This window comes from Pseudomonas sp. SJZ080, assembly GCF_007828295.1.
GTDB classification, from domain to species: domain Bacteria; phylum Pseudomonadota; class Gammaproteobacteria; order Pseudomonadales; family Pseudomonadaceae; genus Aquipseudomonas; species Aquipseudomonas migulae_A.
This window is the reverse complement of record NZ_VIUK01000017.1, coordinates 1-57,321: the sequence shown is the minus strand read 5'-3', so window position 1 is coordinate 57,321 and position 57,321 is coordinate 1. Positions and strand designations below refer to the sequence as shown.

General features: G+C 59.2%; 51 protein-coding genes and 2 pseudogenes (1 of these 53 only partly in view). 23 read left to right on the top strand and 30 right to left on the bottom strand.

Annotated features, from left to right (window positions below):
* From FBY04_RS21030 to ppx, 3 genes are all read left to right on the top strand, one after another.
* Positions 1-640, top strand: partial view of an amino acid ABC transporter permease gene (locus tag FBY04_RS21030; RefSeq protein ID WP_084320282.1) — the 3' portion only. It extends 11 nt beyond the left edge of the window; the window shows 640 of its 651 coding nt (coding positions 12-651); its start codon lies beyond the left edge, outside the window; its stop codon occupies positions 638-640.
* Complete coding sequence (locus tag FBY04_RS21025; protein WP_145316681.1) at positions 627-1,364, top strand: amino acid ABC transporter ATP-binding protein; 738 nt, start codon at positions 627-629, stop codon at positions 1,362-1,364. Before FBY04_RS21030 ends, FBY04_RS21025 begins: the two co-directional genes overlap by 14 nt.
* Before the next feature lie 234 nt (positions 1,365-1,598).
* Entirely contained in the window at positions 1,599-3,101 is a 1,503-nt protein-coding gene (gene ppx, locus FBY04_RS21020; protein WP_084320278.1) for an exopolyphosphatase, read from the top strand.
* 103 nt (positions 3,102-3,204) lie between these two features.
* On the opposite strand, the gene ppk1 is transcribed toward ppx, so the two are convergent.
* Positions 3,205-5,427, bottom strand: coding sequence for a polyphosphate kinase 1 (gene ppk1 / locus FBY04_RS21015; protein ID WP_084320276.1), 2,223 nt, complete (start codon positions 5,425-5,427; stop codon positions 3,205-3,207).
* Positions 5,428-5,445: 18 nt separating this feature from the next.
* Positions 5,446-6,459 (bottom strand): porphobilinogen synthase, encoded by a 1,014-nt coding sequence (gene hemB, locus FBY04_RS21010; protein WP_145316679.1) that lies wholly within the window; start codon positions 6,457-6,459, stop codon positions 5,446-5,448.
* Between the two features lie 208 nt (positions 6,460-6,667).
* Here hemB and FBY04_RS21005 point away from each other — a divergent pair, with 208 nt between their 5' ends.
* The gene (locus tag FBY04_RS21005) at positions 6,668-7,300 is read left to right on the top strand and encodes a DedA family protein (protein WP_084320272.1); all 633 of its coding nucleotides are present in this window, start codon (positions 6,668-6,670) and stop codon (positions 7,298-7,300) included.
* On the opposite strand, the gene FBY04_RS21000 is transcribed toward FBY04_RS21005, so the two are convergent.
* Positions 7,281-8,516, bottom strand: a complete 1,236-nt coding sequence (locus FBY04_RS21000; protein ID WP_145316677.1) for a sterol desaturase family protein — start codon at positions 8,514-8,516, stop codon at positions 7,281-7,283. The genes FBY04_RS21005 and FBY04_RS21000 overlap by 20 nt on opposite strands.
* 115 nt (positions 8,517-8,631) lie before the next feature.
* On the opposite strand from FBY04_RS21000, the gene elbB reads away from it, so the two are divergent.
* Positions 8,632-9,300, top strand: coding sequence for an isoprenoid biosynthesis glyoxalase ElbB (gene elbB / locus FBY04_RS20995; protein WP_084320268.1), 669 nt, complete (start codon positions 8,632-8,634; stop codon positions 9,298-9,300).
* A gap of 119 nt (positions 9,301-9,419) precedes the next feature.
* Here elbB and FBY04_RS20985 read toward each other — a convergent pair whose 3' ends face one another.
* The 5 genes from FBY04_RS20985 to FBY04_RS20965 all read right to left on the bottom strand — a co-directional run bounded on the left by FBY04_RS20985 (position 9,420) and on the right by FBY04_RS20965 (position 15,504).
* Positions 9,420-9,875, bottom strand: coding sequence for a YaiI/YqxD family protein (locus FBY04_RS20985; protein ID WP_084320266.1), 456 nt, complete (start codon positions 9,873-9,875; stop codon positions 9,420-9,422).
* Positions 9,876-9,981: 106 nt separating this feature from the next.
* Positions 9,982-11,880, bottom strand: coding sequence for an FTR1 family protein (locus FBY04_RS20980; RefSeq protein WP_084320264.1), 1,899 nt, complete (start codon positions 11,878-11,880; stop codon positions 9,982-9,984).
* Between the two features lie 261 nt (positions 11,881-12,141).
* Complete coding sequence (rhtB, locus tag FBY04_RS20975) at positions 12,142-12,774, bottom strand: homoserine/homoserine lactone efflux protein (RefSeq protein ID WP_084320262.1); 633 nt, start codon at positions 12,772-12,774, stop codon at positions 12,142-12,144.
* A gap of 238 nt (positions 12,775-13,012) precedes the next feature.
* On the bottom strand, positions 13,013-13,594 hold the full coding sequence (locus FBY04_RS20970) for a mechanosensitive ion channel family protein (protein WP_084320260.1): 582 nt from the start codon (positions 13,592-13,594) through the stop codon (positions 13,013-13,015).
* Positions 13,594-15,504 (bottom strand): ATP-binding cassette domain-containing protein, encoded by a 1,911-nt coding sequence (locus FBY04_RS20965; RefSeq protein WP_084320259.1) that lies wholly within the window; start codon positions 15,502-15,504, stop codon positions 13,594-13,596. Before FBY04_RS20965 ends, FBY04_RS20970 begins: the two co-directional genes overlap by 1 nt.
* Positions 15,505-15,554: 50 nt before the next feature.
* Between FBY04_RS20965 and FBY04_RS20960 the strand changes: the two genes are divergently transcribed.
* Positions 15,555-16,019, top strand: a complete 465-nt coding sequence (locus tag FBY04_RS20960) for a TIGR02444 family protein (RefSeq protein ID WP_145316675.1) — start codon at positions 15,555-15,557, stop codon at positions 16,017-16,019.
* Here FBY04_RS20960 and FBY04_RS20955 read toward each other — a convergent pair.
* Positions 16,016-17,218: an AlgP family protein gene (locus FBY04_RS20955; RefSeq protein WP_084320255.1), complete on the bottom strand. Its 1,203-nt coding sequence runs from the start codon at positions 17,216-17,218 to the stop codon at positions 16,016-16,018. The two genes, FBY04_RS20960 and FBY04_RS20955, sit on opposite strands and share 4 nt — an antisense overlap.
* 192 nt (positions 17,219-17,410) lie before the next feature.
* Between FBY04_RS20955 and FBY04_RS20950 the strand changes: the two genes are divergently transcribed.
* Entirely contained in the window at positions 17,411-18,076 is a 666-nt protein-coding gene (locus FBY04_RS20950; RefSeq protein WP_145316673.1) for an FKBP-type peptidyl-prolyl cis-trans isomerase, read from the top strand.
* 64 nt (positions 18,077-18,140) lie between these two features.
* On the opposite strand, the gene FBY04_RS20945 is transcribed toward FBY04_RS20950, so the two are convergent.
* From FBY04_RS20945 to FBY04_RS33310, 8 genes and pseudogenes are all read right to left on the bottom strand, one after another.
* Entirely contained in the window at positions 18,141-18,599 is a 459-nt protein-coding gene (locus FBY04_RS20945) for an Rsd/AlgQ family anti-sigma factor (protein ID WP_007899333.1), read from the bottom strand.
* A 178-nt stretch (positions 18,600-18,777) separates the two neighbouring features.
* Entirely contained in the window at positions 18,778-19,329 is a 552-nt protein-coding gene (locus FBY04_RS20940) for a disulfide bond formation protein B (protein WP_084320251.1), read from the bottom strand.
* A 330-nt stretch (positions 19,330-19,659) separates the two neighbouring features.
* The gene (locus FBY04_RS20935) at positions 19,660-20,898 is read right to left on the bottom strand and encodes a heme biosynthesis protein HemY (RefSeq protein WP_145316671.1); all 1,239 of its coding nucleotides are present in this window, start codon (positions 20,896-20,898) and stop codon (positions 19,660-19,662) included.
* Positions 20,895-22,049: a uroporphyrinogen-III C-methyltransferase gene (locus tag FBY04_RS20930; protein WP_145316669.1), complete on the bottom strand. Its 1,155-nt coding sequence runs from the start codon at positions 22,047-22,049 to the stop codon at positions 20,895-20,897. Before FBY04_RS20930 ends, FBY04_RS20935 begins: the two co-directional genes overlap by 4 nt.
* A gap of 16 nt (positions 22,050-22,065) precedes the next feature.
* Positions 22,066-22,833: a uroporphyrinogen-III synthase gene (locus FBY04_RS20925; RefSeq protein WP_145316667.1), complete on the bottom strand. Its 768-nt coding sequence runs from the start codon at positions 22,831-22,833 to the stop codon at positions 22,066-22,068.
* On the bottom strand, positions 22,830-23,771 hold the full coding sequence (gene hemC / locus FBY04_RS20920; protein ID WP_084320244.1) for a hydroxymethylbilane synthase: 942 nt from the start codon (positions 23,769-23,771) through the stop codon (positions 22,830-22,832). Before hemC ends, FBY04_RS20925 begins: the two co-directional genes overlap by 4 nt.
* A 138-nt stretch (positions 23,772-23,909) precedes the next feature.
* Positions 23,910-24,656: a LytTR family DNA-binding domain-containing protein gene (locus FBY04_RS20915; protein WP_008024350.1), complete on the bottom strand. Its 747-nt coding sequence runs from the start codon at positions 24,654-24,656 to the stop codon at positions 23,910-23,912.
* Positions 24,653-24,862, bottom strand: a pseudogene (locus FBY04_RS33310) (sensor histidine kinase); the annotation flags it as partial. The gene FBY04_RS20915 and the pseudogene FBY04_RS33310, both read right to left, overlap by 4 nt.
* A 242-nt stretch (positions 24,863-25,104) precedes the next feature.
* Here FBY04_RS33310 and argH point away from each other — a divergent pair.
* Positions 25,105-26,499: an argininosuccinate lyase gene (argH, locus tag FBY04_RS20910; protein WP_017341432.1), complete on the top strand. Its 1,395-nt coding sequence runs from the start codon at positions 25,105-25,107 to the stop codon at positions 26,497-26,499.
* A gap of 129 nt (positions 26,500-26,628) precedes the next feature.
* On the opposite strand, the gene FBY04_RS20905 is transcribed toward argH, so the two are convergent.
* Positions 26,629-27,288: a glutathione S-transferase family protein gene (locus FBY04_RS20905; RefSeq protein ID WP_145316665.1), complete on the bottom strand. Its 660-nt coding sequence runs from the start codon at positions 27,286-27,288 to the stop codon at positions 26,629-26,631.
* 125 nt (positions 27,289-27,413) lie between these two features.
* Here FBY04_RS20905 and FBY04_RS20900 point away from each other — a divergent pair, with 125 nt between their 5' ends.
* The 3 genes from FBY04_RS20900 (at position 27,414) to FBY04_RS20890 (ending at position 31,348) form a co-directional block, all read left to right on the top strand.
* Positions 27,414-27,710 (top strand): hypothetical protein, encoded by a 297-nt coding sequence (locus tag FBY04_RS20900; RefSeq protein ID WP_017341434.1) that lies wholly within the window; start codon positions 27,414-27,416, stop codon positions 27,708-27,710.
* Positions 27,711-28,074: 364 nt separating this feature from the next.
* Positions 28,075-28,320: a TIGR02647 family protein gene (locus FBY04_RS20895; protein ID WP_084320242.1), complete on the top strand. Its 246-nt coding sequence runs from the start codon at positions 28,075-28,077 to the stop codon at positions 28,318-28,320.
* Between the two features lie 184 nt (positions 28,321-28,504).
* Positions 28,505-31,348: a class I adenylate cyclase gene (locus FBY04_RS20890; protein ID WP_145316663.1), complete on the top strand. Its 2,844-nt coding sequence runs from the start codon at positions 28,505-28,507 to the stop codon at positions 31,346-31,348.
* A gap of 7 nt (positions 31,349-31,355) precedes the next feature.
* On the opposite strand, the gene rnk is transcribed toward FBY04_RS20890, so the two are convergent.
* The 3 genes from rnk to cyaY form a co-directional block, all read right to left on the bottom strand.
* Positions 31,356-31,766: a nucleoside diphosphate kinase regulator gene (rnk, locus tag FBY04_RS20885; protein ID WP_084320238.1), complete on the bottom strand. Its 411-nt coding sequence runs from the start codon at positions 31,764-31,766 to the stop codon at positions 31,356-31,358.
* A gap of 265 nt (positions 31,767-32,031) precedes the next feature.
* The gene (locus FBY04_RS20880; RefSeq protein ID WP_084320236.1) at positions 32,032-32,250 is read right to left on the bottom strand and encodes a DUF1289 domain-containing protein; all 219 of its coding nucleotides are present in this window, start codon (positions 32,248-32,250) and stop codon (positions 32,032-32,034) included.
* A gap of 4 nt (positions 32,251-32,254) precedes the next feature.
* A complete protein-coding gene (gene cyaY / locus FBY04_RS20875; protein ID WP_084320234.1) occupies positions 32,255-32,587 on the bottom strand; it encodes an iron donor protein CyaY in 333 nt (110 codons plus the stop codon).
* A 328-nt stretch (positions 32,588-32,915) separates the two neighbouring features.
* On the opposite strand from cyaY, the gene FBY04_RS20870 reads away from it, so the two are divergent.
* The 6 genes from FBY04_RS20870 to FBY04_RS20845 are packed head-to-tail and all read left to right on the top strand — an operon-like array spanning position 32,916 to position 37,526.
* The gene (locus FBY04_RS20870; protein WP_145316661.1) at positions 32,916-33,089 is read left to right on the top strand and encodes a lipoprotein; all 174 of its coding nucleotides are present in this window, start codon (positions 32,916-32,918) and stop codon (positions 33,087-33,089) included.
* A gap of 9 nt (positions 33,090-33,098) precedes the next feature.
* Positions 33,099-34,346, top strand: a complete 1,248-nt coding sequence (lysA, locus tag FBY04_RS20865) for a diaminopimelate decarboxylase (RefSeq protein WP_084320230.1) — start codon at positions 33,099-33,101, stop codon at positions 34,344-34,346.
* Positions 34,347-34,350: 4 nt separating this feature from the next.
* A complete protein-coding gene (gene dapF / locus FBY04_RS20860) occupies positions 34,351-35,181 on the top strand; it encodes a diaminopimelate epimerase (protein WP_084320228.1) in 831 nt (276 codons plus the stop codon).
* A 13-nt stretch (positions 35,182-35,194) separates the two neighbouring features.
* Positions 35,195-35,920: a DUF484 family protein gene (locus FBY04_RS20855; RefSeq protein WP_084320226.1), complete on the top strand. Its 726-nt coding sequence runs from the start codon at positions 35,195-35,197 to the stop codon at positions 35,918-35,920.
* Positions 35,921-35,922: 2 nt separating this feature from the next.
* A complete protein-coding gene (xerC, locus tag FBY04_RS20850; protein WP_145316659.1) occupies positions 35,923-36,822 on the top strand; it encodes a tyrosine recombinase XerC in 900 nt (299 codons plus the stop codon).
* Positions 36,819-37,526, top strand: coding sequence for an HAD family hydrolase (locus FBY04_RS20845; protein ID WP_084320222.1), 708 nt, complete (start codon positions 36,819-36,821; stop codon positions 37,524-37,526). Before xerC ends, FBY04_RS20845 begins: the two co-directional genes overlap by 4 nt.
* 201 nt (positions 37,527-37,727) lie before the next feature.
* On the opposite strand, the gene sutA is transcribed toward FBY04_RS20845, so the two are convergent.
* The 4 genes from sutA to glnK all read right to left on the bottom strand — a co-directional run bounded on the left by sutA (position 37,728) and on the right by glnK (position 40,503).
* A complete protein-coding gene (sutA, locus tag FBY04_RS20840) occupies positions 37,728-38,051 on the bottom strand; it encodes a transcriptional regulator SutA (protein WP_059403917.1) in 324 nt (107 codons plus the stop codon).
* A gap of 101 nt (positions 38,052-38,152) precedes the next feature.
* The gene (locus FBY04_RS20835; protein ID WP_084320220.1) at positions 38,153-38,578 is read right to left on the bottom strand and encodes a secondary thiamine-phosphate synthase enzyme YjbQ; all 426 of its coding nucleotides are present in this window, start codon (positions 38,576-38,578) and stop codon (positions 38,153-38,155) included.
* 213 nt (positions 38,579-38,791) lie between these two features.
* Entirely contained in the window at positions 38,792-40,129 is a 1,338-nt protein-coding gene (locus FBY04_RS20830; RefSeq protein WP_084320218.1) for an ammonium transporter, read from the bottom strand.
* Positions 40,130-40,164: 35 nt separating this feature from the next.
* Positions 40,165-40,503 (bottom strand): P-II family nitrogen regulator, encoded by a 339-nt coding sequence (gene glnK, locus FBY04_RS20825; RefSeq protein ID WP_002555808.1) that lies wholly within the window; start codon positions 40,501-40,503, stop codon positions 40,165-40,167.
* 418 nt (positions 40,504-40,921) lie between these two features.
* Between glnK and FBY04_RS20820 the strand changes: the two genes are divergently transcribed.
* Entirely contained in the window at positions 40,922-41,182 is a 261-nt protein-coding gene (locus FBY04_RS20820; RefSeq protein ID WP_008030504.1) for an accessory factor UbiK family protein, read from the top strand.
* A gap of 400 nt (positions 41,183-41,582) precedes the next feature.
* Complete coding sequence (locus FBY04_RS20815; RefSeq protein ID WP_145316657.1) at positions 41,583-42,110, top strand: Bro-N domain-containing protein; 528 nt, start codon at positions 41,583-41,585, stop codon at positions 42,108-42,110.
* A 51-nt stretch (positions 42,111-42,161) separates the two neighbouring features.
* Here FBY04_RS20815 and FBY04_RS20810 read toward each other — a convergent pair whose 3' ends face one another.
* Positions 42,162-42,467, bottom strand: coding sequence for a HigA family addiction module antitoxin (locus FBY04_RS20810; RefSeq protein WP_007980826.1), 306 nt, complete (start codon positions 42,465-42,467; stop codon positions 42,162-42,164).
* An 8-nt stretch (positions 42,468-42,475) separates the two neighbouring features.
* A complete protein-coding gene (locus FBY04_RS20805) occupies positions 42,476-42,754 on the bottom strand; it encodes a type II toxin-antitoxin system RelE/ParE family toxin (RefSeq protein ID WP_145316655.1) in 279 nt (92 codons plus the stop codon).
* Between the two features lie 576 nt (positions 42,755-43,330).
* Here FBY04_RS20805 and FBY04_RS20795 point away from each other — a divergent pair.
* Positions 43,331-44,182: pseudogene (locus FBY04_RS20795) on the top strand (YifB family Mg chelatase-like AAA ATPase); the annotation flags it as partial.
* Between the two features lie 320 nt (positions 44,183-44,502).
* Positions 44,503-45,066: an RNA 2'-phosphotransferase gene (locus tag FBY04_RS20790; RefSeq protein ID WP_145316651.1), complete on the top strand. Its 564-nt coding sequence runs from the start codon at positions 44,503-44,505 to the stop codon at positions 45,064-45,066.
* Between the two features lie 176 nt (positions 45,067-45,242).
* On the opposite strand, the gene FBY04_RS20785 is transcribed toward FBY04_RS20790, so the two are convergent.
* Genes FBY04_RS20785 through FBY04_RS20775 form a run of 3 tightly spaced genes read right to left on the bottom strand, consistent with a single transcriptional unit; the run spans position 45,243 to position 55,402 of the window.
* A complete protein-coding gene (locus FBY04_RS20785) occupies positions 45,243-45,692 on the bottom strand; it encodes a hypothetical protein (RefSeq protein WP_145316649.1) in 450 nt (149 codons plus the stop codon).
* Positions 45,689-53,665 (bottom strand): DUF637 domain-containing protein, encoded by a 7,977-nt coding sequence (locus tag FBY04_RS20780; RefSeq protein ID WP_145316647.1) that lies wholly within the window; start codon positions 53,663-53,665, stop codon positions 45,689-45,691. The genes FBY04_RS20785 and FBY04_RS20780 overlap by 4 nt, the downstream gene beginning before the upstream one ends.
* 24 nt (positions 53,666-53,689) lie before the next feature.
* Positions 53,690-55,402: a ShlB/FhaC/HecB family hemolysin secretion/activation protein gene (locus tag FBY04_RS20775; protein WP_145316645.1), complete on the bottom strand. Its 1,713-nt coding sequence runs from the start codon at positions 55,400-55,402 to the stop codon at positions 53,690-53,692.
* Between the two features lie 492 nt (positions 55,403-55,894).
* Here FBY04_RS20775 and FBY04_RS20770 point away from each other — a divergent pair, with 492 nt between their 5' ends.
* Positions 55,895-56,230, top strand: coding sequence for a hypothetical protein (locus tag FBY04_RS20770; protein WP_145316643.1), 336 nt, complete (start codon positions 55,895-55,897; stop codon positions 56,228-56,230).
* A 299-nt stretch (positions 56,231-56,529) separates the two neighbouring features.
* A complete protein-coding gene (locus tag FBY04_RS20765) occupies positions 56,530-57,231 on the top strand; it encodes a hypothetical protein (RefSeq protein WP_178118305.1) in 702 nt (233 codons plus the stop codon).
* Positions 57,232-57,321 lie beyond the last annotated feature (90 nt).

The following is a 57,321-nucleotide window of genomic DNA, read 5'->3' as shown; positions in this document are numbered from 1 at the left end:
CACCTTCTGGGACGTCGTACGCAACCTGCTCACGGGCCTGCAATGGACGCTGGCGCTGTCGCTGGTGGCGTTTATCGGCGGCGGGTTGATCGGCTTGCTGATCATGGTCATGCGCATTTCAAAGAAAGCCCTGCCGCGCAGTTTCGCCCGCACCTACATCGAGTTGTTCCAGGGCACGCCACTGCTGATGCAGTTGTTTCTGGTTTTTTTCGGTGTGGCATTGGCCGGCCTGGAGATTTCGCCATGGATGGCGGCAGCGATTGCCCTGACGCTGTTCACCAGCGCTTACCTGGCGGAAATCTGGCGCGGTTGCGTCGAGTCGATCCCTCATGGTCAGTGGGAAGCCTCGTCAAGCCTGGCACTCAACCCGCTGGAGCAATTGCGTTACGTGATCCTGCCGCAAGCCTTGCGCATCGCCGTGGCGCCCACCGTGGGTTTCTCGGTGCAAGTGGTCAAAGGCACTGCCGTCACGTCGATCATCGGTTTTACCGAGCTGACCAAGACCGGCGGCATGCTCGCCAACGCGACGTTCGAACCGTTCATGGTCTACGGCCTCGTGGCCCTCGGCTATTTCCTGCTCTGCTACCCCTTGTCCCTCAGTGCGCGCTACCTGGAAAGGAGACTGCATGCCTCTGCTTAGAATTTCCGCCCTGCATAAATATTACGGCGACCACCATGTGCTCAAAGGCATCGACCTCAGCGTCGAGGAAGGCCAGGTGGTGGCGATCATCGGCCGCAGCGGCTCGGGCAAATCGACGTTGCTGCGCACGTTGAACGGTCTGGAGTCGATCAACGACGGCGTGATCGAGGTCGACGGCGAATACCTCGATGCCGCCCGCGCCGACTTGCGCAGTCTGCGACAGAAGGTCGGGATGGTGTTTCAGCAGTTCAACCTGTTCCCGCACCTGACCGTAGGCGAAAACGTGATGCTCGCGCCCCAGGTGGTGCAAAAAGTGCCCAAGGCCAAAGCGGCGGAGTTGGCGCGGGAGATGCTGGAGAGGGTCGGGCTCGGGGAGAAGTTTGATGCGTTCCCGGATCGACTGTCCGGCGGGCAACAACAGCGGGTGGCAATTGCCCGAGCGCTGGCGATGTCGCCGAAGGTGTTGCTATGCGACGAGATCACCTCGGCGCTGGACCCGGAATTGGTCAATGAGGTGCTGAGCGTGGTCCGGCAACTGGCCAAAGAAGGCATGACATTGATCATGGTCACCCATGAAATGCGCTTTGCCCGGGAGGTTGGGGATAAGTTGGTGTTCATGCACCTGGGGAAGGTGCATGAGGTGGGGGATCCGAAGATTTTGTTCGCGAATCCGCAGACGGCGGAGTTGGCGAATTTCATCGGGACGGTCGAGGCGACAGCCTGAAAGATCTTCAATACCTGTGAGGCCGTCTTCGCGAGCAAGCCCGCTCCCACAGTTGGCCGCGTCCGTCGGGATAACTCGGTCAACTGTGGGAGCGGGCTTGCTCGCGAAGAGGCCATCAGCGGCACTGCACATGCTCCCGCGCCAAAAGATCGCAGGTTCCAATAACGCCTACGCGTTGGCGTCAGCCTTTGATCGTGGCACGATGTCCGGGTTATCGACCGAGACCCCCTGACCATGCCGCAATCCCAAGCCAAGAATCTGTCCCTGATCGCCGCAATCGACCTGGGCTCCAACAGCTTTCACATGGTCGTGGCCAAGGCCCAGAACGGCGAAATCCGTATTCTCGAGCGTCTCGGGGAGAAGGTTCAGCTGGCCGCCGGCATCGACGAAGAGCGCAAGCTCAGCGAAGAATCCATGCAGCGCGGGCTCGATTGTCTCAAGCGCTTCGCCCAACTGATCAACGGTATGCCCCAGGGCGCCGTACGGATCGTCGGCACCAACGCCCTGCGTGAAGCCCGTAACCGCAATGAATTCATCCACCGCGCCGAAGAAATCCTCGGCCACCCGGTGGAAGTTATCTCCGGTCGTGAAGAAGCGCGCCTGATCTATCTCGGCGTGTCGCACACCCTCGCCGACACGCCGGGCAAACGCCTGGTAGCCGACATTGGCGGCGGCAGTACCGAATTCATTATCGGCCAGCGCTTCGAGCCACTGCTGCGCGAAAGCCTGCAAATGGGCTGCGTCAGTTACACCCAGCGCTATTTCAAGGACGGCAAGATCACTCCGGCGCGCTACGCCCAGGCCTACACAGCGGCGCGGCTGGAGATCATGAGCATCGAACACGCCCTGCACCGCCTGACCTGGGATGAAGCCATCGGCTCCTCGGGCACCATCCGTGCCATTGGCCTGGCGCTGAAGGCCGGCGGTCATGGCACGGGCGAGGTCAACGCCCAGGGCCTGGCGTGGCTCAAGCGCAAGTTGATCAAACTCGGCGACGTCGAGAAAATCGACTTCGAGGGCATCAAGCCTGATCGCCGGGCGATTTTCCCGGCGGGCCTGGCAATTCTTGAAGCGATCTTCGATGCCCTCGAACTCCAGCGCATGGACCACTGTGAAGGCGCGCTGCGCGAAGGCGTGCTCTATGACCTGCTGGGCCGTCATCATCATGAAGACGTCCGTGAACGCACGCTCAGCTCGCTGATGGAGCGTTATCACGTCGATCTGGAACAAGCGGCACGGGTCGAGCGCAAGGCGCTGCATGCCTTCGATCAGGTGGCCGAGGATTGGGATCTGGATGACGGCGTCTGGCGCGAGTTGCTGGGCTGGGCCGCCAAGGTCCATGAAGTGGGCCTGGACATCGCTCACTATCAGTATCACAAACACGGCTCGTACTTGATCGAGCATTCGGACCTGGCCGGGTTCTCCCGCGAAGACCAACTGATGCTTGCGCTACTGGTGCGTGGCCACCGTCGCAATATTCCCAAGGACCGGTTTGCCGATTTTGGCGACGACGGCATCAAGCTGATTCGCCTTTGCGTGCTGCTGCGCTTTGCGATCCTGTTCCATCACATCCGCGGCACCCAGGAAATGCCTCAGGTGGTGCTGCACGCCAATGGCCACAGCCTGGACGTGCAGTTCCCGGAAAACTGGCTGGACGAAAACCAGCTGACCCAGGCTGACTTCGCCCTGGAGGCAGAATGGCTGACTCGGGTGGGGTTCGTCCTTAACGTCCGTTAAACACGGTGGCGAGGGAACTTGCTCCCTCGCCACAGGTTACTCAGGCGGAACTAAAAAAAATGGCGATCCACAGGGATCGCCATTTTTTTATGCAGCGTGTGGGTTAACGCACGGCCAGGATTGGACTGCCCAACCGCTCCAGCAACGTGGCCTGCGCACTGCGCGGGTTCTGGTTGCCGGTCGGTGTGTTGCGGATGTAACGACCATCCGCCTGCAGGCTCCAGCTGTGAGTGTTATCGGTGAGATAAAGCTCCAGCTCCTTCTTGACCCGCATGATCAGTTTCTTGCCTTCCACCGGGAAGCAAGTCTCGACGCGCTTGTCGAGGTTGCGCTCCATCCAGTCGGCACTGGACAGGAACATCTGCTCGTCACCGCCATTGAGGAAGTAGAAGACCCGCGTGTGCTCCAGGAAGCGACCGATGATCGAGCGCACATGGATATTGTGCGAAACCCCGGCGATGCCCGGACGCAGGCAGCACATGCCACGCACCACCAGATCGATGCGCACGCCCGACTGGCTGGCCTTGTACAACGCACGGATGATCTTCGGATCGGTCAGCGAGTTGAACTTGGCGATGATGTGCGCCGGCTTGCCCTCGAGGGCGAACTGGGTCTCGCGGGCAATCATGTCGAGCATGCCCTTCTTCAGCGTGAACGGCGCGTGCAGCAGCTTCTTCATGCGCAAGGTTTTACCCATGCCGATCAGCTGGCTGAACAGTTTGCCGACGTCTTCGCACAAGGCGTCGTCCGAGGTCAGCAAGCTGTAGTCGGTATACAGACGAGCGTTGGCGGCGTGGTAGTTACCCGTCCCCAAATGCGCGTAACGCACAATCTCGCCAGCCTCGCGACGCAGGATCAGCATCATCTTGGCGTGGGTCTTGAAGCCGACCACACCGTAGATCACCACCGCACCGGCCGCTTGCAGACGGCTGGCCAGTTGCAGGTTGGACTCTTCGTCGAACCGCGCGCGCAATTCGATCACCGCAGTGACTTCCTTGCCGTTACGCGCCGCATCAACCAGCGCATCAACGATTTCCGAGTTGGCACCGGAGCGGTACAGCGTCTGGCGGACCGCCAATACGTGCGGGTCCTTTGCAGCCTGGCGCAACAAATCGACAACTGGCGTAAACGACTCGAACGGGTGCAGCAGCAGGATGTCCTGCTTGCTGATCACGCTGAAAATGTTCTCGCTGTTCTGCAGCAGTTTCGGGATCTGCGGAGTGAACGGCAGGTATTGCAGATCGCGCTGACTGTCGAGGCCGGTGATGCTGAACAGGCGGGTCAGGTTGACCGGGCCGTTGACCTGGTACAACTCGGTCTCGTGCAGGTTGAACTGCTTGAGCAAATAGTCGGACAGGTGTTTCGGGCAGGTGTCGGCCACTTCCAGCCGCACCGCATCACCGTAACGACGGGAGAACAACTCGCCGCGCAGCGCGCGGGCCAGGTCTTCCACGTCTTCGGTGTCGACGGCAAGGTCGGCGTTTCGGGTCAGGCGGAACTGGTAGCAGCCCTTGACCTTCATGCCCTGGAACAAGTCATCGGCGTGCGCATGGATCATCGACGACAGGAATACATAATTGTCGCCAGGGCCGCCGACTTCTTCCGGCACCTTGATGATTCGCGGCAGCAGACGCGGTGCCGGGATAATCGCCAGACCGGAATCGCGACCGAAGGCGTCGATGCCTTCGAGCTCGACGATGAAGTTCAGACTCTTGTTCACCAGCAACGGGAACGGGTGCGTCGGGTCGAGGCCGATCGGAGTGATGATCGGCGCGATCTCGTCGCGGAAATAACGGCGAACCCAGGTCTTGAGCTTGGTGGTCCAGTAACGGCGACGGATGAAGCGGACCTGATGTTTCTCCAGTTCCGGCAACAGAATGTCATTGAGGATCGCGTACTGGCGGTCTACATAACCGTGCACCAGTTCGCTGATCCGGGCCAGGGCCTGGTGCGGTTGCAGACCATCGGCGCCGGCCTGTTCACGGGCGAAGGTGATCTGCTTCTTGAGGCCGGCCACACGAATTTCGAAGAACTCATCCAGGTTGCTGGAGAAAATCAGCAGGAACTTCAGCCGCTCCAGCAACGGGTAGGACTCATCCAGCGCCTGTTCCAGCACGCGGATGTTGAACTGCAGTTGCGAGAGCTCGCGATGGATGTACAGGCTGCTGTCATCCAGGCCAGGAACAACAATCGCTGGCGCCGCCGGCGCGGTTTCGACCACTACCGCGGGTGGAGCAGGCTCCAGCTCCGGCGGGGTTTCGGCGATTTGCTCCACCACGGGTTGAGCCTCTTGTACTGCAACTTCAGTGAGTCCTTCGGTATTCATCGAATGTTCCTGGGAGGGCTATTTTTGCTCTCGTAACAATTGAGCAGCACGAACGGCAAAGTAAGTCAGGATGCCATCAGCGCCTGCACGTTTAAAAGCGGTCAGGGATTCGAGGATAACCCCTTCGCTCAACCAGCCATTCTGAATCGCCGCCATGTGCATGGCGTATTCACCGCTGACCTGATAGACAAAGGTCGGCACTTTGAATTCTTCCTTGACCCTGTAAAGGATGTCCAGGTACGGCATGCCTGGCTTGACCATGACCATGTCCGCGCCTTCTGACAAGTCCGCCGCCACTTCGTGCAGGGCTTCGTTGCTGTTGGCCGGGTCCATCTGATAGGAGGCCTTGTTGGCCTTGCCCAGGTTCAGTGCCGAACCCACCGCATCGCGGAACGGGCCGTAATAGGCGCTGGCGTACTTCGCCGAATAGGCCATGATCCGCACGTTGACGTGATCGGCCAGTTCGAGGGCTTCGCGGATCGCCTGAATGCGACCGTCCATCATGTCCGACGGGGCCACCACCTGAGCGCCGGCTTCGGCGTGGGACAGGGCCTGCTTGACCAGCGCATCGACGGTGATGTCGTTCTGCACGTAGCCTGCTTCGTCGAGGATACCGTCCTGACCGTGGGTGGTGAACGGGTCCAGCGCAACGTCGGTGATCACCCCCAGTTCAGGGAACTGCGCACGCAGGGCGCGGGTGGCGCGCTGGGCAATGCCATCGGGATTCCAGGCTTCGGCGGCATCCAGCGACTTGAGTTCGGGGGGTGTGACCGGGAACAGCGCCACGGCCGGGATGCCCAGTTCGACCCACTTGGCTGCTTCTTCCAGCAACAGGTCGATGGTCAGGCGTTCAACGCCCGGCATCGAGGCCACCGCCTCGCGACGGTTTTCACCGTCCAGCACGAACACCGGCAGGATCAGATCATCGACAGTCAGAACGTTTTCACGAACCAGTCGACGCGAGAATTCATCACGGCGGTTACGACGCAGGCGGGTTGCAGGAAACAAACGGTTGGCAGGGGTAAAGCTCACGGCAGACTCCTGAGCCCGCGCTAACGGGCGAGCGTGACAGTTATAAGCGGCCATTATGACCAACGTATTACAGTTATGTGCATCCCTGCGTCACGTAGCCGCATTCCATTGTCCTTGTAGGAAATGTTCACGTCGAGACACATTTGGACACTTTCATGAATGTGCACGAAGGGTTAGGCTGCGCGTTCATTTCGCCAGCACCCAGACAATGCTCCAACAATTTCTGCATGACTTCGGCTACTTTGCCCTTTTTCTCGGCACGTTCTTCGAAGGCGAAACCATTCTGGTGCTCGCAGGCTTCCTCGCGTTCCGTGGATACATGGATATCAACCTGGTGGTGGTCGTGGCTTTTTTCGGCAGTTATGCCGGCGATCAGCTGTGGTACTTCCTGGGGCGCAAGCACGGCCGCAAGTTGCTGGCGCGCAAACCCCGCTGGCAGATGATGGGCGACCGGGCTCTGGAACACATCCGCAGGCACCCGGACATCTGGGTGCTGAGCTTCCGTTTTGTCTATGGTTTGCGCACGGTGATGCCGGTGGCGATCGGCCTGTCGGGCTATCCACCAGGACGTTACTTGTTGTTGAACGGGATTGGCGCCGCGATCTGGGCGAGCGCCCTGGCCGCCGCGGCCTATCACTTCGGCGCGGTACTCGAAGGCATGTTGGGCAGCGTCAAGAAGTACGAGCTATGGGTGCTTGGCGCCCTGCTGGTGCTGGGCTTCGTGCTGTGGCTGCGCCGGCGATTCAAGAATGCCCGTCTGGCGAAGCAGATCTACGCCGACGAGCAGGCCTTGAAAGCCGAACAGGCCAAGGCCGCCGAGGTCAAGACGCCAACCGAGTGAAGCGGTTTCTGCAGCAGTAGAGACCGATTCCGCTGAGCAGGCTGTAACTCAGCAGGCCGACCCAGCCCACCGCGCTGGCCGGCCACAGCCCGACCATCGGCGCCAGCCATACCAGCGGCACATTCGATGCCAGCCGCAGCAGCTCCAGCTTCAACGCCCATGGGCGATTCTCCAGGGCCACGCCCAACGTAAACAGACCCAATGCCACCGCACTCCAGCCGAGCACCAATGCAGCGGTCGGCAAATGCTGCTCGATGTTCATCAAGTAGCTGCCCAGCGCGATGTAGACGCAGAACTGCAGCACGACGTAAATCTGCTGGCGCCCGTCCAGCGGTACTTCGAATTTGCGGAACTGGCTCAAGTCCGGCTTGTTCATCGGGTACTTCGCCGCCACGTCGGCCGGACGCCAACCGGTGCGCATAAACCAGATCCGCAGCTTGTCCCATTTGCTTTCAGCCCGTCGCGCGTCATCCCAGAGCTGCGCGTAAAACTGCACGTTTGCCCACAACGGATTCCAGCTCGCCAGTGGCGTGGTCACGCCGAAAATCACCGGTTCGTTGTCGTCCTCTTCCTGGAACGAGCCAAACAGACGGTCCCAAATAATGAACACCCCGCCGTAGTTGCGATCCATGTAGAGAGCGTTCTGTGCATGGTGGGCCCGATGATTGGACGGCGTGACGAAGAACCACTCGAACCAGCCAAGCTTGGGAATGTGTCGCGTATGCACCCAGAATTGATACAGCAGGTTAAGCGCGGCGACGCTGATGAACACCAGCAGCGGCACGCCGAGCACGGCCATCGGCAGGTAGAAAATCCAGCTCAGCAGAAACCCGGTACTGGTCTGGCGCAACGCCGTGGAGAGGTTGTAGTCCTCGCTCTGGTGATGCACCGAATGCGCCGCCCAGAGAATATTGCGTTCATGGCCCATGCGATGCAGCCAGTAGTAGCAGAAGTCATAGAGGACGAAGGCAAACACCCAGACCCAAACGCTGTCGGCCGAGAGCTCGAACAGCGCCAGGTGCTTGAGGGCAAATGCGTACGTCACCAGCCCCACACCCTTGGTCAACAGGCCCGTGGTGGTGGACAGCACGCCGGTGCTGATGCTGTTGATCGCGTCGGCCACCCGATAATTGCTCACCCCGCGCCAACGGTCGGCCAGCAGTTCGACGGCAATCAGCACAAAGAAGAACGGCACCGCATACAGAATGAAGTCCATGACGCGCCCTGATCGGAATCTTGAGGACAGATCCTATGTTTAGCCGCGAATTAACCCTATGGCAACGAGTGACAAATTAGTGGACATTTAACGCCATGAATCTGGAGAAAAACCCATGAGCAAAAAAATTGCAGTGATCCTTTCCGGCTGTGGTGTCTACGACGGCGCCGAGATCCACGAAAGTGTGATCACCCTGCTGCGCCTGGACCAGCGTGGCGCTCAGGTGCAGTGCTTTGCCCCCAACATCGCGCAATTGCATGTGATCAACCACCTGACCGGCGAAGAGATGCCCGAGACACGCAATGTGCTGGTGGAATCGGCGCGGATCGCCCGGGGCAACATCAAGGATATCCGTGAGGCCGACGTCGAGGATTTCGACGCGCTGATCGTGCCGGGTGGTTTTGGCGCGGCGAAGAACCTGTCGAACTTCGCGATCGAAGGCGCCGGCTGCACGGTTCAACCGCAAGTCCTGGCGCTGGCTGAAGCGTTTGCCGAAGCGGGTAAACCGGTCGGGCTGATCTGCATCTCCCCGGCGCTGGCCGCGAAGATTTATGGGCCGGGCGTGACCTGCACCATCGGCAACGATGCCGACACTGCCGCGGCGATGAACAAGATGGGCGCCACACATGCAGACTGCGCGGTGACGGACATCGTTGAAGACAAGGCGCGCAAACTGGTGAGCACTCCGGCTTACATGCTCGCGCAATCGATCAGCGAAGCCGCGTCAGGCATCAACAAACTGGTCGACCGCGTCCTCGAACTGACCCACGAAAACGACGCCTGACACGGATCAAATGTGGGAGCGGGCTTGCTCGCGCATGCGGTGTATCAGTCAACATCAATGCTGAATGACTCACCGCATTCGCGAGCAAACCCGCTCCCACATTTTGAATATTGCCAGGCTCAAGACTTGCGCGATAACCGCGTGAGTATTCGGTCCAGCGCATTGGCAAACGCCTGCTTCTCACGCTCGCCAAACGGCGCGGGGCCGCCGCTCATCTGCCCCTGTTCACGCAAGTCGGTGAACAGGTTGCGCACCGCCAGCCGATCGCCCATGTTCTGCGCGTCGAACTCCTTTCCCCGAGGGTCCAGCGCTGCAACGCCTTTCTTCACCAGCCGGTCGGCCAGTGGCACGTCGCTGCAGATCACCAGTTCACCGGGCACCGCGTACTCCACCAGATAGTCGTCCGCCGCATCCGGGCCACTCGGCACCACGATCAGCTTTACCAGCGCCAGCCCCGGCTTGATCTGCGGCTGCCCCGCCACCAGCACCACTTCGAACTGGCGCTTGAGGGCGAACTTCACCACCAGATCCTTGGCCGCCCGCGGGCAGGCGTCGGCATCAATCCACACACGCATTGTGTTCCTCCTCTTAAAAGCATCGCGGGCAAGCCCGCTCCCACAAGGTTAGCGTTAATCCCTGTGGGAGCGGGCTTGCCCGCGAATGTGAGCGCAGCGAATGCTTTTAAGAAACCTGCACCCGCCGCTTCTCCGCCATCCAGCTACGACCATACAACACAATAATCGCAATGATCGCCACCGCCTGAGCACTCAGCGAATACGCATCCGCATGGATGCCCAGCCAGTCGAACTCAAAGAACGGCACCGGCCGCGTGCCGAAGATCCCGGCTTCCTGCAACGCCTTCACGCCGTGGCCGGCAAACACCACCGACAGCGCGCACAGCAGCCCGGCATTGATGCTGAAGAACAGCGACAGCGGCAGTTTCGCCGAGCCCCGCAGAATCACCCACGCCAGCCCCACCAGCAGCACCAGCGCCGTGGCACCACCCGCCAACACCGCGTTATGCCCCGCTGGCCCGGCCTGCAACCACAAGGTCTCGTAGAACAGGATCACTTCAAACAGCTCGCGATACACCGAGAAGAATGCCAGCGTCGCAAAGCCGAAACGACCGCCGCCGCCCACCAGGCTGCTCTTGATGTAATCCTGCCAGGCCGCTGCGTGGCGACGGTCGTGCATCCACACGCCGAGCCAGAGCACCATGACCGCGGCGAACAACGCCGTCGCGCCTTCCAGCAACTCACGCTGCGAGCCACTGACGTCGATCACATACGCCGCCAGCGCCCAGGTCCCCAGACCGGCCAACAGCGCCAGGCCCCAACCGGCGTTGACACTGCGCACCGCCGATTGCTGGCCAGTGTTGCGCAGGAACGCGAGGATTGCCGCCAGCACCAGGATCGCTTCCAGACCTTCGCGCAGCAGAATCAGCAGACCGGAGATGTAGCTCAGCGACCAGCTCAAACCCTCGCTGCCCAGCAGGCCGGCAGATTGCTTCAACCTGGCTTTGGCTGCATCCAGACGCTGCTGGACCTCGGCCACCGGCAAGCCATCCTGCAACGACTGACGGTAGGCCATCAGGGATTTTTCAGTGTCTTTGCGCACGTTGGCGTCGACGTTGTCCAGAGAGCTTTCGACCAGTTCGAAACCTTCCAGGTACGCCGCGACCGACAAGTCATAAGCCTGATCGTGATCGCCGGCGCGATAGGCCGCGACGCTCTTGTCCAGGGTTGCAGCGGTGTAGTCGAGCAGTTGCGCCGGGCCACGTTTGACCTGCGGCGGTTGCGAACGCTGGGCGCGGAAGGTCGCTGCCGCTTGCGGACCTTCGGCGGCCAGCACTTCGGCCGGGGTCTGACGGGCCAGGTCGGCGATGTTGTAGGTTTTTTCGGATTGTGCCGCGGCCGGATCGGCACTGAAGCTGGCGATATAGGTCGCCAGGTCCCAACGCTGACGGTCGTCCAGCTGATCGGCGAAGGCCGGCATGTCTGTGCCTTCTACGCCCATCCCCAACGTGTTGTAGATCCCATAGAGGCTCAATCGATCCTGGCGCCCGACGTCGCGCAGATTGGCCGGCGGCGGCGTCAGACCGACACCGGCCGGACCATCCCCGGCCCCCGTATCGCCATGGCAGACCGAACAATGCTGGGCGTACAGCGGCGCACCCCGGGTCGGATCCGGTGTAATGATCGGCGCCTGACTGACTTCATAAGCCACGGCCAGCTTCGCGCCCAATTGCCGAGTCTGACGGGCGACGTCCGCGCCGTCCTGCCGAGCAGCGATGGCGCTGTGCAGCGTGCTGACGCCCTGCTCCAGCCCCGCCTTTTCCGGTTTGTCCGGCATGGCGGCGATCAAGCCTTGCAGCGCCTTGGTAAATTCCAGCTGCTCGCGGTACTCGGACTCATTGATGACCTTGCCCGCTTGCACAGATTGCGGGTAGTCCGCGCCAATGTAGTCGAGCATATGCAGCGCTTGCGGCGCGCCTTCCACGGTGTCGGCCAGCAAGTTGGAACTGCACAAGGCAAACAGCGGCAATACCAGCCAGGCCAGGAAACGGGACGGGGCAGTCATGAATGAATCTCAATTGGAAATACGAAGTAACACATTGTTCACTTCGAATGAGTTTCACTCAAGCTTTGTTGTGTGAAATGCGGATGCCGCCGGGGATTCTGTGCCGCTCTTTGTAAGAGCCAGCTTGCTGGCGAAGGCATCAACACGGTGTTACTGAAACACCGTGGCGTGTGCATCGCCAGCAAGCCGGCTCCTACAGTTCTATGACATGGGAACGAAAAAAGGCGACCTCCAGGGTCGCCTTTTTTGTGCCTGACGGTTTTACACCGCGGCTTTACGCAGCGTCGCCATGAACGCCGCCGCGCCAATGAACAATCCTGCAAAAGTCCGGTTCATGCGTTTTTGCTGCTTGGGCGTGCGCAACAAGCGCAGCACCTTGGACGCCAAACCGGTGTAACCGGCCATGACAATCAGATCCACACAGACCATGGTCACGCCAATGATCAGGTACTGAATCAGCAGCGGCGCATGCGGGTCGATGAACTGCGGCAAAACCGCGAGCATGAACACCAGGGCCTTGGGGTTGCTGATGTTGACCAGGAAACCACGGAACACCAAAGCCATCGGCTTGCCGATCTGGCGCACCGCCGCGTCGTCGCTCATGTCGCTGGGCAGCGCGCGCCATTGCTTGATCGCGAGGTAAACCAGGTACGCCACGCCGAACCATTTGATCGCATAAAACGCGGTGGCCGACGCCGTGAGGATCGCGCCAACACCGGCGCCGACAATCGCGATCTGTACCGCCAGGCCCAATTGCAGGCCCAGGGCGTTCCAGTAACCGCGCCAGAAACCGTACTGCAGACCGCTGGACATCGACGCAATGGCGCCGGCACCGGGAGACAGGCTGATCACCCAGCAGGCCGCAAAAAACGCCAGCCATGTTTGAAGCTCCATCGCACACCTCGACTCAGACTCGTGACAGACGTCTAAGCTAATGCGGCTTTGGGCCGATGACTATCGATTTTTTGCAGGATATTGCGATGGTCGACCAGCGTTTTATGACTCCAGGGCCCCTTCGCGAGCAAGCTCGCTCCCACATTGGATCTTTAGTGAACACAAAATTTGTGAACAACACTGATCAAATGTGGGAGCGGGCTTGCTCGCGAAAGCGGTATGTCAGACAACAGAAGGCTTACTTCTCAAACCCGCCGGACGAAAACACATCCGTACCCCGCCAGCGTCGAACCGAGCGCTGGAAGAACAGGCTATTAGGCACCTGCACCATCGCGCTGCCAGTCCCAAGCTCTTCCGCTTCGACCAGCGTGGTGTAAAGCAGATTGATCGCCACCACCCGGCCTTTGACGCCAGGCTTGTCAGTGGTGTCCACCAACTCGACCACATCACCGATACGGAAGGGGCCGACGGTAAAGATCAGGATCGCGCAGAGCAGATTGGAGAGCACGCTCCACATGGCGAAAAACGCCACCGCGGCCACCGCGACAAAACCGGACAACGCGGTCCAGAGTACAGTCGCCGACACGCCCAGGCGCTCCAGCACGAAAATCAGTGCACTGCCCATGATCAGCCAGCGCAAACCGCCCCGCAGCGGCATCAGAAACTGCGGCGGAAACGGGTAGCGCTCGCCCAATCGAGTCAGGCATTTAGCGACGACGCGCTGAGCGATATAACCGGCCAGCAGGATCAGCAGAATTTGCACGACCAGCCAGATCGGCTCGACCCACATCGCCGGCAACGGCAGCTTGAAGGCTTCCATCAGGACAGCGCCTCCAGCTCCGCCTGCATGCTTTCGAGCAATTCCAGCGCTTCCATCCAGGCTTCTTCCAACTCGGCTTCGCGCACCTTCAGCTTGGCTTGTTCAGCCAGCAGATCACGCAGGTCGTTCTTGCGCGCCGGCTCGTAAATATCGCTGTCACCGAGGCTGGTATCGATCTTCGCCAGTTTCTCGTGGAGCTTGCCGAGTTCGGCTTCGAGCTTGTCAGCCTCACGCTTGTGCGGCGCCAGTTGCTGACGCAATGCGGCGGCGGCCTGACGCTGGGCCTTCTTGTCAGTCTTGTCCGGATTGACCGGCGTGTTGCTGACCGGGGCATTGCGCTGACGGTAGTCGACCAGCCAACGGGCGTAGTCTTCCAGGTCACCGTCAAACTCCTCGACCTTGCCATCCGCCACCAGATAGAAATTGTCGGTGGTGCTTTTGAGCAAATGACGATCGTGGGAGACCACCAGCACCGCACCACTGAATTCCTGCAGGGCCATGGTCAGCGCCAGGCGCATTTCCAGGTCCAGGTGGTTGGTCGGTTCGTCGAGCAGCAGCAGGTTCGGACGCTCCCAGGCGATCAACGCCAGGGCCAGGCGAGCTTTTTCGCCACCGGAGAAATTCAGTACCGGCTCGTCGATACGCGCACCGCGGAAGTCGAAGCCGCCGAGGAAGTCGCGCAGGGTCTGCTCGCGTTCGGTCGGCGCCAGGCGCTGCAAGTGCAGCAACGGGCTGGCCTTCGAGTCCAGGGAATCAAGCTGATGCTGGGCGAAGTAACCGACGACGGTGTTTTCGCCACGGGTCAGTCGACCGGCCAGCGGCGAGAGCTCGCCGGCGAGGTTTTTGATCAGGGTCGATTTACCCGCACCGTTGGGGCCGAGCAAACCGATGCGCGCGCCAGGCGTCAGTTGCAGTTTGACCTTCTCCAGCACGGCTTTGTCGCCGTAGCCCAGGCGGGCGTCGGACAGGTCGATCAGTGGGCTGGAAATCTTCGTCGACTCGCGGAAGACGAAGTCGAACGGCGAATCGACGTGAGCGGCGGACAACTCTTCCATCCGCTCCAGCGCCTTGATCCGGCTCTGGGCCTGACGGGCCTTGGTCGCCTGGGCCTTGAAGCGGGCGATGTAGCTTTCCATGTGCGCACGTTGCGCCTGCTGCTTTTCGTAGGCCTGTTGCTGCTGGGCCAGACGTTCGGCACGGGCGCGTTCGAAAGCGCTGTAACCACCGCGATAGAGCGTGATCTTGCGTTGATCGACATGGGCCACATGATCGACCACGGCATCGAGGAAATCCCGGTCGTGGGAAATCAGCAGCAAGGTGCCGGGATAGCTTTTCAGCCATTCTTCGAGCCAGATGATGGCGTCGAGGTCCAAGTGGTTGGTCGGTTCGTCGAGCAGCAACAGGTCCGAGGGGCACATCAATGCCTGCGCCAGGTTCAGACGCATCCGCCAGCCACCAGAGAAATCTCCTACCTGACGATCCATCTGCTCGTTGGTGAACCCCAGGCCAGCCAGCAGCTTGCGGGCGCGAGCATCGGCGGTGTAACCGTCGGCGCTGTCGAGTTCCGAGTGCAGACGGGCCTGAGCAGCACCGTCATGGGCCGCTTCGGCTGCGGCGAGGTCACGTTGCACCTCGCGCAGGCGCAGGTCGCCATCGAGCACGTAGTCGACCGCCAGGCGTTCGAGCGTCTCGATTTCCTGGCGCATGTGGGCGATACGCCAGTCGGCCGGCAGGAAGCAGTCACCCGAGTCCGGGTGCAGCTCGCCCCGAATCAAGGCGAACAGGCTCGATTTGCCGGCGCCGTTGGCACCGATGAGGCCGGCTTTGTGGCCGGCGTGCAGGGTCAGCTCGGCGTCTTCTAGCAGACGTTGCGGGCCACGCTGTAAAGTCAGGTTCTGAAGTCGAATCATAATGGCGGCGGAGTCTACCAGCTTCGCTCGCAACTGGCGCGAGTAGCACTATGTCCTCTGACCTGTGGAGCTTTTCCCTTGGCACTTACGCCCGTCCTGGCGTTGAAGCCGCATGCCTGACCTTGCAGTCGGCGGGGGCGAATGTGTGCCTGTTGTTGTGTGGGCTGTGGCTCGGGAAGCGAGGAATCGCCTGCAACGAACAACGATTGCAGCAGCTTCGCAACGTGGCTGAACCCTGGGACACGGATGTCGTTCGACCGCTGCGCGCCTTGCGCCTGCAATGGAAAGTCATCGCGACTGGAGATGCGGAACTGAACGCGTTACGCGAACAAGTGAAAGCGCTGGAGCTGGAAGCCGAACGGCATCTGTTGTTGCGACTGGAGCGATCGGCGCAGAGTTGGCCGCAGAATGAGGCGACCGATTTATCGGCCTGGCTGGAGGGTGTGGCGGCGGACGCCGCCCACCCGGACCGCGACGCGCTGCATCAGCTGCGCGTCGCGGCAACCGGCACTTAGGAAGCGCTGGTTGGGGTGATGCTTGTGCTCGACGGTGCCACTGGCGTTGGCGCAGTGGTGGCTGTCGAGGTGGAGGCTGCTGGTGCAGGAGCGGCCGAAGCGGATGGCGTCGGCGCTGGCGTCGCTGGTTTGGCAGCAGGAGCCGGGGCTGGCTTGGCAACGGCGGCCGGTTTTTTCACGGCTGGTTTTGCCGCCGGTTTGGCTGCAGCTGGTTTGGCTGCGGCTGGTTTTGCGGCTGTCGCTGGTTTGGCGGCGGCTGGCTTGGCAGCAGCCGTTTTTGCAGCTGGTTTTGCGGCCGGTTTAGCAGCGGGTTTCGCGGCTGGCTTGGCAGCGGTCTTTGCCGCGACTGGTTTTGCAGCAGGCTTGGCAACAGGTTTCGCAGCGGCGGTTTTAGCGGCTGGTTTGGCAGCTGCAGTTTTCGCCGCAGCAGGTTTGGCAGCAGCGGTTTTTGCAGCCGGTTTAGCGGCCGCGGTTTTCGCCGCAGCAGGTTTGGCAGCGGCGGTTTTTGCAGCCGGTTTTGCAGCCGCAGTTTTCGCCGCAGCAGGTTTGGCGGCAGCGGTTCTTGCAGCCGGTTTAGCGGCGGCTGTTTTGGCAGCGGCTGGCTTGGCGGCAGGTTTGGCGGCGGCCGATTTAGCAGCCGGTTTTGCAGCGCTGGCAGCGACCGGTTTTTTCGCCGCAGGCTTGGCGGCAGGTTTTGCTGCAGCTTTCACCGGCGCCTTGGCAGCAGGTTTGGCCGGTGCTTTTGCAGCAGCCGGTTTGGCAGCGGCTTTCTTGGCGGGGGCCGCAGCAGGCTTGGCCGAACGCAGGGACAACGCCTTGCCGACAGCCTCTTGTACACGACCGACGCCCTGGGCCAGTTTCAGGCTTTCTTGAGCATCGCGCTTGAGTTGCAGAATGTAGGCGCGGGTCTCGGACTGACGATCCTTGAGGGAGTCGAGCAAGTCTTCGAGTTGCTTCACTCCGTCCTTCGCCTTGGCTTGTGCCTTGGCCTTGCCGGCCGCCGCAGCGTCCTGCAATTTGGTGCGGGATTTGTGCAATTTCTCCTGCGCTTTTCCTCGCTGTTTTTCCAGTTTGGCGAGCAGTTTTTCAGCATCAGCCAAGGCTTGTGAACAAGCGGTTTCCAAATGCTCGAGCAGGCTGCCCGAGAGTTGTTGGAGTAAGTGCAACGGGGTATTTACAGGCTTCTTGGTGGCCGACATGGTTTACCTCCTGGCTGACGTGGGTGCGGCTCATACTAGACCTCTGCTGCTACCGCCGCTAGGGCATGTTGACAGTATCGAAAGCGCTGCGTTGCAACGGATCGAAAATCTTCCGGGCTTGCGTAAAACAAGTTCACTGTCGCACGCATTCACACTGGCATAATCTGCCGCATCTCAGGTCGGAGAGTGCCGATGTCGCGCTACCTTTTTTTATCGCTGTGCGTGTTTTTTTCCGTGGCTCAGGCCGCCGAAAAAACCACGGCAAATGAAGCTCACGATCTCGCGTACAGCCTGGGCGCAAGCCTCGGTGAGCGCCTGCGCCAGGAGGTTCCCGACCTGCAACTTCAGGCACTGGTCGAAGGATTGCAGCAAGCCTATCGAGGCCAACCCCTGGCCCTGAAAGATGAGCAGATCGAACAGATTCTGGCCGAGCATGAAGCGCAGGTTGCTTTGCAACAGAGCGCACCGCAGAGCGAAGTCGCCCTCGAAAAAGAGAAACGTTTTCTCGCGGTGGAAAAAGCCAAACCCAGTGTACGCGAACTGGCCGATGGTGTGTTGCTGACCGAGCTGGTGCCAGGTACCGGCGCGAAAGCCGGTCCGAATGGCAAGGTCCAGGTCCTGTACATCGGTCGCCTGCCCGACGGTACCGTGTTCGATCAGAACAGTCAGCCGCAGTGGTTCAGTCTCGACAGTGTGATCAGCGGATGGCGCAGCGCCCTGCAAAACATGCCGGTCGGTGCGAAGTGGCGGCTGGTGATTCCATCGGCGCAGGCCTATGGCGCCGACGGTGCCGGCGACTTGATCGAGCCATTCACGCCGCTGGTATTCGAAGTCGAATTACGCGGTGCCACCGGCTGAACAGCGCAAACGAAAAACGGCGCGCATAAGCGCACCGTTTTTTAAGGGTGTTGCCGGAAGGGGTTCAGGCTTGAACCGAATCCTCTTCCTTGTGAGCGGTGTGCAGCACTTCGATCAGGCAGTCTTCCAGTTCGAAGCGTTCGTGCAACAGGCCACCCAGTTCCTTGAATTTCTCTGCCACGCACTTGCCTGCATCGCACAGGTCATTGAACGCGAGCAGCTTCTCGGTAATGACGTCGATACGCGGGTAGATCGTCTCGGCCAACTCGAGGCCGCGAGTGTCGCCAAATGCCTTGGCTTCGCCCGTCAGCTGTTCGTAGATCTCGAAGTGCCCGGCAGACACGTAATCGACCAGCACGCCGCAGAATTCCTGCAATGGCTTGCGGTTCTCGCCCAGAGCCTCAGGCTTGGCGCCGAGAGCATCATAGGCCCGAACCAGTTCGTGACGCTCCTGCAACCAGCGATCGATCAGCAGATGCACTCCACCCCAGCGTTCCTGAGCATTCTGACAACTTTCGAGCATGGTGATCTCTCTTCCCTTGTGGGTCATGCTGCCCTACACCTGTCGCACACTTGAAGATCAAGAATCGGCCAGGCAGAGCGTCATTCGAGCAACATAATTCCAATGACACGTGCGGGCCAGATTATGCCCGCGCGACTGTGGCTTCAAGGTACGCAGGAGATAAAGTTCATACAAGTGTTTAATCGCCCGCCAGCGCAGGGTGCGACGACTCGCCGCTGAGCGGTCGCCGCCAAGCGATCCAGACAACGCGCAGCAGTTGCTGAACACTGAGAATTGTCATCGCGACAAAGAACAGCAGGCTCCACTCCGGCAGGCTCAGATCGAACAGCGTCCATGAAATCCGGGCGCAGTCCGCCGTACCGTTGAACATCTGCTGCACAACGTAAACCCAGGGATTGCTTGCGAACAGGTCAGCCAGATCGGGCGAACACGTGGACAGCTGTTGCAGTGGGTCGCCTTGCAACAACACCTGACGCCACGCTGTCACGGTTCCCGTCAGACTGCAGAGCAAACCCAGTAGCCAATACAGGGAAGAACCAAAACGGCCGGGCCCATGCACCGAAGCCATCAGACAGACACCCGTGAGCAACGCCAGACACATCCGCTGCATCAGGCACATGCCGCACGGCTGGAGGCCGACCGCATATTCCAGGTAATAGGAAACGCCCAAGGCCAGGGCGCCGGCAACGAAAACCATGAAAAACAAGGAGCGTGAGCAGGCCAGCGACATGGCTTTTCCGTACCAGTAGAGACAAGTGGTTACGGTAGAGGAAAGCGCGCCAGCCTTACAAGACGGGTCAGCAGGGACACTTCAACAGAAGTGTAGGGAATTCCCGACAGAATCGAGAGGATCAGAGGTAGCCCTCTGTAGGACTATGCCGATCACCTTGGACAATTGTAGGAAAGCGCCACAAATCGCTTACGCGTGGCGAGTGGGCGTGCCCCCGCTCGACCGCAAAGCGGTCGAATCGTGGATGGGTTTTAAACGAATAAATGGGCGTGTCGGTTCAGGGCCGCTGCGCAGCAGCCCAGCGGGGGCAAGCTCCGTCGCCACACACAATCAGGCGTGAACCGGAACGGGCAACGGCGCTGCCAACAGGCGTTCATCCAAGAGGCCGAGGCCTTCTTGAAACAGCTGATTACTGCGCTCGGTGTCACCCAGTTGTGCCAGCAATCGCGCCAGCTCCGCACAGGCTTCCGGGTTGCGCTGCACGCGCAGGCTGCTTTCCAGATAATCCCGGGCCTTGCCCCACAGACTGTTTTGCAGACACAGGCGACCCAGTGTCAGCAACAGGCTCGGGTCGGCCGGATGGTTTTTCAGCCAACCCTCGGCGGTTTGCAGCTGACGTGCCGGATCACTGCCACGAACCAGTCCGTAAAGGCGCGCCAGATGGCTGTCGTAGTTACGCTTGAGCGCCGTTCGCAGAACCTCTTCGGCCTCTACCTGGGCACCGACTTGTCGAAGCTGCTCGGCATACGCCAATACCAGTTGCGGTTCCTGGCGCTGCGCCGAGGTGAGTTGCTGCCAGGCGCGGTTGAGCGATTGCAATCCGACGGTTCCGTCTTCTTCCCGACGCGCTGCCAGGGACAGGTTCTCCCCCCAGGCCCGGCGTTCCAGTTCGGCCAGCTCGGCCGGCGGCAGCACCTTGTCCTTGCGCAGCTCCGGCAGCAGGCGAATCACGGCGGACCAGTCACCGCGTTGCTGATGCAAACGCTGCAACTGGCGCAAGGTCTGGACGTTATGAGGGTGACGCTCATGCATGGCCTGCAAGGTCACCAGGGCACCGTCGGTGTCGCCGCGATCGGTCTGCAGTTGAGCGTGGCTCAAGGCAATCGCCAACTCGGCCTGGGGCTGGCGTTCCAGCGCACGCTCCAGCAAGTTGTCACTTTCCTCGTAGTGGCCTTGTTCGTTGGCGGCGCGAGCAGCGCCGAGGTAGTAAAGCAATGGCTGGCGCTCGGCTTCGGCGGCGCGATGCAAATGACGCTGTGCGCTGGCCCAGCGACCTTCGGCCAGGTCCAGCTGACCGTGTTCGATCGCCACTTGAACCCGACGGCTGCGATTGCGCCGCGACCAGGGATTGACCACGCCGCCGGAGGTCGTGACCAGTTCGACCAACGCCTTGATGCCCCAGAACACCAGCCACAACACCGCCACCAGGGCCAGAGTCGCCCACAGGCTCGATTCGAAACGGAAGCTCTTGTAAGCGATCAGCACGTAGCCGGAATGTTCGGCAATCGCCAACCCTAGAGCGGCGGCAGCGGCGATGACCAGAAACACGATCACATAGAGACGCTTCATGGCGTGGCCTCCTGCTGAGTGCTTGCGGCAGGCTTGGCCATCGGTTTGATCGACTCCTCGGCGTTGACGTTGCGTCGCTCGAGATAGCCCTGAACCGCGCTGAGCGTGCCGGTCAGGTCTGGCGTGACGACAGTGACCGGCTGCTTGCTCAGCTCGACCACCTGCTCAAGCATCACTTTGCTCTGCGGGTTGTCCGGATTGAAGTTGCCTTTGAGCACGTCCCGCGCCTCGTCCAGTGCCTGGGTGTAAACCGCGGCCTGACCGTTGAGTGCCGCCCACTGCGCCTGTTCCAGCGCCAGGCTCAGGGCCAGACGCACTTGGCTCAGGCTCTGGCCTGCCAGCAGCGGACGCACATTTTTATCGGCGTTGAAATCGATGCGGATGTAACGCGAGATCTGATCCCACCACTGCGCCCAACGGCTGGCGCCGTCGCCATCGGCGGTCAGGCCCAGCAGGGATTCGCCACGGTCCTTGTACTCGGGCGCCAGCTCGGTGAGGTTGATCACCTGATCGCGCAGCGCACCCAGTCGCAGGAAAAGACCGGTGCGATCCGGCTGTTCGGTGCTGCGCAAGGCGACCAGGGTTTTCGCCACTTGCTCGCGTGCGGCAAAGGAACCCGGGTCGTTCTGTTCGCGAAGAATTTCGTCGGCGCCCTGCACCAGGGCCTGAGCGCTGCTGATGTCCTGCAACGCCGAAAGCCGCAGGCTGGCCAGACGCAGCAAGTGCTCGGCCTCGGCCAGACGCCAGTCCTTGCGACTCGCGCCGAGGACGGTTTCCAGACGTTGATTCAAACGCTGCTGATCGCCTTGCAGTTGAATCACCAGACGACTGCGAGCGTCCAGCTCTTCAGCGGCAGGCATTTGCTCAAGCCGTGCACTCAGGCGCTGTTCGTTCAACTTCAGACTTTGCGCCTGATCGTTCAGCGCCTGCACCTGGCTCAACTGCTGCTGCGTGCTGGCTTGCAGGTGACGCACCTGCCAGACGCCCCAACCGCCCACCGCCACACCGGCGGCGCCCAACAGCAACGCGACTATTGCCAGCCCGTTGCCTCGGCGCTGCCCGACAGCAGGTGGCGCAGTTTCAACCGGAGCTTCAGCCGGCGCATCAAGCACTGGCTTCACGTCATCTTTAGGCAAGGCTGTTTCGTTCACGTATCCATCCTTTGCATTAGAGAACGGGTTCGGGATGCTCCCGCAACGCCGTTAGCAAAGCCGCGGCACTGGCGCCGCGACAATCCACAACTGTTTGGGCCCCGGCGGCACGTGCCAGCTCGGCGACCCTGGGGCTTGGAACAAACAACGGCAACCGCGCCAATTGCGGCCAGGCAGCGCCGGCCAATTGGTGCAGGTGCTCAAAACCCTGTCCACTGCTGACCACCAGCCCGTTCAAGCGTTCCGCCTTGATACGCTCCGGCAGTGCTGCTGGCGGGTACTGCGGCAGTTCGCGGCGGTACAGCTCCAGATACTCGACACTAGCACCAAGCTCGCGCAAACGCTCAGCGAGCAACTCGCGGCCGCCCTCTCCCCGCATGATCAACACCCGTGGATCGGGTCGTGCGACAGCCTCACGCAACGACGCAAGCTCCAGCAAGGCTTCACTGTCATCACCCTCAGACGGAAAACTCACGTCCAACCCGTGATCATCGAGAATCTGCGCAGTCGCGGCACCCACGCTGAACCACTTCAGGCGGGGTCGCTGCGGCCAATATTGACTAACCAGATCCACCGCGATTCTGGCGGCCGGCTTGCTGACCACGATTACCGCGCAGTACCGGTCCAGATGCTGAATCACCTCGCGCATTGTGTCAGAGGCGGGAATCGCTTCAATTTCCAAAAGCGGCAAACGGCTGCTGAAAACCCCCGCTTCGGCCAAAACCTCGCTCAGCGCCACCGACTCATCCGCGGGACGCGTCAGCAGCAGGCGCCAACCCGTCACTCGTGACCTGCCTCGCCGTAGACCGCTTTCAGAATGTCATTGGCGCCCTGATTCAGCAGGTCTTCGGCCACTTGCACACCCAAGGCTTCTGCATCGCTGCGCGGCGCACGAGCCTCGGCGCTGAGCAGCAGGCCGCCGCTCGGATCGCCCACCAGACCGCGCAACCAGATCTGCTCGCCTTCCAGCACGGCGTAGCAGGCGATCGGCACCTGGCAACCGCCATTCAGATGTTTGTTGAGCGCACGTTCGGCCGTCACGCGGGTGGCGGTGTCCTGATGGTGCAGAGGTGCCAGCAAGGCGTGGATTTCAGTGTCGGCGGTGCGGCATTCGATACCGACGGCACCCTGGCCACCGGCCGGCAGGCTGTCGTCGACGCTGATGGCCGAGGTGATTCGTTCTTCGAAGCCCAGGCGAATCAGGCCGGCAGCCGCGAGGATGATGGCGTCGTATTCACCGGCATCAAGCTTGGCCAGGCGCGTGTTGACGTTGCCGCGCAGGAAACGGATTTCCAGGTCCGGGCGACGGGTCAACAACTGGGCCTGTCGACGCAGGCTGGAGGTGCCGACGATGCTGCCTTGTGGCAGTTCATCGAGGCTGGCGTAGGTATTGGAGACGAATGCATCACGCGGGTCTTCTCGCTCGCAGATGCAGAACAGGCCGAGGCCTTCGGGGAAGTCCATCGGCACGTCTTTCATCGAATGCACGGCGATGTCGGCTTCGTTCTCCAGCAGCGCGGTTTCCAGTTCCTTGACGAACAGGCCCTTGCCACCGATTTTCGATAGCGGCGAGTCCAGCAGCTTGTCGCCGCGACTGACCATGGGTACCAGTGTCACGAGCAAACCCGGATGGGCCGCTTCAAGACGGGCTTTGACGTATTCGGCCTGCCACAGGGCGAGAGCACTTTTGCGGGTGGCGATGCGGATTTCGCGAGAGGACATGGATCAATCCGTACTGAATAGATACGGCGGATAATAACAGCTCAGTCAAATCCACTTTGACTTGTATCAGGTATTGCCTGGCCTCCCTGGCCCCGGATGTCCGGCAATCGGGTGAGAAATTCGCCTGCGGATGGCGAATTAAAGCTGTTGCATCATTTTGCGCACACCCGCCACATGGCGTCGGCTGACGATCAGGGCATCGCCGTTCAGGCCTTTGAGAAACAGCTGAAAGTGTCCCAGCGGCGTGCGTTGCAGGCGCTCGATGCGTTCGCGAGCGACCAGGGCGTTGCGGTGGATGCGCACGAATCGGTCACCGAATTCATCTTCAAGGGCCTTGAGCGGTTCATCCAGCAGCACTTCGCCGCCTTCATGGCGCAAGGTCACGTATTTATGGTCAGCAATGAAGTAGACCACCTGACCCAACGGGATCAGTTCAATACCCTTACGGGTACGCGCGCTGATATGGCTGCGCGGGCCGCTGCCGGTTTCGGCGGCGGGACGGGTCAAAGCCGCAAGCTGGACACGATTGGGTCGCTCGGCTTTTTTTAACGCATCATGCAATTGTTCTGTACGCACAGGTTTCACCAGATAGCCTACGGCGCTGGCCTGTAAGGCTTCCACGGCAAATTCATCGGGCCCTGTGCAAAACACCACGGCAGGCGGGGTTTCACGTTCGCACAATCGGGCAGCCACTTGCAGGCCATCGAGGCCGGGCATGCGGATATCGAGCAAAACGATATCCGGCTTGTGGCTGTCGATCAGTGCCAACGCTTCTTCGCCGTTCGTAGCGCTGGGCTCCAGGACGCTGTATCCCTCGAGTTCGCCGACCATTCGGCTCAGGCGCTCGCGGGCAAGGGGTTCGTCATCAACGATCAGGACATTCATATTGCGCTGGATTCCTGCGTGAGTCTCGCACAAGGATAGCGTAGACAAGTGGAGTGACGTCCGTCACCGCGATCCACGCTAAGACTAGCGCGAAGGCCAAAAAGTGCCGCCCGTCCGACTGCTAAATTTTTATTCGCCGGGCAATCGGCGGTTGGCGAGGCATCGCCGTAGGGTTTGCTGATACACAATATGAACACCCCCTCTTCTTTTTAGTCCGCTGAAGCGCCGAAAATTGCGCTGGTCCTACTGTCCAACTGTAGACGGTTGCCGGGACGTTATTACTCAATTGAAAAATATCGTTGCGCAATTCAGACCTCGCTGGCTTCGAGCATAGGCCCGGGCACGAGAAAAAAACGTGTCGACCAGTGTCAGCGACAGGATTGGCAACCCTGTTATTATCCGCGACAGCTTTCAACGCCATCTTTCTTCAGCCGATACGAGCGAATTCATGAGCACTGACAAGACCAATCAGTCCTGGGGCGGCCGCTTCAGTGAACCCGTCGACGCCTTCGTCGCCCGCTTCACCGCCTCCGTCACCTTCGACCAGCGCCTGTATCGCCACGACATCATGGGCTCGATCGCCCACGCCACCATGCTGGCCAAGGTCGGCGTGCTGACCGATGCCGAGCGCGACAGCATCACCGATGGCCTGAAGACCATCCAGGGTGAAATCGAGGCCGGCCAGTTCGACTGGCGCATCGACCTCGAAGACGTACACATGAACATCGAAGCGCGCCTGACCGACCGCATCGGCGTGACCGGTAAAAAGCTGCACACCGGTCGCAGCCGTAACGACCAGGTCGCCACCGACATCCGTCTGTGGCTGCGTGACGAGATCGACCTGATCCTGGCGGAAATCACCCGCCTGCAAAAAGGCTTGCTGGAACAGGCCGAGCGCGAAGCCGGCAGCATCATGCCGGGCTTCACCCACCTGCAAACCGCGCAGCCGGTGACGTTCGGTCACCACATGCTGGCCTGGTTCGAAATGCTCAGCCGCGACTACGAGCGTCTGGTCGACTGCCGCAAGCGCACCAACCGCATGCCTTTGGGCAGCGCCGCGCTGGCAGGCACCACTTACCCGATCGACCGCGAGTACACCGCACAACTGCTGGGCTTCGACGCCGTGGGCGGCAACTCGCTGGACAACGTGTCCGATCGTGACTTCGCCATCGAGTTCTGCTCGGCCGCGAGCATCGCGATGATGCACTTGTCGCGCTTTTCCGAAGAGCTGGTGCTGTGGACCAGCGCGCAATTCCAGTTCATCGATCTGCCGGACCGCTTCTGCACCGGCAGCTCGATCATGCCGCAAAAGAAAAACCCGGACGTGCCAGAACTGGTGCGCGGCAAGACCGGCCGAGTCTTCGGTGCGCTGATGGGCCTGCTGACCCTGATGAAAGGCCAGCCACTGGCCTACAACAAGGACAATCAGGAAGACAAAGAGCCGCTGTTCGACGCCGCCGACACCCTGCGCGATTCGCTACGAGCCTTTGCCGACATGATCCCGGCGATCAAACCCAAGCACGCAATGATGCGCGAAGCGGCCCTGCGCGGTTTCTCTACCGCCACCGACCTGGCGGACTACCTGGTGCGTCGCGGCCTGCCGTTCCGTGACTGCCACGAAATCGTTGGCCATGCCGTGAAGTACGGCGTGGAAAGCGGCAAGGACCTGGCGGAGATGAGCCTGGAAGAGCTGCGCAAATTCAGCGACCAGATCGATCAGGACGTGTTTGCCGTGCTGACCCTGGAAGGTTCGGTAAATGCCCGTGACCATATCGGCGGGACTGCGCCGGCACAGGTCAAGAAGGCGGTCGCTCGCGGTCAGGCGTTGCTCGCCAGCCGTTAAGCCACCAAAAGCTTCGCGAACAAGCCCGCTCCCACACTGGGTCTGTGGTGTTCACAAAGTATGTGTTCACCATCAATCCAATGTGGGAGCGGGCTTGCTCGCGAAAGCGACCTGAAGGACGCTACAAATCTACTTCTTGGACGCGACCATCGCCATGAACGCTGGCATCGCCGCTTCCTTGTCCGCCGCAATCCGCTGCGCGTTCGGATTCCGCTCCAGACGCTCCAGTAGCGCCTTGGCCGCGGGCATATCCGCCAACAGGTCGATACCGAACAGCTTCTGCCCCACCGCACAGGCCAGCGGCACGCTGTACAGGAAATACAAATCTGCAAGGCTCAGGCTGTCGCCCGCGACATAAGGGGCAAACTTGCCGTGCCGTCCAAGCGAGGCAAAACCCAGCAGCAACTCGGTCTTGGTCTTGTCCTTGATCGCATCGGGCACCGGCATGCCGAAAAACGCTTCGCCGAAGCAGGCGCGAGCCGGCAGTTCGATGTACAACTCGATTTCCTTGGCCAGCGCCAGGACCTGCGCCCGCTCGAAGGGATCGCTCGGCAACAGCGGCATACCCTTTTGTGTTTGCTCGATGTATTCGAGAATCACGGCGGTTTCGTTGACGAAACCTTGCTCCACACCCAGCACTGGCACCTTGCCGCGCGGGCTGATTGCCAGCGCCTCGGGGCTCTGGCCGGCGTAAAAAGGGACTTCTTCGAATGGCAGTCCTTTTTCCAGCAGCGCCAGTTTCACCATGTTGTAGTAATTGCTGACGGAAAATCCATAAAGCTTGAGCATCACATAGCCTCCGGGCCGTGCGGGGTTGGCAGTGCCTGCTTTATAGAATGCCAAGGCGTTTCTCGCCAGCAGCATCATGGCGCTGAATGCAGGTAAACTGGCCGCCTTTCCTTGAGGAGCCTGCCATGAGCGAGCCAACCCCCGACAACAACCAGGACGATATCGACGAAGAAGAGTTCGCCGAAAACACTCTGGTCGAAGCCATCGAAAACCAGATCGAAAGCGACAATCCGCCTGCCGCCAAGGCGACCTTCAACAAGTTGACCCTGGTGGGCTACGAGCGTGAAGAAATCCTCAACCTGATGGCTCACGTTTTGGCGGTGGAAATCGACGCGATCCTCGAAGAAGACCGCGCGTTCAACACCGAATGGTACGAAGCGGCGCTGCGCGCGCTGCCAGAGTTACCGCCGGAAAAGAAATAAGCCCGACACCTGTGGCGAGGGGATTTATCCCCGTTGGGTCGCGGAGCGGCCCTAAAACCAGTGATCGCGGTGTTTCCAGTAAATCGCGCTCACAGGTTTTACGACTGCTGCGCAGCCGAACGGGGATAAATCCCCTCGCCACAATGAGCTCCACAGTGCCATTCGCTCATTGCACACAAATTGTCACCCATCGATCCTGCCTCCCCCCAGACCCTGACTACACTGGAACGCACCCCGCTGCCGCACCACCCGCAGGGGAATGCTTCCCAAGGTGAAAAACCCTGTCGCGAGCACTGGACATGCCGCACGAGTGGGATCACCTTAGGGGCGCTGTCGTCCAATTCCTAGAAAGTCTGGAGTCCTTATGTCGCTTACCCCTGAGTTGGTTGCCGAACTGGAAATCCTCGCACTCTTCAACCTGGACAGTTCCCAGGAAGGTTTGAAAATTCATCAGACCGCTGCCCCGAAAGCCATTGCTGCCGCTCGACGCCTGTACGAAAAAGAACTGATCGACCAGCCCGATGGCGGTTATCTGACCAGCCTGGGTCGTGATGCCGCACAAAATGTGCAAACCGTCCTGACTATTCTGAGCGTCCAGGAAACCGCCTGAGCATCACCGCATCGCCCACGGAAACCCCTGCTACGGGATTTCCGCGGGCACACTTCGTTGCACGACGATAGAAATCTGACGTCAAAAAACAAAATCCGCTTAAACGTCCCGCGACCGAGGCGCTAAACTGCCCTTCATTCTGAGACCTCCGACGTCCGAGCCCCGCGAGCCGGTTTGAGCTGACATGACCCGCACCCATGAAATCCGCCCTGATCTGGACGAGGGGATCGACCGCAAGGTTCTCAGCCAGCTGCGCGCACGCTTTTTAAAACTCAACGAGGGCCGCATGGCCCGCGCCATGGAAGGGTTGTCGACCCGCCAGCAAGGGGTACTGACCCTGCTGCCACTGTTTTTCCACGTCAATCATCCGTTGTTGCCGGGTTACGTTTCAGGCAGCACGCCCGCCGGGCTGTCGAACTTCGAGCCTGACGCCAATGCCCTGGCCGAAGCACAGCGCCTGACCCGCTCGTTTTCATACAAGCCGCGCCACGGCAGCAATCCGCCGCGACCGATTCACGGCCTGTTCCTGATGGGCAGCCTTGGCACCCTCGCCCAGGCCGATCAAAGCGACATGGACGTCTGGGTCTGTCACTCGCCGAACTTGAGCGAAAGCGAACTCAACGAACTCCGTAAAAAGTGCCAATTGCTCGAAACCTGGGCCGCGAGCCAGGGCGCCGAGGCGCATTTCTTCCTGATCGACCCGGCCCGCTTCGTGCTCGGCGAGCGGGACAATCAACTGAGCTCGGAAGACTGCGGCACCACCCAACATTATCTGCTGCTGGACGAGTTCTACCGCACCGCGATCTGGCTGGCCGGACGCACGCCGATCTGGTGGCTGGTGCCGGTATACGAAGAGGCCGCCTACGACCGCTACACCCACGCGCTACTGTCCAAACGCTTTATCCGCGCAGACGAAACCCTTGATCTGGGGCATCTGGCGTACATCCCGCCCGGAGAATTCATTGGTGCTGGACTTTGGCAGCTGTTCAAGGGCATCGAGTCCCCCTACAAGTCGGTGCTCAAACTGTTGCTGATCGAGGTCTACGCCAGCGAACACCCCAGGGTTCAGTGCCTGAGCCTGCGTTTCAAGCAAGCGGTGTTTGCCAATCGGCTCGACCTCGACGAGCTGGACCCGTACGTCGTGGTCTACCGGCGCATCGAGGAATACCTCACCGCCCGGGGCGAACCGGAGCGTCTGGAGCTGGTACGCCGTGCGCTGTACCTGAAGGTCAACCGCAAACTCACCGGTAGCAGTCGCACCCAGAGTTGGCAGCGCTCGTTGCTGGAACGCCTGGCCCAGGAATGGCACTGGGATCATCGGCAACTGGCCCTGCTCGACAGTCGCAGTCAGTGGAAAGTCCGCCAGGTCAGCACTGAGCGCCGGGCATTGGTCAACGAACTGAATTACAGCTACCGCTTCCTGACCGAATTCGCCCGCAGCGAACAGACCGTCAGCCTGATCAACAAGCGCGACCTCAACGTGCTGGGGCGACGTCTATATGCGGCGTTCGAGCGCAAGGCGGACAAGGTCGAGTTCATCAACCCGGGCATCGCCCCGGACCTGGCCGAAGACACCCTGACCCTGGTGAACGCGCCCAACAAGAAAGAATCGGGGCAAACCCAGTGGGGCTTGTACAACGGCAGCCTGACCGCCCACGAGTGGGAGCACTTCGCGCCGATCAAGCGCAGCCGCCAATTGCTGGAGTTGCTGACCTGGTGCCATCGCAACGGTGTCATCGACAGCAGCACCCGCCTGGCCTTGCATCCCGGCGAGAGTGATCTGAGCGAGTTCGAACTGTTCAACCTGCTTGGCAGCCTGCAACAGAGCATCGCCCTGCCCTTGCCCACCGTCGCTGAAGAACCCTTGTTGCGCGCCAGCGTGCCGAGCGAGGTGCTGATTCTGGTGAACGTCGGCGTCGACCCGCTCAAGCATCACCGCGACCTGAACATCCTGATGACCACCGAGCGCACCGACTCCCTGAGTTACGCCGGGGTCCGGGAAAACCTGGTGCTGACCCTCGACCAAGTCACGCTCAACAGCTGGAACGAGGTGCTGGTCAATCGCTTTGACGGCCCCCATGCCCTGCTCGACTGCCTGCGCGATTACCTCAATAACCTGCCGAACGGGCCGCGCCAGCCCAAGTTACGCGTACGTTGCTTCTGCCATAACCGAGCGCAGTTCATCGCGCAGCGGGTCGAAGAAGTAATCGACACCGCGCAGAACCTGCTGCTGAGCAGACTCAACCACCGCTACCTGATTCAGGTCCAGCAGCATTACCACGTGCTGGAACTGGTGCCGGGGCAGGTCAATCACGTCGCCCTCGCCACCCTGCCAGCGCTGTTCGATTACCTGGGCGAAGAGCTGGCGAGCTACAGCCCGCTGCACCTGGACCCGATGGCGCTGGAAGATCAGGACCTGGCGCTGATTCTGCCCATGGGCCAGCCAGACTGTATTCAGGTGTTCTACCGGGTTCACGATGACCAGGCCGACCTGTACGTGATGGATGAATTCAATGCCTTGTGGCAGCAGCGTTCGCCCTATCACGACGAACAAAGTCTACTGGTGCCGCTGCAACGCTTCCTGCAATCGATCCAGTACCGGCGCGATGCCTTGCTGCCGATGGACGCTGCCCAGCCATTGAGCCTGGACACGCTGTATTACCAGCTGTTGCCATCCGGCCCTGGGCGAGCCCGTCGGGTCGAACCCAGAACTGCACCGCAAACCCCGGTCAACAAACCGTTCTACGACGTGCAGGCGATCGTCGGCAAAGCCGCACCAGGCGAGGTGCAGGTCACGTTGTATTGCAATCAGCGGGAATTTTCAGAGCTGGAACATGGCGAGCAACTGTTCAGCGTGGTCGCCCGGGAAATCGTCGAGCAGCGCCGCGAAACCGAACGCTATCGCTGCTACATCACCGACCTGGACCTGTCGGGCCTGCTCGGTGATGGTCAGAGTTCAAGCAATTTGTATTTGCGCTACAAGGCCGATCTGGAGCGCGCATTGAACGACGCGCTCGAGCGGGTCTGAGGGAGGGTTATTCCGGGAAGTCGCCGCCATTGGCTGGCTGCGATTCGACTTCAAGCAGGGTTAGCTTGAGGGTTTTGCCGCCCGGTGCGGGCCAATCGATGTGCTGTCCGACTTTCAGGCCGAGCAATGCACTGCCCACCGGCGCCAGGATGGAAATCTTGCCTTCGTCAGCGTTGGCATGCTTGGGGTACACCAACGTCAGGTGATAGTCCTTGCCACTGCTTTCTTCACGGCAGTGCACTTTGGAGTTCATGGTCACGACGTCTGCAGGCACTTCTTCGTGACTGACCAGCGTATCGGCGCGATCCAGTTCGGTTTGCAGCGCGATAACGCCCGGCAGCGTGTCGTCCAGGCTGTCGATCAGGCGTTCCAGACGTTGAACGTCCAGACGAGTAAGGGTGATGGAAGGTGCGGTCATGATGAAGGCAGACTCCTTTCTTCTGCACAGAAAAAGCAAAACCCCGCCAGAAAAAGGCGGGGTTTTCACGAGCCTCGATGGGTTGAGGCGTTTCTGGACACTATCACAGCTCAATAAATATACAAGTCAGGGGGAGAGGAGCTTCGGACGTGCGGGGAGAAACTCTGTGGCGAGGGGGCTTGCCCCCGTTCGGTTGCGAAGCAGTCGTGAGCTTTTGGGGCCGCTTCGCGACACAACGGGGGCAAGCCCCCTCGCCACAAAAGTCTTATGCCAAGGTTTTGCGCTGGACGGCCTGGGCGCAGATCACACGGCGGCGATCATCATCCGCCGAGCGCCATTCGCGGATGTCTTCGACGTGGCGAAAACACCCCAGGCAGACCTTCTGTTCATCCAGCCGACACACGCCGCTGCACGGCGAAGGCACCGCCGGGCTGACATTGCTGTAAAGCGGTTTGGGCGGACGAACGGGGGCAGGCTGGGTCACGATCTCACAGACCTTCGAAATCGAGTTCGACGTCGGCTTGCTGCTTGACGATGCGCTCAAGCATCTCGCCGAGCTGCTCTTCGCTCTTGTCGCACATCCAGCGCTCGCTCTCTTCGTCGTAATCGAAGTGGAAACCGCCGGACACCGCCGCCAGCCACAGCTGACGCAGGGGTTCCTGGCGGCTGAAGATCAACTGGCTGCCGTTTTCGAACTTGACGGTGAGCACACCGGCCGAGCTCTCCAGGTCGATATCCAGGTCGCTCTCATCGAAAATATCCTCCAGCGATTGCTGGGTGGCATCGACCAGATCGTGGAAACGGGCTTCGGTCAAACTCATTGCGGCAACCTCAAAAAGTGTCTGTTCACGCTCAAGCGCCGCAAGATACGGGCGAGCCCCGGTGATTGCAAAGGATAACGACCAAGCACCGATATAGGTACATCAAACGCGGTCCCTGTGGGAGCGGGCTTGCTCGCGAAAGCGGTGGTTCAGTCAACAAAGCTGTTGAATGTGCCGACCCCTTCGCGAGCAAGCCCACTCCCACAAGGGTTGCGTGATACCGACTGATCTCTGGCAAGCCCCGCCGGACGGGAGCTCCCTCGCATAGGCAAGCTGCCGGGTGGCCGGTATACTCCGGCGCAATTAACGCATTTTCAAGGATTTCGCCATGAAGCGCCTGATCTCTTCCCTTGCCGCGCTCCTCGCGGTTGCCTGTCTTTTGTCGGCCTGTGGTCAAAAAGGCCCGCTGTACCTGCCCGACGAAAACCAGGATCCAGCCGAGCAGGCGCAGTCCTCGCAAAAGCAGCCGTCGAAAGCACACAAGCACGACGTCTACCAATAAGGGAACGCCATGGACGCTTTTAACTACCGTGACGGTGAGCTGTTCGCGGAAGGTGTTGCTCTGTCCGCCATCGCCGAACGCTTTGGCACACCGACCTATGTCTACTCCCGCGCCCACATCGAAGCCCAGTACCTGGCTTTCGCCGATGCGCTGGCCGGCATGCCGCACCTGGTGTGCTTTGCGGTCAAGGCCAACTCCAACCTGGGTGTTCTGAATGTCCTGGCGCGCCTGGGCGCCGGTTTTGACATCGTCTCCCGTGGCGAGCTCGAACGCGTGCTGGCCGCTGGCGGCAGCCCCGACAAGATCGTGTTCTCCGGCGTCGGCAAGACCCGTGACGACATGCGCCGTGCCCTCGAAGTCGGCGTGCACTGCTTCAACGTCGAATCCACCGACGAGCTGGAGCGCCTGCAAGTGGTCGCCGCCGAGCTGGGCGTTCGCGCGCCGATCTCGCTGCGCGTGAACCCGGACGTCGATGCCGGCACGCACCCGTACATTTCCACCGGTCTCAAAGAGAACAAGTTCGGCATCGCCATTGCCGACGCCGAAGACGTGTACGTCCGCGCCGCGCAGCTGCCGAACCTGGAAGTGGTCGGCGTCGATTGCCACATCGGCTCGCAACTGACCACCCTGCCACCATTCATCGACGCCCTCGACCGCCTGCTGGGCCTGGTCGACCGCCTCGGCGATTGCGGCATTTACCTGCGCCACATCGATCTGGGCGGCGGTTTGGGCGTGCGTTATCGCGATGAAGAGCCGCCGCTGGCAGCCGACTACATCAAAGCCGTGCGCGAGCGTCTCGACGGTCGTGACCTGGCGCTGGTGTTCGAGCCGGGCCGCTTCATCGTTGCCAACGCTGGCGTGCTGCTGACCCAGGTCGAGTACCTCAAGCACACCGAACACAAGGACTTCGCCATCGTCGACGCGGCCATGAACGACCTGATCCGCCCGGCGCTGTACCAGGCCTGGATGGACGTCACCGCCGTGCGCCCTCGTCAGACCGCAGCGCGAGCCTACGACATCGTCGGGCCGATCTGCGAGACCGGCGACTTCCTGGCCAAGGACCGTCAACTGGCCCTGGAAGAAGGCGACTTGCTGGCCGTGCATTCGGCCGGTGCTTATGGGTTTGTCATGAGTTCCAACTACAACACCCGCGGCCGTGCCGCTGAAGTGCTGGTGGACGGTGATCAGGCAATTGAAGTGCGTCGCCGTGAGACGGTAGCCGAGTTGTTTGCTGGCGAAAGCCTGCTGCCGGAGTAAAACCATGCTGCTGCGTTTTACCAAGATGCACGGCCTGGGCAATGACTTCATGGTCCTCGACCTGGTCAGCCAGCACGCGCACATCCTGCCCAAGCATGCCAAGCAATGGGGCGATCGGCACACCGGCATCGGTTTCGACCAGTTGCTGATCGTCGAAGCGCCGAGCAATCCGGATGTGGATTTCCGCTATCGGATCTTCAACTCCGACGGCTCCGAAGTGGAACAGTGCGGCAACGGTGCGCGCTGTTTCGCCCGCTTTGTACTCGACAAGCGCCTGACCGCAAAACGGCAGATTCGCGTCGAAACCAAAAGTGGCATTATCGAGCTGGATATCCGCAGCGACGGCCAGATCAGCGTCGACATGGGCGCACCGCGCCTGGTGCCGGCCGACATCCCGTTCATTGCCGACAGTCAGGCTCTGAGCTACTCGCTCGACGTCGACGGCACAGCGGTTGAACTGGCCGCCGTGTCGATGGGCAACCCGCATGCGGTGTTGCGCGTCACGGATATCAACAACGCACCGGTGCATGAACTGGGGCCGAAAATCGAACATCACCCGCGCTTCCCTGCGCGGGTCAACGTTGGTTTTCTCCAGGTCATCGACCGCAACCGCGCGCAGCTGCGCGTCTGGGAACGTGGCGCCGGGGAAACCCAGGCCTGCGGCACCGGCGCCTGTGCTGCTGCAGTGGCCGCGATCAGCCAGGGGTGGATGGATTCGCCGCTATTGATCGACCTGCCCGGCGGGCGTCTGTCCATTGAATGGGCAGGCCCAGGCCAACCGGTCCTGATGACCGGCCCGGCAGTCCGTGTTTACGAAGGACAAGTACGTCTTTGAGTGAGTCAAACCCATGACCGACAAGCCCCAGGTTCCCGCCCGACAGCCCGACGAATCCCCTTCCGAAAGCCTTGAGGCGGCGGCGATTGCCGCGTACCTGGAGGCTCATCCGGATTTCTTCGTCGAGCATGAAGAATTGCTCCCGGCGTTGCGCATCCCGCACCAGCGTGGCGACACCATCTCGCTGGTCGAGCGCCAGATGACCATTCTGCGCGACCGCAACATCGAATTGCGTCATCGCCTCTCGCACTTGATGGACGTGGCCCGCGACAACGACCGCCTCTTTGACAAGACCCGCCGCCTGATTCTCGCCTTGATGGACGCCACCACGCTGGAAGACGTAGTGATCAGCGTCGAAGACAGCCTGCGCCAGGACTTTCAGGTGCCTTTTGTCAGCCTGATCCTGCTGGGTGACAACCCGATGCCGGTTGGCCGCTGGGTGACCCACGCCGATGCGCAAACGGCCATTGGCGGCCTGCTCTCGGAAGAAAAAAGTGTCAGCGGCAGCCTGCGCGAGCATGAACTGGACTTCCTGTTTGGCGAAGAGCAGCGCAAGCAGATCGGCTCGACCGCCGTCGTCGCCATCAGCCATCAAGGCATCCACGGTGTGCTGGCCATCGCCAGCCGTGATCCGCAGCACTACAAAAGCTCGGTGGGTACGCTGTTCCTGAGCTACATCGCCGAAGTCATGGGCCGCGTGCTGCCACGGGTCAACAACTCCCTTCGCTCGGTACGCTGATCATGGAACGGCAACTGGACGCTTACTGCGAACACCTGCGCAGTGAGCGGCAGGTGTCGCCTCACACGCTGTACGCCTATCGCCGCGACCTCGACAAGGTGCTGGGCTGGTGCATCAAACAGAACATCGACAGCTGGGCCGCGCTGGACATTCAGCGCCTGCGCAGTCTGATCGCTCGTCTGCATTCCCAGGGGCAATCGTCCCGCAGCCTTGCGCGGCTGCTCTCGGCCGTGCGCGGGCTCTATCACTACCTGAACCGCGAAGGTCTGTGCGACCACGATCCGGCTAACGGTCTGGCGCCGCCCAAAGGCGAACGAAGACTGCCGAAAACCCTCGATACTGATCGCGCACTGCAACTGCTCGAGGGTGCGGTGGAGGATGATTTTCTGGCTCGCAGGGATCAGGCGATACTGGAACTGTTCTATTCCTCCGGCCTGCGCCTTTCTGAGCTGACCGGGCTCAATCTCGATCGACTGGACCTGGCCGACGGCATGGTCCAGGTGCTCGGCAAAGGCAGCAAGACCCGACTGTTGCCGGTGGGCAAAAAGGCCCGCGAAGCACTGGAGTTGTGGTTGCCATTGCGGGCCATGACCAACCCGGCAGATGACGCGGTGTTTGTCAGCCAGCAAGGGCGGCGCCTTGGCCCTCGGGCGATTCAGGTACGGGTCAAGGCTGCCGGCGAGCGCGAATTGGGGCAAAACTTGCACCCGCACATGTTGCGGCACTCCTTTGCCAGCCACTTGCTGGAGTCCTCGCAAGACCTGCGCGCGGTGCAAGAACTGCTCGGCCACTCGGACATCAAGACCACCCAGATCTACACCCACCTGGACTTCCAGCACCTGGCGACGGTCTACGACAGCGCCCATCCACGGGCCAAACGCATTAAGAGCGATGATTCATGACGATCCAATTGATCACCTTCGACCTCGACGACACCCTGTGGGACACCGCCCCGGTGATCGTCAGCGCCGAAGCCATCCTGCGTGAATGGCTGACCGAACATGCACCGAATCTGGGCGCGGTGCCGGTGGAGCATTTGTGGACGATTCGCGAGCGCGTTCTGAGCAGCGAACCGGGCCTCAAACATCGCATCAGTGCGTTGCGTCGGCGAGTGCTGTTCCATGCGCTGGAAGAGGCCGGATACGACCATGGCCAGGCGTCCGACCTGGCTGATCAGAGTTTTGAAGTGTTTCTGCATGCGCGGCATCAGCTCGAAGTATTCCCCGAGGTGGAGCCAACGCTGGAGGTGCTGGCCAAACACTACGCGCTGGGCGTGGTCACCAACGGCAACGCCGATGTGCGCCGGCTAGGGCTGGCGGATTACTTCAAGTTTGCGCTGTGCGCCGAAGACATCGGCATCGCCAAACCGGATGCGCGACTGTTTCATGAAGCATTGCAGCGTGGCGGGGCAACGGCCGAGACGGCAGTGCATATTGGCGATCATCCAGGTGATGACATTGCCGGAGCGCAACAGGCAGGGTTGCGGGCGATCTGGTTTAACCCGCAAGGCAAATTGTGGGAAGCGCAGAGGGCACCGGATGCCGAGATTCGCAGCCTGACCGAATTGCCGGCGTTGTTGGCGCGGTGGAACTCCGCGTCGGCGTAAAACCTGGCCCCAACCAACACCGCCAAACCCTGTAGGAGCCGGCTTGCTGGCGATGGCGTCCTGCAAAACAGCACACATTTCAAAATCTTTCGCCAGCAAGCCGGCTCCTACAAGGGATTGCTCCGGGCTTCAGAATTTTTCTCCACCCATGAAAAAGCCCGCAGCGACGGCGGGCTTTTTCAGCAAGCAGGAAGCAAGCGCTTAGATAGGCCGGCTGCCGTACTTGTTGTCAGGCTTCTTGGGAGGATCGGCGACCACATTGGCCTCCACTTCCTGCACCTTGCCGCCCTTGGCCAGGAACTCTTCCATGGCCTTGGCCAGAGCATCGCGCTCCTTGTTTTTTGCTTCGACGCTCGGCAGCTCATCGACCGACACCGCAGCCTTGGCCTTGCCTTTGGCGGTCGGAACGGGCGCTTCACCGCCGTCGTCTTCAACGACGTCGTCCGCCGCTGCTTCCAGACCTTCTTCGGTTTCGTCGTCGTCGCCTACTTCGAGGTCGTCGTTTTCCAGATCATCGTCGCTCATGTTCTACCTCATGACTTGCGAAAAGCAGATTAGTTATAGCCCAGCTTCACCGTCTGTCGACAGCCGCCGGAAAAATTCAATAACCGCTGGTGACCAGCGGTTCATGCCTCTTCACCGTGCACGGTGGCGAGGACTTTACGGGCACCGCCAAAATCACGGTGCTCGCCCAGATAAACGCCTTGCCAGGTCCCCAGCGCCAGTCGGCCCGCCGAAATCGGCAAACTGAGCTGACAGCCAAGCACGCTGGCCTTGAAGTGCGCCGGGAGGTCGTCCAGGCCTTCGTCGTTATGCTCATAGCCATCTGTTCCTTGTGGGATCAGACGATTGAAGAATCGTTCGAAGTCGCGACGTACCGCCGGATCGGCGTTTTCGTTGATGGTCAACGACGCCGAGGTATGCTGCAGCCACAAATGCAACAGACCGACCCGGCACGCCTTGATTTCGGGCACGCCGGCGAGTAACTCGTCCGTTACCAGATGAAAGCCCCGAGGCCTTGCCCGCAGGGTAATCAGAGTCTGTTGCCACATACAGTTCTCCGCACGTTCGGGGCGCATTCTAGCGCGCTCTGGGAAAAAACAAAGGCCCTAATATTCCTTCAATCATGTAAGCCATTGGCCGCAGAAAAACGCCCGTCGTAAACGCCACTAAACGTGTACGAAAAAACCTTTCAGCAGTTCCTTCACTGACAAATCCCAGACAAAAAAATGCCCGGCAAGCCGGGCAAATTTTTATGCGCGTGCTTACAAGTTGTAGCCGCGTTCGTTGTGGAGTGCCAGATCGATGCCGACGGCCTCTTCTTCTTCGGTGATACGCAGACCCATGACGGCGTCCAGCACCTTGAGAATGATGTAGGTGACGATCGCGGTGTAGATCACCGTGAAGCCCACGCCTTTGCACTGAATCCAGACTTGTGCGGCGATGTCGGTGACGGTGCCGAAGCCACCCAGCGACGGTGCAGCGAACACACCGGTCAGGATCGCGCCGAGGATACCGCCGATGCCGTGCACACCGAAAGCGTCAAGGGAATCGTCATAACCGAGTTTGCGTTTCAGGGTGGTGGCGCAGAAGAAGCACACCACGCCCGCTGCCAGACCGATCACCAGCGCGCCCATCGGGCCCACGGTGCCTGCGGCCGGAGTAATTGCAACCAGACCGGCCACAACACCCGAAGCGATACCCAGTGCGCTTGGTTTGCCGTGGGTGACCCACTCGGCGAACATCCAGCCCAGTGCGGCAGCGGCAGTTGCGATCTGAGTCACGAGCATCGCCATACCGGCCGTGCCGTTGGCCGCTGCAGCGGAACCGGCGTTGAAACCGAACCAGCCAACCCACAGCATCGCAGCGCCCATCAGGGTGTAACCGAGGTTGTGCGGTGCCATTGGGGTGGTCGGGAAGCCTTTACGCTTGCCGAGCACAATGCACGCGACCAGACCGGCCACACCGGCGTTGATGTGCACCACGGTGCCACCGGCGAAATCAAGCACACCCCAGTCCCACATCAGGCCGCCGTTGCCGGACCAGACCATGTGCGCGATCGGCGCATAGACCAAGGTGAACCAGATGCCCATGAAGATCAGCATCGCGGAGAACTTCATCCGCTCAGCGAAGGCACCGACGATCAGCGCCGGGGTGATGATGGCGAACGTCATCTGGAAGGTGATGAACACCGCCTCAGGGAACAGCGCCGCAGGACCGGTCAGGCTGGCTGGCGTGACACCGGCGAGGAAAGCCTTGCCCATGCCGCCGAAGAACGAGTTGAAGTTGACGACGCCCTGTTCCATGCCGGTGGTGTCGAACGCGATGCTGTAGCCATAAATGACCCACAGAATGCTGATCAGACCGGTAATGGCGAAGCACTGCATCATCACGGAAAGAATGTTTTTGGAGCGAACCATGCCGCCGTAGAACAGCGCGAGGCCGGGAATGGTCATGAACAGCACAAGGGCTGTCGAGGTCAGCATCCAGGCGGTATCGCCGGAATTGAGGACTGGGGCCGCCACTTCGTCTGCCGCCATGGCCAGGCTGGGCATTACGAGGGACAACAGGGCTCCTAGCCCTGCTAATTTACGCAGAGTCATATTGTTTTCTCCTGGGGCGTTGGGTTTGTGGCGGCTTAGATTGCGTCGGTATCGGTTTCGCCGGTACGGATGCGAATCGCCTGTTCCAGATTGACCACGAAAATCTTGCCGTCACCGATCTTGCCGGTGTTGGCCGCCTTGGTTATCGCCTCGATAACCCGGTCCAGATCCTTGTCGTCAATGGCGACATCGATCTTCACCTTAGGCAGGAAATCGACCACGTATTCCGCGCCGCGATACAGCTCGGTGTGACCCTTCTGCCGACCGAAGCCTTTGACTTCAGTAACGGTAATGCCCTGCACGCCGATCTCGGACAACGACTCGCGCACGTCGTCCAACTTGAACGGCTTGATGATGGCAGTGACTAGCTTCATGAAAACTCTCTCCCGAATTGGTGGACTTGCCCCAGGAAAACAAACCCGACTCAAGTCTAAGCGCAGTGCCTGGCTTTGTAACGCATCGTCGGCCTTACCTGCCCGTCCGACGCCAGCTAACCGCTCCGTACGAAACACTTCCCCCGTTCCGCTTGGCGCACTGCATTCGTCACATCGACTGCATCAGTGCATGGGTCACTACCCACCAAGCAGAAAGCTTGCCATCTCGCCAAAAGCCCCTGATATCAAGCGCTTGCCTGCAATGGGGTGCTACTGCGCTCGATTGCTCGATGCGTAACGCACAACAACAGTGCGACGCCGTCCGTCCGCATGCGCGAAAAGCGTGCATCCCTGCGGTCGGGATTGACTATAGACACTGCGTGATACACTGCCCGCCATTGTTTTCAGGACATTTCTCATGCTCGCGCCCAAAGACTTCCTCGACGCCCTGACCGGCACCGCCTCCCGCCTCTTCAGCGGCGACACCCCACTGCCGAAAAGCGAAATCGAAAGCCAGTTCAAGGCGTTGCTGCAGAGCGGCTTCAGCAAACTGGACCTGGTGAGTCGGGAAGAGTTTGATAGCCAGATGGTCGTGCTGGCACGGACTCGGGCACGCCTGGAAAGCCTGGAAGCGAAGGTTGCCGAGCTGGAAGCGAAGCTCAATCCCCCAACCGAGTAACCCCGCAAATCCCACTTTGAAACCCGATCCCATGTGGGAGCGGGCTTGCTCGCGAATAAGGTCGGAACGACCTTCAGATTTACCTGTAGGAAACGGTGCCAGGGGCGATCTCAAGCCCTCAAAAATCCCGGCACCTTCCTACAACAAAACCACCGCCGTCCGATTGCGCCGCAATGCACCGGTTTCTAAGCTCACCTTCTGCTGAATGTTCAGCACCGGGTTTGGCGACCTGGAAGCTTAAGGAGCATGACGACCATCGACGCAGTCATGGCGGTTGTGCGTGGGAGGCCTTCGGGTCTGCCGGGTTCCTTTTGCTCCGGTTCGCCAACCCGCGTACAACTGCCACCCAATTGTTTGGCGACGATTGCGGGCAGCCCTTTTAGCAAGAGGAGCTGTATCAATGAATAGCGATAATGCCTATCTGATCCCCCAAGTCTTCACCCGCCACAAACTCCACCTCCACGCCCTCCTCCTCCAAAACCAACCCTGGTTCAGCGCCCGCGACCTCGGCCGCTTCCTGCGCCTCCACCTCGACGACCGCGCCGTCCGCAAACTCGACCCCGACCAACGCCAGTCCGCGCGAATGCTCATCCACGGCAGCATCGAAGACACCCTGCTGATCAGCGAATCCGGCATCTACGCACTACTGATCTACCACTACTGCCCCGAATACCGGGCCCTGCGCGAATGGCTGACCCACGACGTAGTGCCTGCCCTAAGAGACGCGGAACACCTCACCCCAACCGAACGCCCGATCCTGAGCCTGCTGAACTGGCCGGAAATGTCGCTGAGTCTGCTGCACTGGAATAACCAGCCGTGGATTCGACTGCAGGATGTTCCGCACGTTCTACCTGATCAGGAGTCTTCAAGGTCTGCTATCAGTGCGCCTTGGTGGAAAAGAGCCGCGAAAATGCTTCACGCATTCTGAATAAAAAACCCCACGCTTTTTGCGTGGGGTTCGGTAAATCCAAGACAACAATCAGGCGCAGTGTGCAAGCCGCTCGACCTGATCCCGAATCGCGGCCCCTCGCTCAATCTCGGCTTTACGCAAATCGTAGGTCGATTGAAGGTTGAGCCAAAATTCCGGGGTCGTATCCAGACAAATAGATAGCCGTAGAGCCATATCAGCACTGACACCCCGACGCTGAAGCACAATATCGTTGACCGTAGGTGTCGACACGTTCAACGCTCTGGCCAGAGCGGCAGCCGTCAGGCTCAAAGGCTCCAGGTATTCCTCTTTGAGGATCTCGCCAGGGTGCACCGGGCGCATACCATTTTTAGTCATTACTCACCTCAGTGATAATCGACGATTTCTACATTCTCCGGCCCGTTGCAGCCCCAGACAAAGCAAATTCGCCATTGAGCGTTGATGCGGATGCTGTGCTGACCTTTTCGATTTCCCTCCAACGCCTCCAGGCGATTACCCGGCGGAGATCGAAGGTCTTTCAGCACGACAGCATCATCAAGCATCGTCAGCTTTCGTTCCGCGACACTCAGAATGGCTGACCACAAACGGGTCTTACCGTTGCAAAACAGGTACTCGGTCTCAGAACACTTAAAGCTTAACGTTATGCATTAACCTTGAGTGTATAAGGCAAATTCATGAATGCAAACTCGCTGCTATGAGTATTTCCCCCCTCTTTCAAAACTCTAGGAAAAGGACTACCCACGCCCTTCAGAAGGCCCCAAAAACCGAGCTTGGTCCTACAAAAATATGGGTCCATTCTGATTGCATCAAAACTGTCTTCGGCGCTTGAGTTGACTGGCCTAACAACTAAACCATCAATCAAAGGCAGGTCGCTGTGAAGCCCAAAAAACGGCAAGCAAAACTGTTACTCATCGCTGAGCTTCATGCCGAGGCGCTCCGTTTAGCCGGGAACGTTTCTGCCAGCCAACATCGTTTTTTTAAAGTGGCAGCAATGTATGGCAAAGAGCTCGAACCTGATGGCTGGCTTGCAGGCACGAGTCGGACCAGGCTCCCCGAATAAACCGCCCAAGTGGCGGTTTTTTTCGCATCCAAAGCAGCGCAACAAAGCTCGCAACATCCTGCGAAAGTTTCGCGGCTCAGCCGCCGCACCAAATCATCACCTCCCGACTACCCTTAAAAAACCCGCAGGAAGCGGCCCCCGTAAAGCTCAAGGAACGACCATGTCCCTCTCCATCGTCCACAGCCGCGCCCAAATCGGCGTGGATGCGCCCGCCGTCACCGTCGAAGTCCACCTGGCCAACGGCCTGCCATCGCTGACCATGGTCGGTCTGCCCGAAGCGGCGGTGAAGGAAAGCAAGGACCGGGTGCGCAGTGCGATCATCAACTCAGGCCTGCAATTCCCGGCGCGGCGTATCACGCTGAATCTCGCCCCCGCTGATTTACCGAAGGACGGCGGACGATTCGATCTGGCGATTGCCCTGGGGATTCTGTCCGCCAGCGTGCAGGTGCCAACGCTGACACTGGATGATGTGGAATGTCTGGGAGAATTGGCGCTGTCAGGCGCGGTACGTGCCGTGCGGGGCGTATTGCCGGCCGCACTGGCAGCGCGCAAGGCCGGACGCTCGCTGATGGTGCCGCGGGCGAATGCCGAGGAGGCGTGCCTGGCGTCGGGGCTGAAAGTGATCGCGGTGGATCATTTGCTGGAAGCGGTCGCGCACTTCAATGGGCACACACCGGTCGAGCCTTACGTGTCCAACGGTTTGCTTTACGCCAGTAAACCCTATCCAGACTTGAACGAAGTACAGGGCCAACTTTCAGCCAAGCGCGAATTGCTGATCGCGGCGGCGGGCGCTCATAACCTGCTGTTTAGCGGACCACCTGGCACCGGGAAAACCCTTCTGGCGAGTCGTTTGCCGGGACTGCTTCCCCCCCTGGCCGAGCATGAAGCGCTGGAAGTCGCCGCCATTCAATCCGTCACCAGTTGCGTGCCCTTGAGCCACTGGCCGCAAAGGCCCTTCCGCCAACCCCATCACTCGGCCTCCGGCCCGGCGCTGGTGGGCGGCGGCTGTAGGATTTGGAAATAAATGCGACTTTTTTGAAATTAATGCGACGAGCTTCGTGATGTTATTCCGTCGACACGAGCTCGCGGGGTAAGAGCTCATTAGCTGGAGAACATCGCCTTTCGCGCCGAGATTGGTTGCGACACGGTGTGTGCTGTCGGACTTTTCGAAACTGCTGGCTATACCGTTGCGTGATGGCTGTGATTTGATGGATGTGATTGGTCGGCGGTTGCGGGCGCAGACTGCGGAGTGAATGAAAATGGGCGACCTGTGGGCCTCCCACTTCGTATAATGAATAAAAGTATGTGCCAACCTTTCCACTGGACATTCGCATGAAAACGAAACAGATCAATGAAATCAGCAAATTTCTTAGTTATGTTCTCAGGCATGAACCGCAAACTATAGGCTTACAACTAGATAGCGAGGGCTGGGGCAACATTGACTCCTTGATCGCAGGCGCCGCTAAAGAAGGTCTAATCTTAGACCCGACTCTTATTCAAACAGTCGTTAGCAGCAGTGATAAAAGACGATTCAGCATCTCCGAAGATGGTCTGCGTATTCGTGCAGTACAGGGGCACTCAATGCCAACCGTTAGCCTTCAGCACATTGAGAAAGCCCCCCCGGACTTTCTCTACCATGGCACTGCAACACGGTTCCTAGAGTCAATTCACCAACAAGGGCTGATTGCCGGCGCACGCCACTATGTACATCTGTCGCACGACATACTCACCGCTATTGCTGTCGGACAACGCTATGGAGTTCCTGTAGTGCTAAAAATTGAAGCCATTCGAATGCACCAAAAAGGCTTCAAATTCTTTCAAGCTGAAAATGGTGTTTGGCTGACAGAGCATGTCCCTTTGATTTTTCTGCACGAGAACCAACCCTACCCGCCTTGACAACTCTGCAATACATAAAAAGCAGCGATAAATTTTTCAGTGATTATAATCACTACAGCCACAGCCAAATCTCATGCAAAACCTATAAAAAGGCTTAGGATGCACACCTTTAAAATTTACCGATTTCAAAACATCAACACCCAACTAGCACCTCGCCACAATCTTTCTTTAAATAACTATATAACCGATAACTCACCTGACAAAAAGACCTCTTCAGCCAATATATGAAAAGCCATATTTTCCGCTAAAAACTGAATACTAAAATGCTTCAGCCTTGGCGGTTCAAGACTTGTTAGCAAACGCCAAGAATCCAAACTATTCCGTACAAAATCAGACTCTCTAAACTCAGTCAACTCACCCAACCCAAACTCACTGGCGTCACCCAAAAAACTGAAAAGAACGCTTCCCGGAAATGGAAGTTTAATAAAGGAGTGGACATTCTTAAAAACCATCTCTCGCCTAACAATTGACAATTCCTCACTACCATCAGCGTCAAAAATATCTTTCTCATACTCGACATCAAGTACGAGATCCACTCCAACAGAGCGGAATGAGACTTTTGACTCGCCAAATCCTGGCAACCATTCATAAGGATTGAGCACCAGCTTCGGTTGACTTATTTTCATGGACGCACCGATTTCAGTTGATCTGCCCCGGTCGACGGCAGACCGTTATTTTTTAGTTGATCTTTTGCAAGATCATTAAATGTTTTACCTGGATAGGCTTCAACATTAGTCTGATTTCGCCCAAACCACTGATTTCTAGGAATTCCTGCTTGCTCAAGTGCTGTCGAGGTTCTCGTATTCAAAATGAGCCGAGCTCCATTCATTTCCACGTAGTCAAGCGGGAGTTGATTTGGAGTAATGGCTCCGGTCTTCAACGCACCAGCTAAATCTTCTACTGTCTTTATAGGTTTACCTGCCAAAGCCGAGTAAAGCTTTACTCCATCAGGGCTAAAGGATCGGTCAGATCTGATTGTATTCTGAGCAAAATTTGCCTCAGCCAACACTCCTCTTTCTGCATTGGCAACGGCACCAGTTCCGCCGATGCCCCTAAACGCTCCAACCCCGCCTGCTGCCGAGAGCATTAGGGCGATGGCCATTTCCCCCCAATACTCAGGTTCGCTCAACATCATACCGTAGCTTTCTAGAGCCTTGGCACCTTGCCCCTTGTTTGCGTAAAGCAATGTTGAGGACAGATCAAGCTGCCACTGAGTCGAGTATTTGAAAGCGTCCTGCATCTCCGTAGGAAGCGTCACCCAGGCGTTGTACTCCGCGGGTTCCATGATCATCCATGGTTTACTCGACTCATCCAGCAACGTGTAGCTAACCGCATTTGAATCAGCATCGGTATTAAGAACAACGTTACCGAGATTCTGAGACCGCTCCCCCACCATCTTTAGTATGGTTGAACATCCAGTTCCTCTCGAATCCTTTGAGCACGCTTCGTACTTCTCCTGAAACTCATCAAAATGGCCCTGAAAGTTGTACAGCGTCGCATTGTTGGCAACCCATGCCCCAGTTTGCAAAGTCCCCGCATCAACATTCCCTGTCGTTGAAGCCGCTAGCACCCCCACGATCTGCGACACCATCGAGAGCAGGTTTGGGTTGCCACCGACCAAATTATTCAGGTCTACGATGAGTGCTTCATTCGCACCAGCCGCCAAGGCTCCAGTTGCAAAGTCCCCGCCTGTAACCTCTGAGAGCAGCCCGCCCACCATGGCGTGAATAACAACTTTAGTCGGGGAGCCGTCGGCAACTACTCCTTTGGTGAAGTCACCTACCGCGTTGAAGCTGGCTGCCGCCAACGTGTTGAATAAGGCAGTTTTCAACACATCACTGACGCTACCCTCTTGGCCCAGCGCCTTGCCCAGCAACGCGGATGTTCCGCCTTGCAACACCTGATTTACGCCAAACCGACTAATCCCCTCCAGACTACTGAGGTCAACAGTGACTTTCCCTGTAATCGGGTTGGTTTTTGTTTTCAGAATGTCATCAAAGAAACCAGCCGTTACACCAGCCGTCACACCCGAAATCACATACCCCTTGAGCGCCTCCGAGGAAGTCACGTCCTGGAACACCGCTCCAAGATTCCCACCATTGTTGATAAAGCTGGTGGTCGCATTCGTTGCTGCACCAGAAGCCACTGCGGCAAGACCCGCAGCCCAGGCTGTGCCCATGCTGGCGCTTAAAGCGCTCAGTGCGGCGGGGCCGACAATGGCGGCCATGACAATCGCAATAATTATTTGAGAAGCGGGACCAAGACCTGAGTTCTCATACTTGAACGACTCATGGATTTCCTTGACCAGTCGCCAATCGACATCGCCCCGTGCTTCGGCTTGCTTCAGCCAGGCTAGTTGCGGATCGGCCTGGACCATTGCATCAATTGCTTGAGTGACGGTTTGCTGATCAACCTGTTTGAGGTCGATTTTCAAGCCATCAACGGCCTTGATCGTGATGCTGCCTTTGGCAATCATCTGAGTCTGGCGGAACGTCTCGTCGGTATTACCCTTGCCTTTGGATGAGGTCCAAAAAGCGTCGTTATTACTCTTGGTGTGGCTTTCATCATGAAGGTCTTTCACCCCCTCAAAAAGGATCGAGCCACCGCTGTCGATAACGATGTCCTTACCGCTGTCGACTTTGGCCACCTGATAGTGCTGGTCGCCGCCGCTGGATAAAGTGAGGTTGCCGCCAGTCTTGATTTCACTACCGATATAGGTATTTTTCGTCACTTCATCGTGGCGGGTCTTGAGGCTGCCGAAGCTCCCCTTTTTCTTCATGTCGTACAGCGAATAATCCGTGTCCTGCGCCGCGAGGATGTCGAGCCTGTCTCCCGCCACCAGATACGCTTCATCGCCGGCAATGATACGGCTAGAGATCACCGCCAGGTTTTGGCCGGCACTGAGCGCCACGTCGCCACCTGCCGTCACTCCGGACATGACCTGACTGACATGATCCTCCTGGCGGGTCACTTTCTTGCTTTTCTTCAACGAGTGTTCTTCATCCGCCGCCGAGCTGATGGTCAGGTTTTCCCCTGCGTCCATGGCGATGTCACGCTTGGCCTCAACGTCACTGGCAATGACATTGACATCGCGGCCGGCCTCAACCGACAGGTCGCGACCGACACTGACGGTAGCCCCCAGTTGGGTGGTGTCGCTGCTGTTGTGGTTGGCACTCTGGTACGAACTGTTGCTGACCTGTTGCGCGGCGAGGTTGACGTCGCGCGCTGCCTCCAGGCTCATGTCTCGACCGCTTTGCAGCGCACCGCCAAGGTTGTTGATGTCTCGGCCTGCCGACACATTGAGGTCATTGGTCGCTTCGATACGTGCAGCGGTGTTGGCAAACTCCTTGTGCGTAATGCCGCGCATCGTGCTGTCGAGAGTGGTCAGTGTTCGCTCGTTGACCACGTCGCCGTTTTTCGCGGTGACACTCACGTCGCGCCCTGCGATGATGCCGCCGGCCTTGTTCACCACATCATTATTTGCCAGCGCATCAAGACGGTTGCCGGCCTCTATCAGGCCGCTGTTGACCACGTTTTTGCCCGCAGTCGCCGACAAATTGTTGGTGGCGCGCAACGTCCCGACGTTATCGAGATTCTGGCCTGCGATCAGCGATACATCCTTGCCCGCGACCAGCGCGCCGGTCGGGCCGAGACGACCTTCGGTCTGGGCCAGATACAACACGGGCACCAGCACTTTTTCGCCATTCACTTCGTGCTCTTCGAGCCAGACGATGTCGTGGGTAAGCGCCGCAACTTGTTGCGAGGTAAGGCTGACACCCATCGACAGATTGAGTGCGTCCTTGCTGGCGACGGCGTTGTTCATCAGGTACTTGAACAGACCTTCGTCAGTGGTCTGGCCGTCGATGTAGCGCTGGCCGGTACGGGCGATGACAGCTTGCTGAATCAGGCGTTGTTCGTACAGACCATCACCTAGACGCTTGGCGCTTTGATCGGGGTCGTAACCAAGGTTGGCCAGCAAGTAATCCGAACTCATGAACGACTTCAGGTTGGTGAGCACCGGATTGGTTTCGATCAGATATTTGTGCGGCCTGGCGGCGGTACTGCTCGACAGTGCCCCTGCCTGGCTGATGCCAATACTTGATGCCGCGCTGCTGAGGCGGAACAAACCGTTCTGACCGGTGGGCAGGATAAAACCCGGCAGGGTCAAAGGGTTTATCTGCTGTTGGGCCTGGTTGGGGGGTAGTTGGGCGTTGAGGTTGATGATGGTCGGGGCTGGTTGGCCGCTAAGCTGGGTCGAGCCAACACGCGAAGCGTTGGTGCCAATGTCCACCCCTTCGCGAACAACACTGTTGGTGAAATTTTGCGCCGCGTTGATGTTAACCGCGCCACCGCCTTGCACGACCGCATGCGCGTAGGACGATGGGCTCGTGTAAGTCACTATGTTTTCGAAGGGAGTTGCGTACTGGATCGCGCCCGGTGCAGCGGTCCGCACGCCGTCGCTGTAATGAGGTAACGCAAAGTTGTACCACAGGGAATCCGCAGAAACGGTGATATGTACCGAACCGAACCTGGTGTAGGAATCCAGATTTTTGCCACCCGGGCGAGGCGCTACTTGTATTACGGACTCGGCCCCGGAACTGTTCCAGAAATGGATATTGGGTCTTGAAAATGTCGGGGCGCTGCCGCCGACGTACCCCAATGATCCTGGATCGTAGGAAGGATCATTGGCAGCGTTGTAAGCCATGATCGAAACCCATAGACCAAAATCAGCGTTCTGCTGTCCAGCAGAAAGTGCAATAGATCGCCGCACACTGTAGTCGCCGACAGAAGCTCCTCTGTTCGTAAAGTTCTGCAGGTTGAGCGTGAGGTCATTTCCTGCACTGAGGGTCGACGCCTGATTGAGAAACTCTCCGCCGCGGGCCAAAAAGTTTCGCCCGGCCGTCATAGTGGCCGATGGTGAATCCTGGACAATTTGCGACTGGTAGTTTTCCACCCAAACCGCATAGCTGTCAGATCCCACCGAGGCAAGAGGATCGTATGAAGAGCAGCTGTAGCACTGCACCCCGATCTCGGCAGACACCAACTTGCCTGTAACTTGAAACACGTCCTTGCGATTCTCGATGTAGTCGGCCGCCAGGCTCAGGTCGCCAACACTTTCGAGAGACGCCGACACGTTGGAGATCGATGTACTTAATCCATTGTTGTCATCCTTGGCGATACTAATATTGCCGAGGCTGTAAACGTCCGCGTAACGATTGGTGAAGTCATTCACCCGTAACGCCATATCGCCACCGCTGAAGATCAGCCCGTTCTCATTGATCAGAGACGTAGCATTCACTCGAAGGTTTTCACCGCTGCCGAGCGTTCCCTGGTTGTTCAGATAGGCGGCGTTGACGGTCAACGCCCCAGCTGAAGTCAGGCGCCCGAGGTTAGTCAGGCTTCCAGTGCTACTGACATTTCCGATCGTGCCTGCGGTAATGCTGGCCGCAGAGGTAGTGTCGATCTGCGCGGCACTCAGCCCAAGACTGCCAACACTGCTCATGCGGCCGTTACCGCTATAAGCACCGTCCAGGCTGAGGGCAAAATTGCCGCTACTGGCAAGCAGTCCGTCGTTGAGCCAATTGACTCCACTTCCGTTAAAACTGTCGGAGGCCAGCAGTTGACCATTGGCGGTTTGGGTGAAGTTGCGGACATTGACGGTCAGCCGATTGGCCTGCAACACCCCGGTATTGGTCCAGCTGTCGGCGTTGAGGGTGAGGTCGCTATGGGTCACCAGACGGCCCCCGGCGCCAGCGATATTGGCCATGGTTAAGCCAAAGCTACCCGTTCCCAGATGCAGCACACTGCCGCCAGCATTGAGGAAGTTGCCGGCGCTGATGCTCAGGTCGGTATTGGCGGTTTCCAGCGTACCGTTGCGGTTGTCCAACAGATCCCTGATGTTCAACTGCGTCAGGCCGGTGTTGCCCAAGGCACGCATCTGCCCATTCAGATTGCTGAGACTGACTGCGCTGATGGTCAGGTCGCGGGTGCTTTCGATAATGCCCAGCGTGTTGTTCAGCGCACCGTTGAGGTTCAACTCGATGCGCTCGCCCGATATTTTCCCACCCGTTGAGCCGCTGTTGTCGAAGTCAACCCCAGTGACATTGGCCACGTTTTTGGCGAACAGCACACCATCGCGGTTGTCGATGTTTTGTGCGTTGATCAGAGCGTCACCGCTCTGCGCCGAAATGTGACCGCCATTGTTATCGAGGCCGGCCAAGGCGTGCAGGTCGAGGCTCTGGGCCTGAATGACGCCACCTTTGCCATTGAGGTCGTAACCGTTTTTCAGCACGCCGGTTACATGACTGGTGAACGCCCCCTGCAGGCTTGTCAGCACTCCGCCGCGGCTGTCGACAGCGCCGGCCGTTATGTCCAGATCACCTTGTTGAGCCAGAATTTTCCCTTCGACGTTACTGATCGCCTGGTTGATGATCAGGTTCAGAGCCGAGTGGCTTTGCAAGCTGCCAGTGCTATTGTCGAGGCTGTCGGCCTGGACGACCAGGTCGCCGTTTCGGCTGTCGATCAGCCCGCTACTGCCGTTCTGCAAAGCACCGCTGGCCGTGATCGTCAAGGTGTCGTTGGCGCCCACTGTGCCGCCGTGGCTGTTATCCAGGCCACCCGTCAACAAGGTCAACAGGGTCTGGCTGGCGATCTTGCCACCCTGGTTGTTCACTTGCACCGCACGCTTGAGCAACAGGTCACCGCCACTGGAGAGCGTGCCGCCGGTGTTGGTGAGGGTGCCTAGCAGGTCAAGTGTGATCGCACCGTTGGCGGCCATGCTGCCCGAGCTGTTGTCCAGATCGGTAACGTTGATGCTCATGGCTTGTAGGCCGTTGACCTTCCCGCCAGCGTTACCCAGCGTCATTGCTTGCAGCGTAAGTAACGCGCCACTGTCCAACAAGCCATTGGCACTGTTGTCGAGCAGGCCGGCAACGGACAACGTTTGCCCGCCTGCACTGGACAGGATGCCGTTACGGTTATCAACACTGGCCGCATTAACATGCAGGGCTTGTTGGCTGACCACGGCGCCTGCCTGGGAGTTGATCAGCGTACCGCTGAGCGTCACGGCGACATCGCCGCTGCGGCTGGACAGCGTGCCTGTATTGCGGTTGTCCAGGCTACCGCCCGTGACATTCAATCCCTGCCAGCCAGAGATCAAACCGGTTTGATTGGTAATCTGGTTGGCAGCCAGTGTCAGCGTCTGGTTGCTGACCAACTGACCGCTGGTGTTGTTCAAGCTGTCGGCGACCAGGTTGACAGCACCGATGCTGGACAACTGGCCGTTCTGGTTCAACATCGCGCCGCTGGCGGTAACTGCGACACCCGCGGCACCATTGAGATTGCCACCGCTGTTGTTCAGGGTCTGAACCCTTGTCGTCAGTTGGCGACTGGCGACGACGTTGGCGTTGTTGATCAGCGTCTTCGCGGCCAGGGAGACATCGCCGCTGCTGTTGCGACTGTTGTCAGCGTTGATCCCTGCTTCAATATTGCCGCTGTTGGTCAACTGCCCGCCTGCGCTCAGACTGATGCTGTCCCTCGCCGCCAGGTTCTGGCTGTTGTTCAGATCGCCTACAGTATTCACATTGAGGCGACTGCCGGCATACACCGGCCCCTGAGTTTCCAGGCTGGCAACGTTGACATTCACAGCGCCGGTGGCCGATGCCTGCGCCAGGCTCAGATGCCCATTGGCATCGATCTGAATATCACCGCCGCTGGCGGCCAGGTTGCCGGCCAGTTTCACGCCGACCCCAGCCTCGGTGCCCACCAGTTTGATCGCCCCGGCGTACATGCCACCCAGCGCCGAGGAGTCGATGGCCAGCCCCGGTTTGGTGCTGCCGTCATTGGCGCGGGCAGTGGCGTCGAGGGTCTGTGCGTTGACATCGTTGCGCCCGGCGACGATGGTCAGGTTGTTCGCCTGAATCTCGGCGTTAATCTTCGCGCTGCGGGTGATGATTTCGAATCGGTCAATGTTGCTCGCGTTGAGCCCGGCCCCTTCGATGGCGATGCTGCCCTGATCCACTTGAAAACGATCAAGGCGACCGCTGCCATCGAGCACCGGTTTGCCGGTGGTCAAGGTCACGCGCGGCGTGTTGATAAAGCCGCAACCGTTGCAGGTGATGCCGTACGGGTTGGCGACAATTACCCGCGCCGACTGCCCCGCCACTTCGGTGTAACCGCGCAACTGGCTCGGACTGCCGCCGACCACTTCGTTGAGGATGGTTTGCGCCGCAATTCCGTTGGTCAGGTTGGGGTTGCCGATGATGATCCCGCCCAGTTGCGTTGCACCGGTCTGATGGGCGACGTTGTTGAGGATCACACCTGGGGTGCCGACGTTGTAATCATGGAACTGGTTGTGTGACAGCCCTGTGCCATTGGGCGTGGCGATTTGGATGATCGGCACCCCATTGCCGGCCTGACCGAGGCTGGTGCCCGGCGTCGCTACCACAATGCCATCGGCCTGGGCCCACAGCGGTTGCCAGAACATGACGTTGACCAACAGAAACGCTAATCCGCGCTTGGGCATGCCGCAAAAGTGCTCACGGGTTTTCACGGCAGCAGAAGGCTGGCGCGCGAGGAAAGCGTAGTGGCGAACGTCCATGTCGGAAGTCTCGAAGAAACGTAACTAGATGAAGAAATCCAGGCGGAAATAGATCGGCGCTTCGCGCTCGGTCAGGGTGTCCGGACGTTCCAGGGAATGGGCAAAGGTCACGCTGGCGGCCAGGTGCTGACCGCGAGCAAACACCTCCAACGAGTTGCTGGACATGCGTCCGTGCTGATCGCCGTTATAACGATCGCCACGAATCACGCCCTGGTCGTAGCCAAGACTGGTGCCGTACTCGGCAAACACCGGGCGTAGCCATTCGAGGCTCACCGGGCGACTCCAGCGCAGGTCGTTGCGCCAGTAACCGCCGCTGTCACCGGACAAGGATTGATCCTTGTAGCCACGGATCGACGACTGCCCGCCAAGGCTGGTGCGCTGTGGGCTGAACAGCACGTCCTCGCTGCGCTGGCCGGTCATCAGGCTGCTGAAGCTGAACGACTCGCCCCACAGCTTGAACGGCTGCAGGTAACTCGCGGTGGCGGTGTACTTGCGGTAACGCGCATTCGGCTCGCCGGGGCCCGGATGATCGTTGCCTTGAGCGTCGAACGCGCCGATGCCTTCCTGCACACCGAGGTCGAGGTTGACGAACGCACTGCCGACCCGCCGACCGTGGTTGATGCCGTACTGCATTTCGCTGATGCGGTTACTGCTCAGCTTGAGCTTGCTGTCTTCGATGAAGTTGTTGCTGCGCAGGTACGAGAGCCCGGCGTTGAGGGAAGTCTTGCTGACGGCGTCGCGATGGATCACCCGCTCGGCGCGCACCTGATGATTTTCACTGTCGCCGGTCTGTTTGAAGTTGAAGCCGTTGGCGGCGATCTGCGAGCGGTACTCGCTTTGGCTGTAGGTGTAGCTGAAGTTCCACCAGCCCCACGGCAGGTTGTAATAGAGCATGGCGTTGTTGGACGTGTGCTGGTGATCGGACATAGCATCGTGACCACCGCGCAGCATGAACTGATCGGCCAGGCCTAGGGGGCTGTCCCAATCAAACGTCGTGCGCCATTGCTGCTCGCCGGTGCTGCGCTGGCCATCGTTGCTGCGCGACAACCCGGCGCGCCAGGGCGTTTGAGGGGGGTTCTTGACCAGCACTTCGCTACCACCGACGTTCTGGCCCGGCGTCAACTCCATCTGCGCCTGGTTTGATGGCAAACGATTGAGCTGATCAACTAGTTGCTCGATTTCCCGTAGATTGACCAGCTCCCCGGTCTTGCCGGGAAACGCCATGGCCAGCTCACGGTCCGACAGCTGACTGTCCTGCGCGCCCTTCAACCCTTCGAGCTTGCCCTCGACCACCAGCACCTTCAAATGCCCGCCGGACAAATCCTGCTGCGGCAAGTAGGCCCGGCTGGTGACCAGGCCTTTTTCGATGTAGTGGTTGGTGATGACTTTCAGCAGTTCGTTGAGCTGGGTGACCCCCAGGCACTGACCGATGTAAGGCTTGAGCAAACGCTCGCGCTCACCGGCGGAAAGACTGTCGGCGCCGTTGAGCTCGATGTTCTTGATGGGGAAACAACGGGTGTCGGAGGGAGCCGTCGGTGGCGTGGGCTTGGTTGCCTTGCCGGGTAATTCCTTGAGCTCTTCGAGACGCCGGCGTTGCTCGTCGAGCAGGCGATCCTGGCGTTCGCGGATCAGGTCGGTTTCACCGGGGGTGGGAGCGGCATACGCACTGTTTTGAGCACTGAGGCACAGCAGTGAGAGGCACAACAAACGTCGGGCCCAGGGCCAAAACAAATGCATGTTGGATCCATCGAAAAACAATGATGGCAAAATAGCATTGCGTCAAATGATCAGCCAACACCCCTGAGCGAGCTGAATTACTTTCACAAAACGATATAAGCCACTGAAACTTTTATTAATAAGAATCAAGAACCAGCGGTTTTGGCACCTCAACCGAAGAAGAATATCAGACGAACGGTATATGTATTTATTGGCGAATTGCCTCAAACGTACTATAGCGATGAACTCGTCACCCAGAACAAGACCATTGTGAAGGCCATTTTTGCTGCGGTTCGCGAGTCTCGACCCGTGCCAAGGTGCAATGCTTAATGGCTACGCAACCTCGCCAATCTATGGGCTTGGACAGCTTTCACTCGGGTTTACAGGCACATTGGGCAAATCGCGGGTAGCGGGCTCCACCTGACTGAACGGACGGGAGGGACGCTCACGACCGTAGCTGGGTCCGATTGATAGTGGCTTAAACGCTGATTGCACCTGAAAGGAGCGCTGAGTGTGAAGTACCTTTTTGAGAACCTGGCACTCGCTCCCGAGCTGAAGGACGGGGAGATCTGGTGCAGCACCTACCTGACAAGTCACGACGATGACTTGCTCCCGCTCGCTCGTGACCTGGCTAGCGCGTGCTCTGAAGAAAAAAACCATCAGGCCGTCGAAATAGAGGTGTGCTTTCCACTGAAAAACATCGTGACCGAACGCATTGAAAGCTTCCAATACGGATGCAGTCTGTCACCGATGATCGATGTGAGTAACCGTCCTTTGCTGCATGCATTACGCAAGGAGCTCGCCGAGATGGTGGCGATGCTCGATTCTATCGAGTATGTGGAGGAGTGAAGGAACTCCTGTCTAGTAGGCCCACGTCTTCACTTGAATTAAGCGGCAGGCCAAAAATGGAGGTCCTGCTTCCTTGCCTGAAACTAACCCCATCCAATCAGCCCTCTTTCGTGCTTCGTATAAAGATCGATAGCAGCTGCTTACCACATCAGCATCCAACTACGCTGGTGCAACTCTTTGGGACAGTTCTGCACAACCAGGTAAAGGTTTGCCAAGTTACCGTTGGGGTTTTGTCGAGGGTGATCTGGATCATTCGTACGAGATAAGCTGACAAAACCGCCTTCGCGTAGGAGATAACGATGACAAAGCTAGGGAAAAAAAGAATTCTGGTTCTGGTCGGCGCCGGCGCGTCTGTCGATTTCGGCATCCCCCAAACCAGAGACTTTACAGCAGCTCTCGAACGCGAGATTAGGGATGACGAATATTGCGTCCTAACAGGAGGGTTGAAAGCCTACGAATGGGTGAAAAATACGCTCGAAGAGTACTACGGTGCAGAGACGGGAGAGGCTCATTTTGAGCGCATTTACCATACGCTCCACGAGTTAGCAGCGATGAACCACATCGATGGAGCAGTACCGAAATACAAGCCTGTCCTCTACCCCTTTTTGAAACCGGAACACGACCATACAAACGAGGCCCTACGCGCTGCCGCTAACGCAATGCTCAAGGCAATTTACAAAATTGCGTCCACATTTTCCAGCACACCCAAGTGCAGCTTAGCACCACTCACCGCTTTTATTGAGGGATTAAAGAAGCAAGCGGTACCGAGGATATACACGACAAACTACGACGATTTTTTCTCGCAGGCGTGCCCAGGATTGTTCACCGGTTTCACAAGTAAGAGAGATGGATACAGCCTATTCAGCCCAAAGGATTATTGGGAGCAGTGGGATACACCTGGGCTTTTCCATCTTCATGGTTCAGTTCACTTTGGTTTCCCTCTGAGCATCAGGAAGCCAGATCCTAACGTCGGAATAGGTGACTTAGGGTGGTACGTGTAGTGGTCTAATGAAACCGGACACCCATTTAGGCGAGAATGCTCGCCAGATAGAGGTGTCTGATGACCAAACAACGTCGTTCCTTTTCCGCTG

Excerpts from the sequence above, each read along its gene's own strand:
- FBY04_RS21025 (WP_145316681.1), top strand. The coding sequence starts at position 627 with ATGCCTCTGCTTAGAATTTCCGCCCTGCATAAATATTACGGCGACCAC.
- ppx (WP_084320278.1), top strand. The coding sequence starts at position 1,599 with ATGCCGCAATCCCAAGCCAAGAATCTGTCCCTGATCGCCGCAATCGAC.
- ppk1 (WP_084320276.1), bottom strand. The coding sequence starts at position 5,427 with ATGAATACCGAAGGACTCACTGAAGTTGCAGTACAAGAGGCTCAACCC.
- FBY04_RS21005 (WP_084320272.1), top strand. The coding sequence starts at position 6,668 with ATGCTCCAACAATTTCTGCATGACTTCGGCTACTTTGCCCTTTTTCTC.
- FBY04_RS21000 (WP_145316677.1), bottom strand. The coding sequence starts at position 8,516 with ATGGACTTCATTCTGTATGCGGTGCCGTTCTTCTTTGTGCTGATTGCC.
- elbB (WP_084320268.1), top strand. The coding sequence starts at position 8,632 with ATGAGCAAAAAAATTGCAGTGATCCTTTCCGGCTGTGGTGTCTACGAC.
- FBY04_RS20985 (WP_084320266.1), bottom strand. The coding sequence starts at position 9,875 with ATGCGTGTGTGGATTGATGCCGACGCCTGCCCGCGGGCGGCCAAGGAT.
- FBY04_RS20980 (WP_084320264.1), bottom strand. The coding sequence starts at position 11,880 with ATGACTGCCCCGTCCCGTTTCCTGGCCTGGCTGGTATTGCCGCTGTTT.
- rhtB (WP_084320262.1), bottom strand. The coding sequence starts at position 12,774 with ATGGAGCTTCAAACATGGCTGGCGTTTTTTGCGGCCTGCTGGGTGATC.
- FBY04_RS20970 (WP_084320260.1), bottom strand. The coding sequence starts at position 13,594 with ATGGAAGCCTTCAAGCTGCCGTTGCCGGCGATGTGGGTCGAGCCGATC.
- FBY04_RS20965 (WP_084320259.1), bottom strand. The coding sequence starts at position 15,504 with ATGATTCGACTTCAGAACCTGACTTTACAGCGTGGCCCGCAACGTCTG.
- FBY04_RS20960 (WP_145316675.1), top strand. The coding sequence starts at position 15,555 with ATGTCCTCTGACCTGTGGAGCTTTTCCCTTGGCACTTACGCCCGTCCT.
- FBY04_RS20955 (WP_084320255.1), bottom strand. The coding sequence starts at position 17,218 with ATGTCGGCCACCAAGAAGCCTGTAAATACCCCGTTGCACTTACTCCAA.
- FBY04_RS20950 (WP_145316673.1), top strand. The coding sequence starts at position 17,411 with ATGTCGCGCTACCTTTTTTTATCGCTGTGCGTGTTTTTTTCCGTGGCT.
- FBY04_RS20945 (WP_007899333.1), bottom strand. The coding sequence starts at position 18,599 with ATGCTCGAAAGTTGTCAGAATGCTCAGGAACGCTGGGGTGGAGTGCAT.
- FBY04_RS20940 (WP_084320251.1), bottom strand. The coding sequence starts at position 19,329 with ATGTCGCTGGCCTGCTCACGCTCCTTGTTTTTCATGGTTTTCGTTGCC.
- FBY04_RS20935 (WP_145316671.1), bottom strand. The coding sequence starts at position 20,898 with ATGAAGCGTCTCTATGTGATCGTGTTTCTGGTCATCGCCGCTGCCGCC.
- hemC (WP_084320244.1), bottom strand. The coding sequence starts at position 23,771 with ATGTCCTCTCGCGAAATCCGCATCGCCACCCGCAAAAGTGCTCTCGCC.
- FBY04_RS20915 (WP_008024350.1), bottom strand. The coding sequence starts at position 24,656 with ATGAATGTCCTGATCGTTGATGACGAACCCCTTGCCCGCGAGCGCCTG.
- argH (WP_017341432.1), top strand. The coding sequence starts at position 25,105 with ATGAGCACTGACAAGACCAATCAGTCCTGGGGCGGCCGCTTCAGTGAA.
- FBY04_RS20905 (WP_145316665.1), bottom strand. The coding sequence starts at position 27,288 with ATGCTCAAGCTTTATGGATTTTCCGTCAGCAATTACTACAACATGGTG.
- FBY04_RS20900 (WP_017341434.1), top strand. The coding sequence starts at position 27,414 with ATGAGCGAGCCAACCCCCGACAACAACCAGGACGATATCGACGAAGAA.
- FBY04_RS20895 (WP_084320242.1), top strand. The coding sequence starts at position 28,075 with ATGTCGCTTACCCCTGAGTTGGTTGCCGAACTGGAAATCCTCGCACTC.
- FBY04_RS20890 (WP_145316663.1), top strand. The coding sequence starts at position 28,505 with ATGACCCGCACCCATGAAATCCGCCCTGATCTGGACGAGGGGATCGAC.
- rnk (WP_084320238.1), bottom strand. The coding sequence starts at position 31,766 with ATGACCGCACCTTCCATCACCCTTACTCGTCTGGACGTTCAACGTCTG.
- cyaY (WP_084320234.1), bottom strand. The coding sequence starts at position 32,587 with ATGAGTTTGACCGAAGCCCGTTTCCACGATCTGGTCGATGCCACCCAG.
- FBY04_RS20870 (WP_145316661.1), top strand. The coding sequence starts at position 32,916 with ATGAAGCGCCTGATCTCTTCCCTTGCCGCGCTCCTCGCGGTTGCCTGT.
- lysA (WP_084320230.1), top strand. The coding sequence starts at position 33,099 with ATGGACGCTTTTAACTACCGTGACGGTGAGCTGTTCGCGGAAGGTGTT.
- dapF (WP_084320228.1), top strand. The coding sequence starts at position 34,351 with ATGCTGCTGCGTTTTACCAAGATGCACGGCCTGGGCAATGACTTCATG.
- FBY04_RS20855 (WP_084320226.1), top strand. The coding sequence starts at position 35,195 with ATGACCGACAAGCCCCAGGTTCCCGCCCGACAGCCCGACGAATCCCCT.
- xerC (WP_145316659.1), top strand. The coding sequence starts at position 35,923 with ATGGAACGGCAACTGGACGCTTACTGCGAACACCTGCGCAGTGAGCGG.
- FBY04_RS20845 (WP_084320222.1), top strand. The coding sequence starts at position 36,819 with ATGACGATCCAATTGATCACCTTCGACCTCGACGACACCCTGTGGGAC.
- sutA (WP_059403917.1), bottom strand. The coding sequence starts at position 38,051 with ATGAGCGACGATGATCTGGAAAACGACGACCTCGAAGTAGGCGACGAC.
- FBY04_RS20835 (WP_084320220.1), bottom strand. The coding sequence starts at position 38,578 with ATGTGGCAACAGACTCTGATTACCCTGCGGGCAAGGCCTCGGGGCTTT.
- FBY04_RS20830 (WP_084320218.1), bottom strand. The coding sequence starts at position 40,129 with ATGACTCTGCGTAAATTAGCAGGGCTAGGAGCCCTGTTGTCCCTCGTA.
- glnK (WP_002555808.1), bottom strand. The coding sequence starts at position 40,503 with ATGAAGCTAGTCACTGCCATCATCAAGCCGTTCAAGTTGGACGACGTG.
- FBY04_RS20820 (WP_008030504.1), top strand. The coding sequence starts at position 40,922 with ATGCTCGCGCCCAAAGACTTCCTCGACGCCCTGACCGGCACCGCCTCC.
- FBY04_RS20815 (WP_145316657.1), top strand. The coding sequence starts at position 41,583 with ATGAATAGCGATAATGCCTATCTGATCCCCCAAGTCTTCACCCGCCAC.
- FBY04_RS20810 (WP_007980826.1), bottom strand. The coding sequence starts at position 42,467 with ATGACTAAAAATGGTATGCGCCCGGTGCACCCTGGCGAGATCCTCAAA.
- FBY04_RS20790 (WP_145316651.1), top strand. The coding sequence starts at position 44,503 with ATGAAAACGAAACAGATCAATGAAATCAGCAAATTTCTTAGTTATGTT.
- FBY04_RS20785 (WP_145316649.1), bottom strand. The coding sequence starts at position 45,692 with ATGAAAATAAGTCAACCGAAGCTGGTGCTCAATCCTTATGAATGGTTG.
- FBY04_RS20780 (WP_145316647.1), bottom strand. The coding sequence starts at position 53,665 with ATGGACGTTCGCCACTACGCTTTCCTCGCGCGCCAGCCTTCTGCTGCC.
- FBY04_RS20775 (WP_145316645.1), bottom strand. The coding sequence starts at position 55,402 with ATGCATTTGTTTTGGCCCTGGGCCCGACGTTTGTTGTGCCTCTCACTG.
- FBY04_RS20765 (WP_178118305.1), top strand. The coding sequence starts at position 56,530 with ATGACAAAGCTAGGGAAAAAAAGAATTCTGGTTCTGGTCGGCGCCGGC.